Origin of the sequence: Pseudomonas sp. GGS8 (assembly GCF_024168645.1) — a bacterium.
In the GTDB taxonomy this organism is placed as follows: domain Bacteria; phylum Pseudomonadota; class Gammaproteobacteria; order Pseudomonadales; family Pseudomonadaceae; genus Aquipseudomonas.
Genome location: NZ_JALJWF010000001.1, coordinates 2225429 through 2281625 on the forward strand (window position 1 = coordinate 2225429; position 56197 = coordinate 2281625).

The 56197-nt window shown below is 60.1% G+C and carries 54 protein-coding genes and 1 pseudogene (2 of these 55 cut by a window edge); 29 read left to right on the forward strand and 26 right to left on the reverse strand.

What is annotated here, in order from left to right; translation table 11 throughout:
* The 3 genes in view from J3D54_RS09865 to J3D54_RS09875 are tightly spaced (each overlapping or abutting the next) and all read left to right on the forward strand, a layout consistent with a single transcriptional unit that may run on beyond the window.
* Positions 1-144, forward strand: the 3' end of a protein-coding gene (locus J3D54_RS09865) for an ABC transporter ATP-binding protein (RefSeq protein ID WP_253417723.1). 999 nt of this gene lie to the left of the window's left edge; the window shows 144 of its 1143 coding nt (coding positions 1000-1143); its start codon lies off the left edge, out of view; it ends in the stop codon at positions 142-144.
* Complete coding sequence (locus tag J3D54_RS09870) at positions 141-1061, forward strand: ABC transporter permease subunit (RefSeq protein WP_253417725.1); 921 nt, start codon at positions 141-143, stop codon at positions 1059-1061. The genes J3D54_RS09865 and J3D54_RS09870 overlap by 4 nt, the downstream gene beginning before the upstream one ends.
* Positions 1058-1948 (forward strand): ABC transporter permease subunit, encoded by an 891-nt coding sequence (locus J3D54_RS09875; protein WP_253417727.1) that lies wholly within the window; start codon positions 1058-1060, stop codon positions 1946-1948. The genes J3D54_RS09870 and J3D54_RS09875 overlap by 4 nt, the downstream gene beginning before the upstream one ends.
* Before the next feature lie 105 nt (positions 1949-2053).
* Here the strand turns inward: J3D54_RS09875 and J3D54_RS09880 are convergent, their stop codons facing one another.
* Complete coding sequence (locus J3D54_RS09880) at positions 2054-4465, reverse strand: penicillin acylase family protein (protein WP_253417728.1); 2412 nt, start codon at positions 4463-4465, stop codon at positions 2054-2056.
* A gap of 103 nt (positions 4466-4568) precedes the next feature.
* A complete protein-coding gene (locus tag J3D54_RS09885) occupies positions 4569-5147 on the reverse strand; it encodes a DUF6436 domain-containing protein (protein ID WP_253417730.1) in 579 nt (192 codons plus the stop codon).
* A 97-nt stretch (positions 5148-5244) separates the two neighbouring features.
* Between J3D54_RS09885 and J3D54_RS09890 the strand changes: the two genes are divergently transcribed.
* The gene (locus J3D54_RS09890; RefSeq protein WP_253417732.1) at positions 5245-6192 is read left to right on the forward strand and encodes an alpha/beta hydrolase; all 948 of its coding nucleotides are present in this window, start codon (positions 5245-5247) and stop codon (positions 6190-6192) included.
* Between the two features lie 129 nt (positions 6193-6321).
* Here J3D54_RS09890 and J3D54_RS09895 read toward each other — a convergent pair whose 3' ends face one another.
* Positions 6322-7074, reverse strand: a complete 753-nt coding sequence (locus tag J3D54_RS09895) for a DUF2059 domain-containing protein (RefSeq protein WP_253417734.1) — start codon at positions 7072-7074, stop codon at positions 6322-6324.
* 133 nt (positions 7075-7207) lie between these two features.
* Between J3D54_RS09895 and J3D54_RS09900 the strand changes: the two genes are divergently transcribed.
* Both J3D54_RS09900 and J3D54_RS09905 read left to right on the forward strand, forming a co-directional pair.
* On the forward strand, positions 7208-7840 hold the full coding sequence (locus tag J3D54_RS09900) for a 2OG-Fe(II) oxygenase (protein ID WP_253417736.1): 633 nt from the start codon (positions 7208-7210) through the stop codon (positions 7838-7840).
* Between the two features lie 2 nt (positions 7841-7842).
* Positions 7843-8328 carry a DUF523 domain-containing protein gene (locus tag J3D54_RS09905; RefSeq protein WP_253417737.1) on the forward strand — a complete coding sequence of 162 codons (486 nt, stop codon included), beginning with the start codon at positions 7843-7845 and terminating at the stop codon, positions 8326-8328.
* 130 nt (positions 8329-8458) lie between these two features.
* Here J3D54_RS09905 and J3D54_RS09910 read toward each other — a convergent pair whose 3' ends face one another.
* Positions 8459-9046 carry a transporter substrate-binding domain-containing protein gene (locus J3D54_RS09910; protein ID WP_253417739.1) on the reverse strand — a complete coding sequence of 196 codons (588 nt, stop codon included), beginning with the start codon at positions 9044-9046 and terminating at the stop codon, positions 8459-8461.
* A 136-nt stretch (positions 9047-9182) separates the two neighbouring features.
* On the opposite strand from J3D54_RS09910, the gene J3D54_RS09915 reads away from it, so the two are divergent.
* Positions 9183-9608, forward strand: coding sequence for a DUF4399 domain-containing protein (locus tag J3D54_RS09915; protein ID WP_253417741.1), 426 nt, complete (start codon positions 9183-9185; stop codon positions 9606-9608).
* Between the two features lie 77 nt (positions 9609-9685).
* Here the strand turns inward: J3D54_RS09915 and serA are convergent, their stop codons facing one another.
* Positions 9686-10915, reverse strand: coding sequence for a phosphoglycerate dehydrogenase (gene serA, locus J3D54_RS09920; protein WP_105340755.1), 1230 nt, complete (start codon positions 10913-10915; stop codon positions 9686-9688).
* A gap of 206 nt (positions 10916-11121) precedes the next feature.
* Between serA and J3D54_RS09925 the strand changes: the two genes are divergently transcribed.
* From J3D54_RS09925 to J3D54_RS09935, 3 genes are all read left to right on the forward strand, one after another.
* On the forward strand, positions 11122-12516 hold the full coding sequence (locus J3D54_RS09925) for an FAD-binding oxidoreductase (protein WP_253417743.1): 1395 nt from the start codon (positions 11122-11124) through the stop codon (positions 12514-12516).
* A 37-nt stretch (positions 12517-12553) separates the two neighbouring features.
* The gene (locus tag J3D54_RS09930) at positions 12554-13219 is read left to right on the forward strand and encodes a fumarylacetoacetate hydrolase family protein (RefSeq protein ID WP_007939278.1); all 666 of its coding nucleotides are present in this window, start codon (positions 12554-12556) and stop codon (positions 13217-13219) included.
* A gap of 181 nt (positions 13220-13400) precedes the next feature.
* Entirely contained in the window at positions 13401-14336 is a 936-nt protein-coding gene (locus J3D54_RS09935) for an SdiA-regulated domain-containing protein (RefSeq protein ID WP_253417745.1), read from the forward strand.
* A gap of 83 nt (positions 14337-14419) precedes the next feature.
* Here the strand turns inward: J3D54_RS09935 and rpiA are convergent, their stop codons facing one another.
* Positions 14420-15094, reverse strand: coding sequence for a ribose-5-phosphate isomerase RpiA (gene rpiA / locus J3D54_RS09940; RefSeq protein ID WP_253417747.1), 675 nt, complete (start codon positions 15092-15094; stop codon positions 14420-14422).
* Between the two features lie 311 nt (positions 15095-15405).
* On the opposite strand from rpiA, the gene ilvA reads away from it, so the two are divergent.
* On the forward strand, positions 15406-16920 hold the full coding sequence (ilvA, locus tag J3D54_RS09945) for a threonine ammonia-lyase, biosynthetic (RefSeq protein WP_253417749.1): 1515 nt from the start codon (positions 15406-15408) through the stop codon (positions 16918-16920).
* A 40-nt stretch (positions 16921-16960) separates the two neighbouring features.
* Complete coding sequence (locus J3D54_RS09950) at positions 16961-17389, forward strand: DUF2269 domain-containing protein (protein WP_253417751.1); 429 nt, start codon at positions 16961-16963, stop codon at positions 17387-17389.
* Positions 17390-17509: 120 nt separating this feature from the next.
* Here J3D54_RS09950 and J3D54_RS09955 read toward each other — a convergent pair whose 3' ends face one another.
* Positions 17510-18166, reverse strand: coding sequence for an HAD family phosphatase (locus J3D54_RS09955; RefSeq protein WP_253417753.1), 657 nt, complete (start codon positions 18164-18166; stop codon positions 17510-17512).
* A 143-nt stretch (positions 18167-18309) separates the two neighbouring features.
* Between J3D54_RS09955 and J3D54_RS09960 the strand changes: the two genes are divergently transcribed.
* Complete coding sequence (locus J3D54_RS09960; protein WP_007897732.1) at positions 18310-18789, forward strand: RNA pyrophosphohydrolase; 480 nt, start codon at positions 18310-18312, stop codon at positions 18787-18789.
* Positions 18790-18811: 22 nt separating this feature from the next.
* Positions 18812-21091, forward strand: a complete 2280-nt coding sequence (ptsP, locus tag J3D54_RS09965; RefSeq protein ID WP_018928656.1) for a phosphoenolpyruvate--protein phosphotransferase — start codon at positions 18812-18814, stop codon at positions 21089-21091.
* Positions 21092-21218: 127 nt separating this feature from the next.
* Here ptsP and J3D54_RS09970 read toward each other — a convergent pair whose 3' ends face one another.
* Complete coding sequence (locus J3D54_RS09970; RefSeq protein ID WP_253417755.1) at positions 21219-21965, reverse strand: NRDE family protein; 747 nt, start codon at positions 21963-21965, stop codon at positions 21219-21221.
* Positions 21966-22099: 134 nt separating this feature from the next.
* Between J3D54_RS09970 and J3D54_RS09975 the strand changes: the two genes are divergently transcribed.
* From J3D54_RS09975 to J3D54_RS09985, 3 genes are all read left to right on the forward strand, one after another.
* Positions 22100-22882 (forward strand): sulfite exporter TauE/SafE family protein, encoded by a 783-nt coding sequence (locus J3D54_RS09975; protein ID WP_253417757.1) that lies wholly within the window; start codon positions 22100-22102, stop codon positions 22880-22882.
* 83 nt (positions 22883-22965) lie between these two features.
* On the forward strand, positions 22966-23778 hold the full coding sequence (gene lgt, locus J3D54_RS09980; protein WP_223488226.1) for a prolipoprotein diacylglyceryl transferase: 813 nt from the start codon (positions 22966-22968) through the stop codon (positions 23776-23778).
* Positions 23779-23842: 64 nt separating this feature from the next.
* The gene (locus tag J3D54_RS09985) at positions 23843-24814 is read left to right on the forward strand and encodes a thymidylate synthase (RefSeq protein WP_218395333.1); all 972 of its coding nucleotides are present in this window, start codon (positions 23843-23845) and stop codon (positions 24812-24814) included.
* A 121-nt stretch (positions 24815-24935) separates the two neighbouring features.
* Here J3D54_RS09985 and cadR read toward each other — a convergent pair whose 3' ends face one another.
* Entirely contained in the window at positions 24936-25385 is a 450-nt protein-coding gene (gene cadR, locus J3D54_RS09990; RefSeq protein WP_007897786.1) for a Cd(II)/Pb(II)-responsive transcriptional regulator, read from the reverse strand.
* An 84-nt stretch (positions 25386-25469) separates the two neighbouring features.
* On the opposite strand from cadR, the gene J3D54_RS09995 reads away from it, so the two are divergent.
* The 4 genes and pseudogenes from J3D54_RS09995 to J3D54_RS10010 all read left to right on the forward strand — a co-directional run bounded on the left by J3D54_RS09995 (position 25470) and on the right by J3D54_RS10010 (position 29165).
* The gene (locus J3D54_RS09995) at positions 25470-27764 is read left to right on the forward strand and encodes a heavy metal translocating P-type ATPase (protein WP_253417759.1); all 2295 of its coding nucleotides are present in this window, start codon (positions 25470-25472) and stop codon (positions 27762-27764) included.
* Between the two features lie 77 nt (positions 27765-27841).
* Positions 27842-28090, forward strand: a pseudogene (locus J3D54_RS10000) (LysR substrate-binding domain-containing protein); the annotation flags it as partial.
* 118 nt (positions 28091-28208) lie between these two features.
* The gene (locus J3D54_RS10005) at positions 28209-28595 is read left to right on the forward strand and encodes an FAD-dependent oxidoreductase (RefSeq protein ID WP_253426568.1); all 387 of its coding nucleotides are present in this window, start codon (positions 28209-28211) and stop codon (positions 28593-28595) included.
* Between the two features lie 144 nt (positions 28596-28739).
* Positions 28740-29165 carry a hypothetical protein gene (locus J3D54_RS10010; RefSeq protein ID WP_253417760.1) on the forward strand — a complete coding sequence of 142 codons (426 nt, stop codon included), beginning with the start codon at positions 28740-28742 and terminating at the stop codon, positions 29163-29165.
* Between the two features lie 10 nt (positions 29166-29175).
* On the opposite strand, the gene J3D54_RS10015 is transcribed toward J3D54_RS10010, so the two are convergent.
* Both J3D54_RS10015 and J3D54_RS10020 read right to left on the reverse strand, forming a co-directional pair.
* Positions 29176-30573: a GTPase/DUF3482 domain-containing protein gene (locus tag J3D54_RS10015; RefSeq protein WP_253417762.1), complete on the reverse strand. Its 1398-nt coding sequence runs from the start codon at positions 30571-30573 to the stop codon at positions 29176-29178.
* Positions 30566-31945, reverse strand: a complete 1380-nt coding sequence (locus J3D54_RS10020; RefSeq protein WP_253417764.1) for a DUF2868 domain-containing protein — start codon at positions 31943-31945, stop codon at positions 30566-30568. The genes J3D54_RS10015 and J3D54_RS10020 overlap by 8 nt, the downstream gene beginning before the upstream one ends.
* 85 nt (positions 31946-32030) lie before the next feature.
* Between J3D54_RS10020 and J3D54_RS10025 the strand changes: the two genes are divergently transcribed.
* Positions 32031-32543 (forward strand): dihydrofolate reductase, encoded by a 513-nt coding sequence (locus J3D54_RS10025; protein ID WP_253417766.1) that lies wholly within the window; start codon positions 32031-32033, stop codon positions 32541-32543.
* Positions 32544-32663: 120 nt separating this feature from the next.
* Here J3D54_RS10025 and J3D54_RS10030 read toward each other — a convergent pair whose 3' ends face one another.
* Positions 32664-34055 carry an L-cystine transporter gene (locus J3D54_RS10030; RefSeq protein ID WP_253417768.1) on the reverse strand — a complete coding sequence of 464 codons (1392 nt, stop codon included), beginning with the start codon at positions 34053-34055 and terminating at the stop codon, positions 32664-32666.
* Positions 34056-34292: 237 nt separating this feature from the next.
* Here J3D54_RS10030 and J3D54_RS10035 point away from each other — a divergent pair, with 237 nt between their 5' ends.
* Together J3D54_RS10035 and J3D54_RS10040 are read left to right on the forward strand one after the other, a co-directional pair.
* Complete coding sequence (locus tag J3D54_RS10035) at positions 34293-35360, forward strand: hypothetical protein (RefSeq protein ID WP_018928673.1); 1068 nt, start codon at positions 34293-34295, stop codon at positions 35358-35360.
* Positions 35361-35618: 258 nt separating this feature from the next.
* Complete coding sequence (locus J3D54_RS10040; RefSeq protein WP_253417770.1) at positions 35619-36833, forward strand: SGNH/GDSL hydrolase family protein; 1215 nt, start codon at positions 35619-35621, stop codon at positions 36831-36833.
* A 74-nt stretch (positions 36834-36907) separates the two neighbouring features.
* On the opposite strand, the gene ilvD is transcribed toward J3D54_RS10040, so the two are convergent.
* The 5 genes from ilvD to J3D54_RS10065 form a co-directional block, all read right to left on the reverse strand.
* Positions 36908-38749 (reverse strand): dihydroxy-acid dehydratase, encoded by a 1842-nt coding sequence (gene ilvD, locus J3D54_RS10045; RefSeq protein ID WP_007939309.1) that lies wholly within the window; start codon positions 38747-38749, stop codon positions 36908-36910.
* Between the two features lie 257 nt (positions 38750-39006).
* Positions 39007-40227 carry an MFS transporter gene (locus J3D54_RS10050; protein ID WP_253417772.1) on the reverse strand — a complete coding sequence of 407 codons (1221 nt, stop codon included), beginning with the start codon at positions 40225-40227 and terminating at the stop codon, positions 39007-39009.
* Positions 40220-41197, reverse strand: a complete 978-nt coding sequence (locus tag J3D54_RS10055) for a diiron oxygenase (RefSeq protein ID WP_253417774.1) — start codon at positions 41195-41197, stop codon at positions 40220-40222. Before J3D54_RS10055 ends, J3D54_RS10050 begins: the two co-directional genes overlap by 8 nt.
* Entirely contained in the window at positions 41194-42273 is a 1080-nt protein-coding gene (locus tag J3D54_RS10060; RefSeq protein WP_253426571.1) for a SagB family peptide dehydrogenase, read from the reverse strand. The genes J3D54_RS10055 and J3D54_RS10060 overlap by 4 nt, the downstream gene beginning before the upstream one ends.
* 439 nt (positions 42274-42712) lie before the next feature.
* The gene (locus J3D54_RS10065; RefSeq protein WP_017341306.1) at positions 42713-43909 is read right to left on the reverse strand and encodes a class I SAM-dependent rRNA methyltransferase; all 1197 of its coding nucleotides are present in this window, start codon (positions 43907-43909) and stop codon (positions 42713-42715) included.
* 242 nt (positions 43910-44151) lie between these two features.
* On the opposite strand from J3D54_RS10065, the gene J3D54_RS10070 reads away from it, so the two are divergent.
* The 3 genes from J3D54_RS10070 to J3D54_RS10080 are packed head-to-tail and all read left to right on the forward strand — an operon-like array spanning position 44152 to position 46184.
* On the forward strand, positions 44152-44964 hold the full coding sequence (locus J3D54_RS10070) for an HDOD domain-containing protein (RefSeq protein ID WP_253426574.1): 813 nt from the start codon (positions 44152-44154) through the stop codon (positions 44962-44964).
* A 29-nt stretch (positions 44965-44993) separates the two neighbouring features.
* Positions 44994-45806, forward strand: coding sequence for a bifunctional DNA-formamidopyrimidine glycosylase/DNA-(apurinic or apyrimidinic site) lyase (mutM, locus tag J3D54_RS10075; RefSeq protein ID WP_105340784.1), 813 nt, complete (start codon positions 44994-44996; stop codon positions 45804-45806).
* A gap of 54 nt (positions 45807-45860) precedes the next feature.
* Positions 45861-46184 carry a multidrug transporter gene (locus tag J3D54_RS10080; protein WP_253417777.1) on the forward strand — a complete coding sequence of 108 codons (324 nt, stop codon included), beginning with the start codon at positions 45861-45863 and terminating at the stop codon, positions 46182-46184.
* A 138-nt stretch (positions 46185-46322) separates the two neighbouring features.
* Here J3D54_RS10080 and J3D54_RS10085 read toward each other — a convergent pair whose 3' ends face one another.
* The 5 genes from J3D54_RS10085 to J3D54_RS10105 form a co-directional block, all read right to left on the reverse strand.
* Positions 46323-46574, reverse strand: coding sequence for a YfhL family 4Fe-4S dicluster ferredoxin (locus J3D54_RS10085; protein ID WP_003195146.1), 252 nt, complete (start codon positions 46572-46574; stop codon positions 46323-46325).
* Positions 46575-46697: 123 nt separating this feature from the next.
* Entirely contained in the window at positions 46698-47177 is a 480-nt protein-coding gene (coaD, locus tag J3D54_RS10090) for a pantetheine-phosphate adenylyltransferase (protein WP_008019993.1), read from the reverse strand.
* A gap of 115 nt (positions 47178-47292) precedes the next feature.
* Positions 47293-48888, reverse strand: a complete 1596-nt coding sequence (locus J3D54_RS10095; protein WP_253417779.1) for a GMC family oxidoreductase — start codon at positions 48886-48888, stop codon at positions 47293-47295.
* Positions 48889-49043: 155 nt separating this feature from the next.
* The gene (locus tag J3D54_RS10100; protein WP_253417781.1) at positions 49044-49589 is read right to left on the reverse strand and encodes a twin-arginine translocation pathway signal protein; all 546 of its coding nucleotides are present in this window, start codon (positions 49587-49589) and stop codon (positions 49044-49046) included.
* Positions 49590-49617: 28 nt separating this feature from the next.
* Positions 49618-51048 (reverse strand): coniferyl aldehyde dehydrogenase, encoded by a 1431-nt coding sequence (locus J3D54_RS10105; protein WP_253417783.1) that lies wholly within the window; start codon positions 51046-51048, stop codon positions 49618-49620.
* Between the two features lie 146 nt (positions 51049-51194).
* Here J3D54_RS10105 and J3D54_RS10110 point away from each other — a divergent pair, with 146 nt between their 5' ends.
* Both J3D54_RS10110 and J3D54_RS10115 read left to right on the forward strand, forming a co-directional pair.
* On the forward strand, positions 51195-51866 hold the full coding sequence (locus tag J3D54_RS10110) for a TetR/AcrR family transcriptional regulator (protein WP_018928685.1): 672 nt from the start codon (positions 51195-51197) through the stop codon (positions 51864-51866).
* 33 nt (positions 51867-51899) lie between these two features.
* On the forward strand, positions 51900-52754 hold the full coding sequence (locus J3D54_RS10115; protein ID WP_253417784.1) for a sulfurtransferase: 855 nt from the start codon (positions 51900-51902) through the stop codon (positions 52752-52754).
* Between the two features lie 197 nt (positions 52755-52951).
* Here the strand turns inward: J3D54_RS10115 and J3D54_RS10120 are convergent, their stop codons facing one another.
* The 4 genes from J3D54_RS10120 to J3D54_RS10135 all read right to left on the reverse strand — a co-directional run.
* The gene (locus tag J3D54_RS10120) at positions 52952-53794 is read right to left on the reverse strand and encodes an AraC family transcriptional regulator (RefSeq protein WP_253417785.1); all 843 of its coding nucleotides are present in this window, start codon (positions 53792-53794) and stop codon (positions 52952-52954) included.
* 3 nt (positions 53795-53797) lie between these two features.
* Positions 53798-54808, reverse strand: coding sequence for a hydrolase (locus tag J3D54_RS10125; RefSeq protein WP_253417786.1), 1011 nt, complete (start codon positions 54806-54808; stop codon positions 53798-53800).
* 73 nt (positions 54809-54881) lie between these two features.
* A complete protein-coding gene (rsmD, locus tag J3D54_RS10130; protein WP_253417787.1) occupies positions 54882-55499 on the reverse strand; it encodes a 16S rRNA (guanine(966)-N(2))-methyltransferase RsmD in 618 nt (205 codons plus the stop codon).
* Positions 55499-56197, reverse strand: the end of a protein-coding gene (locus J3D54_RS10135; protein WP_253417788.1) for a pitrilysin family protein. Its footprint extends 792 nt past the window's final position; the window shows 699 of its 1491 coding nt (coding positions 793-1491); its start codon lies beyond the right edge, outside the window; its stop codon occupies positions 55499-55501. The genes rsmD and J3D54_RS10135 overlap by 1 nt, the downstream gene beginning before the upstream one ends.

The window sequence follows — 56197 nt, forward strand, 5'->3', positions numbered from 1 at the left end:
TCGGTGTTCTACGTCGAACTGCCGAGCGGCAAGCTGGTGCAGTCCTTTGTCGCCAACGCCGAGCGCCGTGGCCAGCGCCCGACCTGGGGTGATCAGGTTTACGTGTGGTGGGAAGACGACAGCGGCGTGGTACTTCGCTCATGAACATGCGCAAACTCAAACGCCGGCTCAATCGAATACTTCCCGGTGGCCGTCAGCTGGTCATCGGGGTTCCGTTCATCTGGCTGTTCCTGTTCTTCATGCTGCCGTTCTTCATCGTGTTGAAGATCAGCTTCGCCGAAGCCGACGTGGCCATTCCGCCATACACCGAGATCTACACTTTCGTTGACCAGAAACTGCAGGTGCTGCTCAACCTGGCCAACTACGCGATGCTCGGCGACGACGAGTTGTACATCGCCGCCTACCTTGGCTCGTTGAAGATGGCGCTGTTCAGCACCATCCTTTGTCTGCTGATCGGCTACCCGATGGCCTATGGCATCGCCACCGCCCGCAAAGAGTTGCAAACGGTGCTGGTGCTGCTGATTATGATGCCGACCTGGACGGCGATCCTGATCCGCGTGTATGCGTGGATGGGCATCCTCAGCAACAACGGCTTGCTCAACGGTTTCCTGATGAGCATGGGCTGGATCGACGAGCCGTTGCAGATCCTCAATACCAACCTGGCGGTCTATATCGGGGTGGTTTACTCCTATCTGCCATTCATGATCCTGCCGCTCTACGCCAACCTGGTGAAACACGATCACAGCCTGCTGGAAGCCGCGTCGGACCTCGGTTCGAGCAACTTCAACAGTTTCTGGAAGATCACCGTGCCGCTGTCGAAAAACGGCATTATCGCAGGCGCAATGCTGGTATTCATCCCGGTGGTGGGGGAGTTCGTGATCCCGGAACTGCTCGGCGGTCCGGAAACCCTGATGATCGGTAAAGTGCTCTGGCAAGAGTTCTTCAACAACCGTGACTGGCCGGTGGCGTCTGCCCTGGCGGTGGTGATGCTGGCAATCCTGATTGTGCCGATCATCCTGTTCAACCGCAGTCAGGCCAAGGAAATGGAGGGTAAAGAATGAAGCGCTTCCGTTTCTCGAACCTGATGCTGGTGCTGGGTCTGCTGTTCATCTACGCGCCAATGCTGATTCTGGTGATCTACTCGTTCAACGCCTCGAAACTGGTGACGGTGTGGGGCGGCTGGTCGGTGAAGTGGTATGTCGGCCTGCTCGACAACACCCAATTGATGGGCTCAGTGGTGCGCTCGCTGGAAATCGCCTGCTACACGGCGATAGCGGCGGTGGCATTGGGGACGCTGGCGGCGTTCGTGCTGACCCGCATCACCCGCTTCAAGGGCCGCACGCTGTTCGGTGGCTTGGTCACCGCACCGCTGGTGATGCCGGAAGTGATCACCGGGCTGTCGCTGTTGCTGCTGTTCGTGGCCATGGCGCAAATGATCGGCTGGCCGCAGGAGCGCGGCATCGTCACCATCTGGATCGCTCACACCACATTCTGTGCGGCCTATGTGGCGGTGGTGGTATCGGCGCGCTTGCGTGAGCTGGATTTGTCGATCGAAGAAGCGGCCATGGACCTCGGTGCGCGGCCGTGGAAGGTGTTCTTCCTGATCACCATCCCGATGATCGCGCCGTCACTGGCGGCCGGCGGCATGATGTCGTTTGCCTTGTCCCTGGATGACCTGGTGCTGGCGAGCTTTGTGTCGGGGCCGGGTTCCACGACCCTGCCAATGGAAGTGTTCTCGGCGGTGCGCCTGGGCGTGAAGCCCGAGATCAACGCCGTGGCTAGTCTGATTCTGCTGGCGGTATCGCTGGTGACGTTCCTGGTCTGGTTCTTCAGTCGCCGTGCCGAAGAAATTCGCAAGCGTGCGATCCAGCAAGCCATCGAGGAAGGCGCTGCCGACTCCTGGAAACAACCGGACATACGTCGGGCGCAGGCGCCGGAAGCGGCTTGAGCCCGATGGGTTGACCACCGTTGCGTGGCAAGCCCAAATCCCTGTGGGAGCGGCGGTGCGACGATTCGACTTGCCCGCGATGGCGTCAGTCCAACCAACAGAAATCTATTGCGCTGAACGCGCCGGCAACAGCTTCAAGGTGCTGCGGGTATTGGCCGTCACTTCTTCCTCATTGAAATTCGCCTGGTAATAAACCCCTTCGATATACGCCTCGGCCTGATCGGCATAGTGGCTGTCGAACGGTACGCCGCTCTGGCCCACCGGGTTGATGGTCAGGCTGTGGGCCGGGTCGGCGAAGTCGATCAGTCGCCGGGTCGACGGGCCGTAAGTCACGGGCCACGGCGCAGGGCCGATCTTGGCCGAGAGGTTGTTCGGTACTTCGTGGGTGCCGGGTGCCGCGAACGGGCCAACGTTGAAGATCCGGTCCAGCGGCTTTTGCATCCCCAGCGGATGGCCGTGGGTCAGAGTGTGCGCCTTGCCCCACTGCCATTGCGCGGTATTGGCGCCAAGGGTGGTTTTGAGATGAGCCATGCTCGCTTGCCAGGCCACCTTGACCGTATCGGCGCGGGTTTCCTTGCCGGGAGTGTTGCGGTTGTCCCACCACGGCGAATCGGCGGAGGCCGCCAGGCGCGGCAGCGTGGCGTCGATCACCCGGGTCGCAAGCAGCGTTTCGAAGAAGTCATTGCCCAGTTCATCGCGCATCGCCGCGTCGGCGAGGTTGAACAGGAACTGGTTGAACAGGGTGGCGTTGATGGAGTCCAGCGGGTAATCGCCGCTCCACTGCGCCAGTTGCTCCACCAGTTTGAGCTCGGCGGGATCACTCACCACTTCTCGCAGCACCGGCAACAACGGCGCCAGCAAACGTGGACCGTAGGCGGTGGTGGTGCCCAGTTGCAGCTTCTGGTTGGCCGCGTTGTCCCACTTCACGTTCTTGTCGCTGAGCTGGCGATTGAGCTGCTGCCCGCGATCGGCGAGGTTGTAGTAACCAGGAATCTCCATGCCGGTCGGCGACACCGGTTGGAAGTTGGCCGAGACGATATAGCCCCGCGCCGGGTTTTCTTCCTGCGGGTTGGCGCTGAACGGATAAAAACCTTCCTTGTCCGCCTGAGGGGTGCTGCCGTCGAGGATGAAACCGGGCTTCACCCCGGTCGGGCGTTTGGGCAGCAGCGCCGAGGCCCACCAGCCGATGTCGCCTTTGGCGTTGGCGTAGACGATGTTCAGCCCTGGAGCCTGAACCTTGGCGGCCGCGGCGCGGGCCTTGGCCAGGGTGTCAGCGCGGTTGAGCTGGTAGAAGCCGTCGAGGATCGGATTCGGGGTTTCGAGGAACGCCCACCACATGGCGACCGGCGTCTTGCTGGCGGCAGTGCCAAGCGCATCGTTGATGATCGGGCCGTGGGGCGACTGGCGCAAAGTCAACGTGACCGGTGACTGACCTTTCACCGCAATCTGTTGTTCGGTGTTGACCATGTCCACCCATTTGCCGCGATACCAGACCTGGTTCGGGTTGTCCGGGTTGACCTTCTCGGCGATCAGGTCCAGGTCGTCGTTCTGGAACATCGTCAGGCTCCAGCCGAAGTCCAGGTTGTGGCCGAGAAACGCAAACGGCACCAGCGCCTGATGGTAGCCATAAAGTTCGAAGCCCGGCGCCGACAGGTGCGCTTCGTACCATACCGACGGTACCGAGAAGCGAATGTGCGGGTCACCGGCCAGCAGCGGCTTGCCGCTTTTGCTGCGGTTGCCGGAAATCACCCAGGCGTTGCTGCCTTCGAATTGCGGCAGGCCGTGGTCGGCCAGCGCCTGTTCACTCAGGCGGGCGAGGGCGTTCAGATCTTTCCAGTCACTGGCGGCGAGCGTCGGCGCAGGGTTGGCGTGACCTTTGACCAGCACGCCCTTGGGCTGCCAGTCGAGATCGAAAATGTTCAGGTACTCGCTGCCCAGTTGGTCGCGCACGTAAGTCAGCAAGGGTTCGGTGCGAAACGCTGCGGCAAAACTGTAGGCCATGTAGCCGGCGATGCTGATGCTGTCTTCGGTGGTGAAAGGGCGCTTGGGGATCCCCAGTACGTCGAACTCTACCGGCGCAGCGTGGCTGTCCTGATATTGATTGATACCGTCCAGATAGGCTTGCAGGGCCTTCCATGCCGGCGACTGACGATCCAGCGCGGCCACGTAGCTTTCGGCCCGTTCGCGAATGCGCAGGCTGCGAAACAGTTTGTCGGTGTCGATCAGTTTCGGGCCGAGGACTTCGGCCAGCTCGCCACGGGCCAGGCGTCGCACGGCTTCCATCTGGAACAATCGGTCCTGGGCATGCACGTAGCCAAGGGCGCGATAGAGGTCGGTTTCGTTTTCGGCACGGATATGCGGCACGCCGCGCTCGTCGTAGTGCACGGTCACCGAACCCTGCAGATGCTGCAACGTCACCTGGCCCTGGCGCGTCGGTTGTTTGCTGTACACATACCAGCCGCCCCCGGCGACGAGCACGACGATCAGCAAGGCAAGTACGGTCAGGACGCGTTTCATGGTGACTCCTTGTTCTTTCGGGGTTGCCACCCATGCGGGCTGCAAACGTGTAGCACAGACCTCCGGCACCGGGCATCACGGTCCTGGAAAAGTCAGGAATGCCTTACTTCACCTTCGCAGGCCACGGGCAGTAGCAACCCACCGCCAGTGTGTGGGTGGCGTTCACCGTCCGGCCTTCGTTCAGCGCTTGCAGGATGGGCTCGATAAAACTGTTGCTTGAATTGCAGGTCAGGCCTTCGCTGTACGGGCCGAAATAGGCCAGCTTGCCGTCGCGGTCCCAGATCGCCACTGCCGGGCTGGCGGGGATTTGTTCGGAGCCTGGCAGGACCGTGATGTTTTTAAGGCGGCTCAAGGTGCCGGGCAACTGACCGTGGCTGCCGGGCTTTTGTACCGTATAGAATTCGACGCCTTGCGGTACATAGTGCTCAACCAGTTCGGTCAGGTGTTGTTGGTTGCCGACATTGCACGGGCAGGCCGGGTCCCAGAAGTGCACCAGGCGAATGGCGCCGGGGCCGGCGAGTTCGTCCGGCAGGCGCAACGGGTCGCCGGAGAATACGGCAGTGTGCGAACTGAATGCCCGCAGGTAGCGTCCCTGAAACCAGTCGTAAGCGGCCCACAGCACGCCGGCACACACGAGGGCGAGCAGACTGGCAAGCAGTGTGGTGCGATAGGCCGGACGCATGGGTTTCAATCCTCGAAGGTCGGCTAGCTTGCCATGCTTGCTGCGACAGATGAATATCGCAGGCCCATAAAGTCTGTTTCATGCTTTGGAATGCCCCATGTCTGCCACTTTCGACCCCGATCATTTGCGTGCCAGCCTGCGGCCATTGACCGAGTGGCAGCCGCTGTCGACGGAGGCCATGGCCTATCAGCGTTTTTACGGGCTGGATTTTGCGCAACGAACCCTGCGCCGTGGCCTGGGGCGTTTCGAGGTTGAGGGCTATGAAGTGGTCAGCCAGCTCTGGTGGCCCGAGCGGGCGAAGGCGACGCTGTTTTTGTTTCACGGCTTCTACGATCACACCGGGCTCTACCGGCATGTGATCGAGTGGGCGCTGGACCAGGGTTTTGCCGTGATCGCCTGTGACCTGCCAGGGCATGGCCTGTCCAGTGGCGAACGAGCGAGCATCAAGGACTTCGCCGAGTACCAGAGCACCCTGCAAGGGCTGCTGGCCGAGGCGCAGTCGTTGGGTCTTCCGCAGCCCTGGCACTTGTGCGGGCAAAGCACCGGCGGGGCGATCGTGATCGATCATGTGCTCAATCAAGGCGCGAGCAGCCCGGCCCAGGGGCAAGTGATTCTGCTGTCGCCCTTGGTGCGGCCGCGTGCCTGGGGCTGGTCGCGGCTCAGTTATTACCTGCTCAAGCCGTTTGTCAAAGGCATCGCCCGGCGTTTCAGCGAGAACTCCAACGACCCTGATTTCCTCGCGTTCCTGCAAGCCGATCCGCTGCAACCGCTGCGCCTGCCCACGGCGTGGGTCGGTGCGCTGGGACGTTGGATCAAGCGTATCGAAGCGGCACCGGGCAGCCCGCGGCGGCCGCTGATCGTGCAGGGGCAGGCAGACATGACGGTGGATTGGCAGCACAACCTTGAAGTGTTGCGGAGCAAGTTCGATCGGCCTCAGGTGCTGATGCTGCCGCAGGCGCGGCATCATCTGGCGAATGAGTCGCCGGGGTTACGGCAGGAGTATTTCGGGTTTTTGAGCAAGCGGATCAAGGGGCGGAATCTTTAGCGGTAGTCAGGGCCCCATCGCGAGCAAGCCCGCTCCCACAGGTTTTGTATTGGTCACAAATGGGTGACTTGCACAGGTCCACTGTGGGAGCGGGCTTGCCCGCGATGGCGATCTGGCGGACACCAAAAACTATTGGGCAAGGCTCGACGTGCTTTGCCCCACCGCCAACCCCGCCCGAATCGCCGCCAGTGCCGCTTGATAGTAAGCCTTGCCTTCAGTGGATTCGGCAAAAGTCGAAAACTCTTCCAGCTCATCATCCGACAGGTCGCGATAGACATACAGCAGCGTGTTGTTCAGGTCGGCGCCGATCTGCTCCATCAGGCGCTGGCGCTGACCGTTCAGCATGCCTTGAGCCTGACCGTCACCGAGCAGGCCAGGGATCATCGAGCTCAGGCTGTCGGCCGCCACACCTGCGATCGCCAGGCTGACCTCTGCGCCGGCTTCGCGGGCGGGCAGGGCCTGGGCCAGGTGGCCGATGATCAGCTGACGGGTATCGCTGGCCTGCATTTTCGGCAAGCCCTTGGCGTTTTTCGCCAATTGATCGCGACGGGTCGCCAGCAGCTCGGCGGCGACGATTTTCTTGCCCAATGGCGATTGAAAGAAGGTCAGTGCAGGGTTCGGGTCGGCGAGTTTCTTGCGCAGTTGCGCTTCGGCACGCTGGTCCATGGCCTTGGGGGCGAACCGCTGATTGCTGTTGTTGACCAGGGCCTGGAACACTGCCGGTGGCAAGCTGTTCTGATAGCGCTGCTGAGCGGCCGAGAGAGCGTCGTTGAAATGCGCGCGTTGTTCTGGCCAACCGGCGACCTTGTACAACTGGTCGTGGCCGTCCGCCCAGGCGGGCAAAACGCAGAACATCAACAGTGAGAAAAGCAAGCGACGCATAGGGGCTCCTGTCAGCAGGCGACTATTCTCCGTGCGACATTCGTACTTGTCGAGAATTCGTATCAGGTTGAGTACCTTATCCGACCAATCCTCCGCTGCGTGGCTCTGTCGGATTTGCGGGCACAGGAATACTATGCGCGCCATGCACATACCCTCTGATCATCCACTGCTGTTACGTATCGTCGACGACCTGGCTGAGCGCGGCTGGTCGCAGCAGAATATTTTCCTGCCCCTGGATCTGACCCGGGCGCTGGCGGCCGAGTGTCGCAAACGTGCCGCCGAGGGTGAACTCTCCCCGGCCGCCGTGGGGCGCGGGCCGTTTTCGGAGATTCGCGAGGGCATTCGCGGTGACCATATCCAGTGGCTCGAACCCGGCCAGGCCGAGGCCTGCGACAGCTACCTGGGGTTGATGGACAGTCTGCGCGAGGCGATGAACCGTGGTTTGTTCCTGGGCCTGGAAGATTTCGAAAGCCATTTTGCCCTGTACCCACCCGGCGCTTTCTACCTCAAGCATGTCGACCGTTTCCGTGACGACGACCGGCGCATGGTCTCGGCGGTGATCTACCTCAATGACGCCTGGCTGCCCGAGCATGGCGGTCAGTTGCGCATGTACCTGGACGAAGGTGTCGAACACGATGTGGTGCCCACCGGCGGATGCCTGGTGGTGTTCCTGTCGGGCGAGGTGCCCCACGAAGTCCTGCCCGCGACCCGAGAACGCCTGTCGTTGACGGGCTGGTTCCGCCGTCGCGGCAACGAGCCGTTCTGATCATGCAAAGGATTCTGGTAAGCCGCTGTTTGCTCGGTCACCGCGTCCGTTACGACGGTGGGGCCAGCGGGCCGTTCGATCTGTTGGAACAGTGGGTTGCCGAAGGCCGGGTGGTGCCGTTGTGTCCGGAAGTCGCCGGTGGGTTGCCGACCCCCAGAGCCGCAGCGGAAATTCCCGGCGGGCAGGGCGGTGAAGTGCTTGATGGCCTTGCATCGGTCATCACCACCGAGGGTGAGGACGTCAGTGCCGAGTTTCTTTCGGGGGCTTATCAGGCGCTGGAGCTGGTGCAACAGCACGGCATCCGGGTTGCCGTGCTCAAGGCCAACAGCCCGTCTTGCGGGAATCTGTTGACCTATGACGGGACGTTCAGTGGCATGAAGGTCAGCGGTGAGGGCGTGACCGCCGCGCTGCTCAAGCGCCATGGTGTGCAAGTCTTCAGTGAGCTGGAATTGGCTGAAGCGGCGCAGGCTCTGGCAGCCCTGAACTAGCGCTCCCTGCACAAATCCCTGTGGGAGCGGGCTTGCCCGCGATGGCGGTTTAACATTCAACATCGATGCTGGATGTTATGGCCTCATCGCGGGCAAGCCCGCTCCCACAGGGTTACTCGTCAGCTTCAAATCAGGGTTTCGGCGCCACGCTTGCATCCGCCCCAAACCATTTCTGCTCCAACCCCTCCAGCCGGCCATCGGCCTTGATCCGCTGCAATGCGTTCTCGAGGCTGGCATGAAACGCAGGGTTGCCCTTCTGAAACGGAATGGCCAGGTTCACAGCCGGGGCTGCCTTCGGCTTTTCCTCCGTCAGCGACTGCACCAACAGGATTGAGCGCTGTTGCTCTTCTTTCTGCGCGATCAATTGCGCATCGGTGTGAATGTAAGGTTCGCTGAAATCGAAACGATCCTTCAGCTCCGGGGTCAGTGCTATGTGATTGATGGCAACGTCGTATTTTCCGCTTTCGACGCCGGTCAACAGATCGCCGGAATCAGTGACGACGAAGTCGGCCCGTACATCCAGCTCATTGGCCAGCAATTGACCCAGCTCAACCTCGAACCCGGTCAATTTGCCGTCGTCCTTGAAATTGAAGGGCGGTGTATTAGCCTCAAGGGCAATGCGCAATTCGCCGCGGTCGTTTACATCGTCCATCAGTTCGGCATGAGCCAAAGGACTCAAAAGGGGTAGCAGGCAGATCAGGCCAGGCAAAAAGCGCATGGTCACTCCTTGGAATTCATTTTATCGCGACGCGCTGTTCGGGCTCGCTTTGCTATGGTTATGAGTGCCTTCGACAACGAATGGCCGTTAAGTTGTTCACGGCCGAGCGAATTTTACGGAAAAACTGGAGAAGAGAATGAAAAGCTTTATGTCACGTGCAGCATTGGCTGGTGTGCTGATGGGTGTTTCGGTGCTGGCCAGTGCCGCCACCCCGGCTCCGAAGGGGGCAGAAGTGTTCATCGTATCTCCTGCAGACGGAGCGACGGTTGCGCAAACCTTTACCGTGAATTTCGGCGTCAAGGAAGTCGCGCTGGCACCAGCGGGCGATGTCACCAAAAATACTGGCCATCACCATTTGCTGATTGATGTCGACAAACTACCAGCCGCCGGTGCTCCGATTCCAAACGATGCCAATCACATGCACTTCGGCAAAGCGCAGACTCATGCTGAAATCAAACTGGCACCGGGCAAGCACACCTTGCAGCTCGAACTGGGCGACAGCGGTCACATGCCGTTCGATCCACCGATCGTTTCGAAGAAAATCACCGTGAATGTGAAGTAACTTTTCCGCTGCCATGAAAAAGCAGCCGTAAAAAAGGGAGCTCCGAGGAGCTCCCTTTTTTGTCGCTCAAGTAGCGATCAGAACAGCACGCGGCAACGAATGGTGCCGTTGATGTGCTGCAGCTTCTCTTGCGCCAGGTCCGAGTATTCGGCATCGACGTCGATCACGACGTAGCCGACTTTCTCGTTGGTTTGCAGGAACTGACCGGAAATGTTGATGCCGTTTTCGGCGAAGACCTTGTTGATCTCGCTCATCACACCCGGAATGTTCTCGTGGATGTGCAGCAGGCGGTGCTTGCCAGGGTGAGCCGGCAAGGCCACTTCCGGGAAGTTCACGGACGATACCGACGTACCGTTGTCGCTGTACTTGACCAGTTTTTCCGCCACTTCCAGACCGATGTTGGCCTGTGCTTCAGCGGTGGAACCACCGATGTGCGGGGTCAGGATCACGTTATCCAGGCCACGCAGCGGGCTTTCGAACTCTTCTTCGTTGGAGCGCGGCTCCACCGGGAATACGTCGATGGCCGCGCCGATCAGGTGCTTGTCCTTGATCGCGTCCGCCAGGGCGTCCAGTTCGACCACGGTGCCGCGCGCGGCATTGATCAGGATCCCGCCTTTCTTGATGGCGCGGATTTCTTTCTCGCCGATCATCCACTGGGTGGCAGCGGTTTCCGGAACGTGCAGCGTGACGATGTCGGACATGCCCAGCAGTTCGTGCAGGTTGCCGACCTGGGTGGCGTTGCCCAGTGGCAGCTTGGTCACGGTGTCGTAGAAGTACACCTGCATCCCAAGGCCTTCAGCCAGGACCGACAGTTGAGTACCGATCGAGCCGTAACCAACGATACCCAGCTTCTTGCCGCGGATTTCGAAGGAGTTGGCTGCGCTTTTGATCCAGCCGCCACGGTGGCAGGAAGCGTTCTTCTCGGGGATGCCGCGCAGCAACAGGATCGCCTCGGCCAGAACCAGCTCGGCAACGGAGCGAGTGTTGGAGTACGGCGCGTTGAATACCGCGATACCGCGTTCGCGAGCCGCGTTGAGGTCGACCTGGTTGGTGCCGATGCAGAAACAGCCGACAGCCACCAGCTTTTTCGCATGATCGAAGATTTCTTCGGTCAGTTGAGTGCGGGAGCGAATGCCGATGAAGTGAGCATCAGCGATCTTTTCCTTCAGCTGGGCTTCCGGCAGAGAACCTGTGAGGTACTCGATGCTGGTGTAGCCCGCCGCCTTGAGGACGTCGACAGCCGATTGGTGGACGCCTTCGAGAAGAAGGAACTTGATCTTGCTCTTATCGAGAGAAGTCTTGCTCATCTGCGTAAACCTGTGTCCCGGAGAAAAAATGGCAGGGAAGGGAGCAGCCAGAGCTGACCCGGACGGCAAGAAAGCCGTCGCCGCAGAACAGCCTTTGGGCACTATCCTGCGGGGTCGGTATGCTAGCATATGCACCCCGCTAAACACTCATTCCTGCGACGTGAAGCGTTCTCAGGATGACCATGAAATGTTCGAGAGTTCTGTCGATGACCAATCCTGCCCTGATTGATGAGCTGAAGACCCTGGTTGAGCCTGGCAAGGTGCTGACCGACGCCGACTCCCTGAATGCTTACGGTAAGGATTGGACCAAGCATTTCGCCCCGGCCCCAACGGCCATTGTATTTCCCAAGACCATTGAGCAGGTTCAGGCCATTGTCCGTTGGGCCAATGAGCACAAAGTTGCGCTGGTGCCATCCGGCGGTCGTACCGGGCTTTCCGCGGCTGCGGTGGCGGCCAATGGTGAAGTGGTCGTGTCCTTCGACTACATGAACCAGATACTCGATGTGAACCTGACCGATCGCACGGCCGTTTGTCAGCCGGGCGTGGTCACTGAGCAGTTGCAGAACAAGGCCGAAGAGCACGGTCTGTACTACCCGGTGGATTTTGCTTCGGCAGGTTCCAGCCAGATTGGCGGCAATATCGGTACCAATGCCGGCGGGATCAAGGTGATTCGCTACGGCATGACCCGCAATTGGGTGGCCGGCATGAAAGTCGTCACCGGCAAGGGTGATCTACTGGAACTGAACAAAGACCTGATCAAGAACGCCACCGGCTACGACCTGCGTCAGCTGTTCATCGGCGCCGAAGGCACGCTGGGCTTTGTAGTCGAAGCCACCATGCGTCTGGACCGTGCGCCGAAAAACCTCACCGCGATGGTCCTCGGCACCGCCGATTTCGATTCGATCATGCCGGTATTACACGCGTTCCAGAGCAAACTTGACCTGACTGCGTTCGAATTCTTCTCCGATAAAGCCCTGGCCAAGGTCATGGCGCGCGGCGATGTGCCAGCGCCGTTCGAATCCGACTGCCCGTTCTATGCGCTGCTGGAATTCGAAGCGACCACCGAAGAGGTGGCCAATCACGCCCTGGAAACCTTCGAGCACTGCGTCGAGCAGGGCTGGGTGCTGGACGGCGTGATGAGCCAGAGCGAAACCCAGTTGCAGAACCTCTGGAAGCTGCGCGAGTACATCTCCGAAACCATTTCCCACTGGACGCCGTATAAAAACGATATTTCGGTCACTGTGTCGAAAGTCCCAGGGTTCCTGAAGGAAATCGACGCGATCGTCGGTGAACACTACCCGGACTTCGAAATCGTCTGGTTCGGCCATATCGGCGACGGCAACCTGCACTTGAACATCCTCAAGCCGGATAATCTGAGCAAGGACGAGTTCTTCGCCAAGTGCGCCACCGTCAACAAATGGGTCTTCGAAACCGTCGAGAAGTACAACGGTTCGATTTCCGCCGAACACGGAGTGGGCATGACCAAGCGTGATTACTTGACCTACAGTCGCTCGCCGGTTGAGATCGAGTACATGAAAGCCGTCAAGGCGGTGTTCGATCCGAACGGCATCATGAACCCGGGTAAGATTTTCGCTGTTTGACTTTTGAATTTAAGCGCTACGAAGCAGGAGTCGGTCAATGAGCTATCAGCACCAGTATGTCGACGGTACGCGTATTCACTTCCCGCTGGGGAAAGTGGTGTGCATCGGCCGCAACTACGCCGAACACGCCAAGGAGCTGGACAACCCGGTGCCCACCGAGCCACTGCTGTTCATCAAGCCCGGCAGCTGTGTCGTGCCGCTGGAAGGCAGCTTCAGTATTCCGACCGAGCGCGGTTCGGTGCATTACGAAGCGGAAATCGCGGTGCTGATCGGCAAGCCATTGTCGACCAAACCGAGTCGCGAAGAAGTGCTGGATGCTATCTCCGGCTTCGCCCCGGCCCTGGACCTGACCCTGCGCGACAAGCAGGCCGAGCTGAAAGCCAAGGGCCTGCCGTGGGAAATCGCCAAGTCCTTCGACGGTGCGGCGGTGATTGCGCCATTCGTGGCTGGTAGTACGTTTGCCGATCTGACCGACATCGGCATCCGCCTGACCATCAATGGCGAAGTCCGCCAGGATGGCAACAGCAAGGACATGCTCAATCCGATCGTGCCGATGATCCAATACATGGCCGGCTGCTTCTCGCTGCAGGCCGGTGATGTGATCCTCACTGGCACGCCGGTGGGCGTTGGCCCGCTGAATGTCGGTGACGAACTGGTGCTCGAATTGCCGGGTGTCAGCCGCTTTACCAGTAGCGTTCTCTAAAAAGCAAAAGATCGCAGCCTGCCGCAGGCTGCGATCTTTTGATCTTGGCTGCCCACACAGGGCAATCCGGCCATTTCCCGTTTTTTTCACATTTTGTCTGGATAATTCCGGGGCTTATGGCGTCTGAGCCTGTCCCAATGTGCTATTACCCATAGCCTGAATTTCTGGAACGCATCCCTGAATGGCCATCGAATCGCTGCCCAAGCTAAAAACTGCCCGCCGCTCGCGTTTTGTTATGCGTTGGTATTCCTGGCTTTTATTAGTGGCGGTCGCTGCTTATGGCCTTGCGTTTGCGATGCATTGGGATGATCGCGGTGTGCTCTGGGTGAAGGAGCGCTTCGAAAGCCCTGCCGAACGAAAAGCGAGTATCTGGCTGCCGGATTACCGGGCAGTGATCGATGCCAAACTGCTGCCGGGCATGGAGAAGGACGAAGCGTCGGATGTGTCTTACGACCCGCAGACCAAAACCCTGTTTGCAGTGATGGGCAAGAACCCGTTCTTGGTCGAGCTGACATTGCAGGGCGACGTGTTGCGCAAAATGCCGCTGGTGGGTTGGAGCAACCCGGAAGGGGTGACGGTGATGGGCAACGGCCTGCTGGCGATTACCGATGAGCGCGAACACCTGCTCTCTATCGTCAAGGTCGACGCCGATACTCGCGAGCTGAACATCGCCAACTTCCCGAAATACGACCTCGGTCCGTCGAAAAACCAGAATAAAGGTTTCGAAGCCGTCGTCTGGGATGCCGGCCACCAGCAGCTGCTTCTGGGTGAAGAGCGTCCACCGGCGCTGTTCAGCTGGAAAAGCGATGGCAGTCAGATCCTCAAGGGCGACAAGCAAAAACTGCCCAGCGATGCACTGGATATCCGCAACCTGTCAGCCCTGGCCATCGATCCGCGCACCGGCCACACCCTGGTGCTGTCTGCCGACTCTCACTTGTTGCTGGAACTGGACGAGAAGGGGGAGCAAGTCAGTTTCATGACCTTGCTCGGTGGTTTCAACGGCCTGAAGAAAACCATTCCCCGCGCCGAAGGCGTCACCATGGACGAAGCAGGCACGCTGTACATGGTGAGCGAGCCGAACCTGTTCTACGTCTTCAAAAGAACGGCACAAAACTAACCAGCACCCCAAAACACTGTGGGAGTGGGCTTGCCCGCTCCCACAGGTATTTCATTCGCCCACAGATGTGTGGGCGAAGTCGCTTACTGGGCGCGCAGGGTTTTCACGCCTTCGCTCGTGCCCAGCAGCAGCAAGTCCGCCGGGCGGGCCGCGAACAGACCATTGGTGACCACGCCGACGATGGCGTTGATCTGTGCTTCCAGCTCCACCGGGTTAGTGATCTGCATGTTGTGCACGTCGAGGATGATGTTGCCGTTATCGGTCAGCACGCCTTCACGGTAAACCGGGTCGCCGCCGAGCTTCACCAGTTCGCGGGCCACGTGGCTGCGAGCCATCGGGATCACTTCCACTGGCAAAGGGAATGCACCGAGCACCGGCACCAGTTTGCTGGTGTCGGCGATGCAGATGAAGGTCTTGGCCACAGCTGCGACGATTTTCTCGCGGGTCAGGGCTGCACCGCCGCCCTTGATCAGGTGCAGGTGCTCGTCGCTTTCATCGGCGCCGTCGACGTAGAACTCCAGATCGCTGACGGTATTGAGCTCATACACCGGAATACCGTGGCCCTTGAGGCGCGCAGCGGTGGCTTCGGAACTGGCCACTGCGCCGTCGAACGCGCCTTTGTGCTTGGCCAGGGCGTCGATGAAGCAGTTGGCGGTGGAGCCGGTGCCGACCCCGACGATGCTCTTGTCGTCGAGTTTCGGGAGGATGAAGTCGACGGCGGCTTGAGCCACTGCCTGTTTGAGTTGATCCTGGGTCATGCGGGCTCCGAGGTGCCGAAGAGGGGGACGAAAGGCCGGCATTATAAGCCTCGCGATAGTGCAGGGGGAAACACTCCTGTGGCGAGGGGGCTTGCCCCCGTTGGAGTGCGCAGCGCTCCCCTGGCATTCTTTCAGACATAGCGTATAAACAGATTTTACGACTGCTTCGCCGCCGAACGGGGGCAAGCCCCCTCGCCACAATGGATCCGCGGTGTCTGCGAAGGCTAAAACCTCTTGATTCGTATGGTCGTCCGCCCAAAAGCCGGGTTAGACTCCTTGACCCTGCCCAACCCGCTCAGTGATGCTTTCCGATGCTCGAACAGTACGTCAAAAAGATCCTCACCTCGCGCGTTTATGACGTTGCCGTAGAAACCCCATTGCAGATTGCCCGCCAGCTCTCCGAGCGGCTGGGCAACGAGATTTGGCTCAAGCGTGAAGACTTGCAGCCGGTGTTCTCGTTCAAGATTCGCGGCGCTTACAACAAGCTGACGCAACTGAGCGATGAAGAGCGCGCGCGTGGCGTGGTCACCGCTTCGGCGGGCAACCATGCGCAAGGCCTGGCTCTGGCGGCCAAGGTATTGGGCGTGAAAGCGACCATCGTGATGCCCAAGACCACCCCGGAGATCAAGGTCGAAGGCGTGCGTTCGCGCGGCGGCAAAGTGGTGCTGCACGGGGATTCGTTCCCGGAAGCCCTGGCCTACTCATTGAAACTGGTCGACGAAAAAGGTTACGTCTACATTCACCCCTACGACGATCCCCACACCATTGCCGGGCAGGGCACGGTGGCCATGGAGATTCTGCGCCAGCACCCGGGGCGTCTGGATGCGATTTTCGTTCCGGTGGGCGGCGGCGGGCTGATCGCCGGGATCACGGCGTACGTGAAATACCTGCGCCCGGACATCAAAATCATCGGCGTCGAACCGGATGACTCCAACTGCCTGCAAGCCGCCATGGCGGCCGGCGAGCGCGTGGTGTTGCCGACCGTGGGCCTCTTCGCCGATGGTGTCGCCGTGGCGCAGATCGGCCAGCACACCTTCGATATCTGCAAGGATTACGTTGATGAAGTGATCACCGTCAGCACCGACGAAATCTGTGCGGCGATCAAGGATATCTACGACGATACCCGCTCGATCACCGAGCCTGCGGGCGCCCTGGGCGTGGCCGGGATCAAGAAATACGTTGAGCACCACAGCATCACCGGACACACCTTCGTGGCCATTGATTCCGGCGCCAACGTCAACTTCGACCGTCTGCGCCATGTTGCCGAGCGCGCTGAGCTGGGCGAGGGCCGCGAAGCGATCATTGCCGTGACCATCCCTGAGAAGCCGGGCAGCTTCAAGGCATTCTGCGAGGCCATCGGCAAGCGCCAGATCACCGAGTTCAACTACCGCTATAACACTGGCAGCGAAGCGCACATCTTTGTCGGCGTGCAGACGCATCCGGAAAACGACCCGCGCAGCGCGCTGCTTGCCAGCCTCACCGAGCAGGGTTTCCCGGTGCTCGACCTGACCGACAACGAATTGGCCAAGTTGCACATCCGCCACATGGTCGGCGGGCGTGCTGTCCATGTCGTCGATGAAGTGGTGCTGCGCTTCGAGTTCCCGGAGCGCCCGGGTGCGTTGTTCAACTTCCTCAACAAGCTGGGTGGGCGCTGGAACATTTCGATGTTCCACTACCGTAACCACGGCGCGGCGGATGGCCGAGTGGTCGCGGGCCTGCAAGTGCCGCACGACGAGCGCCATCTGGTACCGGCGGCGCTGGAAGAAATCGGCTACCCGTACTGGGACGAAAGCGACAACCCCGCTTATCAGCTGTTTCTCGGCTGAGCGGCTACGCTGACGAGCAAGGCCAAAAGGAAATCGAACAATGGAAACGTTAACCGCCCTCAAAATCGCCCATAGCGTGGCGACGGTGCTGCTGTTGATCAGTGCGCTGGGGCTGGCAATCTGGGTCTGGCGTACTCGCCGTAACGGTGATGCAACAGCTCATGCGCGCACCTTGCAACGACCGCGGGTGTTCATCTGGCTATTGATGGGCCTGGCGCTGGTGAGCATGCCATTCACCGGTTGGTGGATGGTGCATCTGGTGGGCTGGCCGTTGGGGCAGACCTGGCTGCTGGCGTCCAGTGTGCTCTACACCGTGGCGTTGCTGGGCTGGTTCTGGCTGCTGGTGCGGCTCAATCGGCTGCGCAAGGCGCCGACGGGGGGTAACGGGAAGTTTACGTTTGCTTTGGCGTTGTTCAGTTTTGTCTGCTTTATCGCCATTGCGGGGTTGATGGGCGCCAAGCCGGTTTAAGGCTTGTCACCGCGTCGCCTGCATCGCGGGCAAGCTCGCTCCCACAAGGTTCTGCTGTGTGACATAGATAGCATTCACAGCAGAGATCCTGTGGGAGCGGGCTTGCCCGCGATGGCGATCTCAATCGCGCAACGAAATTACCGGCCAACCCCGCTTCTCGGCCTCGGCTCGCAGATTCGGATCCGGATCGACCGCGATCGGATTCGTCACTTGCTCCAGCAACGCCAAGTCGTTCATCGAATCGCTGTAGAAATAACTGTCTTCCAGGCTGTGGCCAGTTTCTTCCAGCCAACGATTCAACCGGGTCACCTTGCCTTCACGGAAGCACGGGATATCGGTGCTACGCCCGCTGTACCGACCGTCGATTATTTCGCATTCGGTGGCGATCAGGGTTTCAACGCCTAAACGCGTGGCAATCGGTCCGGTCACAAAGCGGTTGGTGGCCGTGATGATGACCAGCTTGTCGCCGGCTTCACGGTGTTGGGCCAACAATTCGAGGCCCTTGGGCAGCACGATCGGTTCGATACAGTCGCGCATGTAATCCAGGTGCCATTGATCCAGCGTCGCCATTTCGGTGCGACCGAGGACTTCCAGGCAGAAGTTCAGGTAGGCAGCCTGATCCAGCTTGCCGGCCAGGTAGTCCTGATAGAACTCGTCGTTGCGTGCCTTGTAGGCGACGGCATCGAGGAAACCGCGTTCGCACAGATAATCGCCCCAGGCGTGGTCACTGTCACCGCCCAGAAGCGTGTTGTCCAAGTCGAATAAAGCCAGCCGCATTGCAGTTACTCGCTGAAAAGTCTGTAGAAAGGTCTCCAGAATACGGACTTTTCACAAGAGTGCACATAAGGTAGGTCGGCTCGTTGCTGCTTTCACAACCTTTGTGGAACAATGCGGCGACATGCGTTTGCGAGGTTGTTGCCGTGATCGACCCCGATGGTTTCCGCCCCAATGTCGGGATCATTCTGACGAATGATGCTGGCCAGGTGCTATGGGCTCGCCGTATCAATCAAGATGCCTGGCAATTTCCACAGGGTGGGATCAACCCCCAGGAGACGCCGGAAGACGCCTTGTACCGCGAGTTGAACGAAGAAGTGGGGCTGGAGCGCGAAGATGTTGAAATTCTCGCCTGCACCCGGGGCTGGTTGCGTTATCGTTTGCCGCAACGTCTGGTCAGGACGCACAGCCAACCGCTGTGCATCGGCCAGAAACAGAAATGGTTTCTCCTGCGCCTGATCTCCAACGAGCAGCGGGTGCGGATGGATTTGACCGGTAAACCGGAATTCGATGGCTGGCGCTGGGTCAGCTATTGGTATCCGTTGGGCCAGGTGGTGACATTCAAGCGCGAGGTGTATCGACGCGCTCTCAAAGAGCTTGCCCCGCGCCTTTTAGCGCGCGACTGACGACGGAGTTCGACCCCGAGCCATGCTCAATACGCTGCGCAAGATCGTCCAGGAAGTTAACTCCGCCAAGGATCTCAAGGCGGCGTTGGGGATTATTGTGTTGCGCGTCAAAGAGGCCATGGGCAGCCAGGTCTGCTCGGTCTACCTGCTTGATCCAGAGACCAACCGCTTCGTGCTGATGGCCACCGAGGGCTTGAACAAGCGCTCGATCGGCAAAGTCAGCATGGCACCCAACGAAGGTCTGGTCGGCCTGGTCGGCACGCGTGAAGAACCCCTGAACCTTGAAAACGCCGCGGATCACCCGCGCTACCGTTACTTCGCCGAGACCGGTGAAGAACGCTACGCGTCGTTCCTCGGGGCGCCGATCATTCACCACCGCCGCGTCGTCGGCGTGTTGGTCATTCAGCAAAAGGAACGCCGGCAGTTCGATGAGGGTGAAGAAGCCTTCCTCGTGACCATGAGCGCGCAGCTCGCCGGCGTTATCGCCCACGCCGAGGCCACCGGTTCGATCCGTGGCCTGGGTCGTCAGGGCAAAGGCATTCAGGAAGCAAAGTTCGTCGGCGTACCGGGTTCGCCGGGCGCGGCGGTCGGCACCGCAGTCGTCATGCTGCCACCCGCTGATCTGGACGTGGTGCCGGACAAGACCATCACCGACATCGATGCAGAACTTGGGCTGTTCAAGACGGCCATCGAAGGCGTGCGCGCCGACATGCGTGCCTTGTCCGCCAAGCTGGCGACCCAGCTGCGGCCTGAAGAGCGGGCGCTGTTCGACGTCTACTTGATGATGCTCGACGATGCCTCGCTCGGCAGCGAAGTCACCACCGTGATCAAGACCGGTCAGTGGGCTCAGGGCGCGTTGCGTCAGGTGGTTACCGATCACGTCAACCGTTTCGAACTGATGGACGACGCCTACCTGCGCGAGCGCGCCTCGGACGTCAAAGACCTCGGTCGCCGCTTGCTCGCCTACTTGCAGGAAGAGCGGCAGCAGACGCTGGTCTACCCCGACAACACCATTCTGGTCAGTGAAGAACTGACGCCGGCGATGCTCGGCGAGGTGCCGGAAGGCAAACTGGTCGGTCTGGTGTCGGTACTCGGTTCCGGCAACTCCCACGTGGCGATCCTGGCGCGCGCCATGGGTATTCCGACGGTGATGGGCCTGGTCGACCTGCCGTATTCCAAGGTCGACGGCATCCAGATGATCGTCGATGGCTACCACGGCGAGGTCTACACCAACCCCAGTGACGTGCTGCGCAAGCAGTTCGCCGACGTGGTCGAGGAAGAGAAACAACTGGCCCTCGGGCTGGATGCATTGCGCGACTTGCCGTGTGTAACGGTGGACGGTCACCGCATGCCGCTGTGGGTCAACACCGGCCTGTTGGCGGACGTGGCACGGGCGCAGAAGCGCGGTGCCGAGGGTGTGGGTCTGTATCGCACCGAAGTGCCGTTCATGATCAACCAGCGTTTCCCTAGCGAAAAGGAACAGCTGGCGATCTATCGCGAGCAACTTGCCGCGTTCCATCCGCAACCAGTGACCATGCGTAGTCTGGACATTGGCGGTGACAAGGCGCTGTCGTACTTCCCGATCAAGGAAGACAACCCGTTCCTCGGCTGGCGCGGCATTCGCGTGACCCTCGACCACCCGGAAATCTTCCTGGTGCAGACCCGTGCGATGCTCAAGGCCAGCGAAGGCCTGAACAACCTGCGCATTCTGTTGCCGATGATTTCGGGCACCCATGAACTGGAAGAAGCCTTGCACCTGATTCACCGGGCCTGGGGCGAAGTCCGTGACGAAGGCACCGATGTGCCGATGCCGCCGGTTGGCGTGATGATCGAGATTCCGGCGGCGGTGTATCAGACCAAGGAACTGGCGCGGCAAGTGGACTTCCTGTCGGTCGGCTCCAACGACCTGACCCAGTACCTGCTGGCCGTGGACCGAAACAACCCTCGGGTGGCCGACCTCTACGACTACCTGCACCCGGCGGTGCTGCAAGCCTTGCAGAGCGTGGTGCGCGATGCCCATGCCGAAGGCAAGCCGGTGAGTATCTGCGGCGAAATGGCCGGTGATCCGGCGGCGGCGGTGCTGTTGATGGCAATGGGCTTCGACAGCCTGTCGATGAACGCCACCAACTTGCCGAAAGTGAAGTGGATGCTGCGTCAGATCAACCTGAGCAAGGCCAAGGAATTGCTCGCGGAGCTGATGACCATCGACAACCCGCAAGTTATCCACAGCTCGCTGCAACTGGCGCTGAAGAACCTTGGGTTGGCGCGGATGATCAATCCGGCTTCGGTCAAGACCCTCTAGGTCAGCGGCGGCCTCAATCGCGGGCAAGCCCGCTCCCACAGGAGACTCTGGTGTTCACAAATCGTGTGCTCACCGGAGATTTCTGTGGGAGCGGGCTTGCCCGCGATGACGTCAGTCCAGGCGCCGCCTAAACCAACATCTCAACTTCCCCCAAATGCCCCCCATACGGCCCGAAACTCCGTTCGACCATATGCCGCATCCCATCCGCCTGAACAATCAACGCCGTGCTCGCCCGCGTCCCATAAGCCTGGCTCTTGATAAACACGCTCGACAACAACGTCTCGGTGGCTTGCCCGACGCCAGTGTCCGGCAGCTCGGCAAGCGGCGCCGTCTGCCCATCACTGAGCAAGGCCAATAGCGCCTGCGGCTGTGGATCGTCCAGCACTTCGCTCAGCGCTGCCTTAGCCTTGAGCACCTTTGGCCACGGTGTATCCAGCCCCGCGTTCGATAACCCATAAACCCCGGGCTTGAGCCTGACCGCCTCGGTCTCACGGGCATTGAAGTGCCACAACTGGTTGGTATTGCCGATCAGCAGGTTAAACCCGGCATATTCAGGCGAACGTCGGACAACGTCGTTTAAATAGTCTTCAATCGGCATGTCGCCGATGAGAAATTGCGCCACCAGTTCACCTCGCGACCTGGCGGCCGGTGGCTGAAGAGGATCGCGGATGTTGGTCAGTGCAGCGAAACGCCCATGGGTGCCGACACCGAGCCACGTGCCGCCAGCCTCAAGGTCACGACCGGCGTACACGTGCGCAGCTTGCGGCCATTGCGCCAAAGGCAGGCTGGGCCGGGCATAGAATTCGTCGCGGTTGGCCGCCACGATCAGCGGCAGGGCATGACCCGGTCGCCAGGCAAAAACAATCAGGCACATAAGGCGGTCCTTGTGTGTTTTTTGCTCACTTTACGCAGACATCGCTCATCGATCCATCGCCATCCGCAGTGGAGCCCGAGGCCATGCATCCGTTACCATGCCGCTCCTGTTTTGGGATGCTTGGGGATGTGGCCATGGAATTTCTGCTCTATCTGGCGCTGGGCGCCTGTGCGGGCGTGCTGGCCGGGCTGTTTGGGGTAGGCGGCGGGATTATCATCGTCCCGGTGCTGGTATTCAGTTTCACCTTGCAGGGATTTGATGCCTCGATCCTGACGCATCTTGCCGTCGGCACCTCCCTGGCGACGATCATTTTCACGTCGGTCAATGCGGTTCGCGAGCATCATCGCCGTGGCGCTGTGCGTTGGCCGATTTTTGCCTGGATGACCCTTGGCATTCTGATCGGTGCCGGTTTCGGCGCGCTGACCGCCGAAGCGATCTCCGGGCCGCATTTGCAGAAGATCATTGGCGTATTCGCGTTGATCATCGCGGTTCAACTCGCTTTGGACTTCAAGCCCAAGGCCAGCCGAACGGTGCCTGGTAAAGTCGGTCTGACCGTGGCCGGCAGTGTGATTGGCTGGGCTTCGGCGATTTTCGGGATTGGCGGCGGCTCGTTGACCGTGCCATTCCTCACCTGGCGCAGTGTGCCGATGCAGCAAGCGGTGGCCACGTCGTCGGCCTGTGGCCTGCCCATCGCTTTGGCAAGTGCATTAAGTTTCATGATTCTGGGCTGGCACGATCCACTGCTGCCGGCCCATAGTCTCGGTTTTGTGTATTTGCCGGCGCTGTTGGGGATCGCGCTGACCAGCATGGTCTTCGCCCGCCTCGGTGCGCGATTGGCCCACAAACTGTCGGCGCGCTTGCTGAAAAGACTGTTTGCCGCTTTGCTGTTTTTCGTCGGCTTGAGCTTCTTGCTCTGACGTGTAACGCAATCCTGGCTTAATCCTGGAGTGACAGCGTTGCCCGGGAATTTTAAAGATTTCAACTCTAACGAGGAGTCGCAATGCTGCCTTACCCGCAGATCGACCCGGTGGCCCTGGCCATCGGTCCGCTGAAAATCCACTGGTACGGCCTGATGTACCTGGTCGGCATTGGCGGCGCGTGGCTGCTGGCGTCCCGTCGGCTGAACCGCTTCGACCCGACCTGGACCAAGGAGAAACTCTCCGACATGGTGTTCTGGATGTCGATGGGCGTCATCGTCGGCGGCCGCCTGGGTTATGTGCTGTTTTATGATCTGAGCGCTTACCTGGCCAACCCGATGCTGATTTTCGAAGTGTGGAAGGGCGGGATGTCGTTCCACGGCGGGTTTATCGGTGTGATGCTGGCGGCGTTGTGGTTTGGTAAAAAGAACAACAAGTCGTTCTTCCAGCTGATGGACTTCGTCGCGCCGATGGTGCCGATCGGCCTGGGTGCCGGGCGCATCGGTAACTTCATCAATGCCGAGTTGTGGGGCAAGCCGACCGACGTGCCATGGGCGATGATCTTCCCACCGTTCAGCGACCCGTCGCAGTTGCCGCGTCATCCGTCGCAGCTGTACCAGTTCGCGCTGGAAGGCGTGGCCCTGTTCGCGATCCTCTGGCTGTTCTCGCGCAAGCCACGGCCGACCATGGCGGTGTCCGGGATGTTCGCGCTGTTCTACGGCATCTTCCGTTTCATCGTCGAATTCGTTCGCGTACCGGATGCGCAACTGGGCTATCTGGCGTGGAACTGGCTGACCATGGGCCAGGTGCTGTGCGTACCGATGATCGTCGGCGGTCTGTTCCTGATCTGGCTGGCTTATCGACGTGCCCCGGCGGCCCCCGCAGCGGCTGTATAAGAAGCAGGCGCTAAAAATTCGAACCCCGGGGCGACAGCTCCGGGTTCAAGGAAACAGGTAATTCATGAAGCAATATCTCGAACTGGTCGCCCACGTCATCAAGAACGGCACCAAGCAGGCCAACCGCACTGGCGTGAACACCATCAGCTTTCCTGGCGCGATGCTGCGCTTCGATTTGCAGGAAGGTTTCCCGGCGATCACCACCCGCAAGATGGCCTTCAAGTCGGCCATCGGCGAGATGTGCGGTTTTCTGCGCGGGGTGAACAACGCCGCCGAATTCCGTGCGCTGGGTTGTAAGGTTTGGGACCAGAACGCCAACGAAAACGCCCAGTGGCTGGCCAACCCGTTCCGTCAGGGCGAAGATGACCTCGGCGAGATCTATGGCGTGCAATGGCGCAAATGGCCGGCGTACAAGCAGATCCCGGTCAGCAACCAGGCAGCCATCGAGCAGACCCTGAGCCAGGGTTATCGGCAGATCGCCGAAGGCGAGGAAGACGGCCAGGCTTATGTGGTGCTGTACAAGGCGATTGACCAGATCCGCCAGTGTGTCGACACCATCATCAAGGACCCGGGCAGCCGTCGCATCCTGTTCCATGGTTGGAACGTTGCGCAGCTCGATGAGATGGCTCTGCCGCCGTGCCACTTGCTGTACCAGTTCCACCCGAATGTCGAGACCAGGGAAATCTCCCTGACCCTCTACATCCGCTCCAACGATCTGGGCCTGGGCACGCCGTTCAACCTGACCGAGGGCGCGGCGCTGCTGAGCCTGATCGGTCGCCTGACCGGTTACACGCCACGCTGGTTCACCTATTTCATCGGTGATGCCCACGTCTACGAAAACCACTTGGACATGCTCAATGAACAGCTCAAGCGCGAGCCGTTCCCGATGCCCAAACTGGTGATTTCCGACCGCGTGCCAGAGTTTGCCAAGACCGGTGTTTATCAGCCTGAGTGGCTGGAGCAGATCGAGCCGAGTGACTTCTCGCTGGAAGGCTATGAGCACCACGCGCCGATGACCGCGCCGATGGCGGTCTGAAGGTCGCTGTCATACCTGTGGGAGCGGGCTTGCCCGCGATAGCGGTTTGTCAGCCACATCATTATTGAATGTGCTGCCGCAATCGCGGGCAAGCCCGCTCCCACAAGGTTTTTTGGTGTTGCTAATGCCCGTGGCTTCGGCCGACATGGGAATGCTCAACCTCCGTCGCCACCACCCCGCCACTCACTTCCAACCGCTGCAAAATTCCGCACTGATCGATATCCGGCCCTTCGCTGCAGCGTTGGCGCAGGTCGAGCAGTTGTGTCTGCAACGCCAGCAAGCCGTCAATACGTGCCTTTACATGGTGAATGTGTTCGTCGATCAGGGCGTTGACGTTTTCGCATTGATCCTGCGGGCTGTCGCGCAGCGCCAGCAGGCTGCGGATTTCCTCCAGGGTCATGTCGAGGGTGCGGCAGTTGCGGATGAAGGTCAGGCGCTCGGCGTGGGCCTGGGTGTAGACGCGGTAATTACCGTCGCTACGGGCCGGCTCCGGCAGCAGGTTTTCGCGCTCGTAGTAGCGGATGGTTTCCACGGCGCAGTCGGTGAGTTTCGCCAGTTCTCCTATTTTCATCGCGTCAATCTCCAAAAGGGTGCTTGACCCTATAGTGGCTACAGGGTCTTTACTTGGCAACAGGCACCTTCATGGACGCGACCAATGAGCGATTCTCTTCACCCCCACAAACCCGAGGCTGATCACGATCACGATCACGATCACAGCCACAAGCTGCAGCCTGTGCGCCAGCATGTCCATGGTAGCCATGATCATGGCGGCCACGGCGATTCCTGCTGTTCCTCCAAAGCCGCGGCGCCATCGCTGATCAAGTTGAGCGAGACGCCGACCGTCGGTGCACGGCTGAGCAGCTTCCGCATCGAGGCCATGGACTGCCCGACCGAGCAGACGCTGATCCAGAACAAACTCGGCAAACTTGCGGGCGTGCAGCAACTGGAGTTCAACCTGATCAACCGGGTGTTGGGCGTGACCCATGACCTGCCAACCAACTCGCCGATCATCGATGCGATCAAGTCGCTCGGCATGCACGCCGAGCCGATAGAGCAGGGCGCTGAAACGCCCGCGTCGAGCCCGGCACCGGTGAAAAAGCCCTGGTGGCCGCTGGCACTGTCCGGTGTCGGTGCGTTGGCTGCCGAGGTTATCCACTTCACCAGCGCGGCGCCGAACTGGGTGGTGGCGGTGATTGCGCTGGTCTCGATCCTCAGCGGTGGCCTAGGCACTTACAAAAAGGGCTGGATCGCCCTGAAAAACCTCAACCTGAACATTAACGCGCTGATGAGCATCGCGGTGACTGGTGCGGTCCTGATCGGCCAGTGGCCGGAAGCGGCGATGGTGATGTTCCTGTTCACTGTGGCCGAGCTGATCGAAGCCCGGTCCCTGGACCGGGCGCGCAATGCCATCGGCGGGCTGATGCAGATGACTCCGGAACAAGCCACGGTGCTGCAGGCCGACGGCCGTTGGGTCGCACAACCGGTGAAAAACATCGAACTGGGCGCACGGGTGCGAGTGCGTCCCGGCGAGCGGATCGGTCTGGACGGCGAAGTGGTGTCCGGCAGCTCGACCATCAATCAGGCGCCGATTACCGGTGAAAGCCTGCCGGTCGAGAAAACCGTCGGTGACAAGGTATTCGCCGGCACCATCAACCAGTCCGGTTCGCTGGAATACACCGTGACCGCAGCGGCCGACCACTCGACCCTGGCGCGGATCATCCACGCCGTCGAACAGGCCCAAGGGGCGCGGGCGCCGACCCAGCGTTTCGTCGACGCCTTCTCGAAAATCTACACCCCGGCGGTGTTTATCCTGGCCCTTGCAGTGGCGGTGATCCCTCCGCTGTTTATGGATGCGCTGTGGTTCGACTGGATCTACCGGGCGCTGGTGCTGCTGGTAGTCGCCTGCCCGTGCGCGTTGGTGATTTCCACTCCAGTGACTATCGTCAGCGGCCTCGCGGCAGCGGCGCGCAAAGGGATTCTGGTCAAGGGCGGCGTCTACCTGGAGCACGGCTACAAACTCGATTACCTGGCTCTCGACAAGACCGGCACCCTCACGCATGGCAAACCGGTGCAGACCGACTATTTGTCCCTCGACCCGACCGCCGATAAAACCGCCCCGGCCATTGCGGCGGCACTGGCCGGTCGTTCGGATCACCCGGTGTCGCTGGCCATCGCCAATACGGCTGTGGATAAACAATTTGCACCGCTGACTGTGGATAACTTCGAAGCCCTGGCGGGGCGTGGGGTACGCGGCGAGATCAACGGTGAGCTCTACCATTTGGGCAACCACCGTCTGGTGGAAGACTTGGGTCTGTGTTCTCCAGCGCTGGAAGAAAAGCTGTTTGCGCTGGAGAAACAAGGCAAATCGGTGGTGCTGTTGCTCAACAAGTCGGGTCCCTTGGCGTTGTTCGCCGTGGCAGACACCGTGAAAGCGTCCAGTCGCGAAGCGATCCAGCAATTGCATGAACTGGGCATCAAAACCCTGATGCTGACCGGCGACAACGTTCACACCGCTGAGGTCATCGCCGCCCATGTGGGCATCGATCAGGCACAGGGCGACCTGTTGCCGACCGAGAAGCTGCAAGCCATCGAAACGCTGTATGCCCAGGGCCATCGGGTGGGGATGGTCGGCGACGGCATCAACGATGCTCCGGCACTGGCGCGGGCCGAAATCGGTTTCGCCATGGCGGCGGCCGGTACCGACACGGCCATCGAAACCGCCGATGTCGCCCTGATGGACGACGATCTTCGCAAGATCCCGGCCTTCATCCGCCTGTCGCGACAGACCTCGAATATCCTCAAACAGAACATTGCTCTGGCATTGGTCATCAAAGCGATCTTTCTTGGGGTAACCTTCGCCGGGATCGCCACCATGTGGATGGCGGTGTTCGCCGACATGGGCGTGAGCCTGTTGGTGGTGTTCAACGGTTTGCGCCTGTTGCGCAAATAGACGATGTGGGGCGGGTGCGCTGAGTGCCGAGCTGAAGGCGTTTTACATGGTGGGCCCGGCTGGGCAGCATTACCCTGGCGGCGAAAATGAGTTTCGGGCCACTGCTGGAGATTGGTAGTCGAGAGTCGATTCGTGAAGCGGTGTTGCGCAACATCGGCATCAGCATCATTGCCCGGCAGGAAGTGCCGCATGATCCGCAATTGCGGGTGCTGACCCTCGAGAATGCGCCGCAGATTCCCGAGTACCTGTACTGCCTCAAGGAGCGAAAAGGCGCACGGCTGCCGGCGGCGTTTCTGGGGTTGGCGCAGGAAATGGCTCCGGCCTGAAATCTCCATTGCCCGTACTGGCCTCATCGCGGGCAAGCCACGCTCCCACAGGATTTATGCAGTCCTGTGGGAGCGGGCTTGCCCGCGACAGCGGTCTCGAACCCAGGGAAAAATCCCCCTGACACACCACAGCGACATGCTGATCGTCGGCGCCGGCATTCTCGGCCTGTCCCTCGCCTATGCCGCCGCCAGACGCGGCCTCAAGGTCAACGTCTTCGAACGCAGCGCCACACCATTGGGCGCTTCGGTGCGCAACTTCGGCCAGGCATTGGTCACCGGCCAACCACCGGGACCCATGCTCGAACTGGCCGAGCAGACGTTGGGCTGCAAAGTGCAGGTGGTCGAGCGCTGGCAGGGTGTTTACGGTTCACGCGGCCCCGGCCCATTCTCCTTTCTGCGGCCGATGCCGGGTGTGAGCGTGGCGCTGATGCACACGGGTGTGGGCATGAGTGTCGGGCCGGCACTGGCTGAACGTAACGTGGCGACTTTATTGGGAGACAGGTGATGGACCTCGACGTTTTGAAGGGCAAGGCTGCGGGCCTGTTGTCCCGTGGTCTGCGCTGAGTTGTCTGACACACGATAGGGAAACGGTTTATGGATCAACGCGCGTCAAAGCATCACTCTGGCCTTTTCGCAAAGGAGTGCACGGATGCATTTTTTGAAAGTGATCGCTCAGGACCGGAGCGGGAAGGGCTCGGCAGATACCGTCGGTTTCCAGTTCTTTGAAGATGAACAGTTGCAGCGCGAGGCGACGGATACGGATCGTCAACGGCTCAAGTCTTTCGGCAAAACGTACTTGAAATGCGCCTGGTACAACGCGGGTGAAGGCGAGGAGCGGCACTTGCGGATCTTCTCGGAAAATCCCAGCGCAGACGGCTCGCCAGAAACGGTACGGCTGCATTTTCATGAAGGACCGACAATTGCCTACAAGGCAGCGGCCCGCGATCTGGATAACGATGGGGTTTTCGAGTTGATATTGAGCTCGGATGTAGACAATGACGGGCGAGCGAACAGGACCGATCGTAGCCGCGTGAAGGCGTTGGCCAAAGCGTTTCTGAAACTGGATGGGCGCTGACGATCATTGGCTAAAGCTGCTGCGCCAACAGCTCAACCTGCTCCTGCCGCTCTGCCTGATTCACCTTCGAATGAGGATTGAGCGACGACCACTGCGGATGCGCCCGCGCCTTGTTCAGCGCTTCCGGCAGTTTGCCTTCGCGCCAGGTTTTGTCCTGCGGTGTGGCGACCTGAATGCTGTCCATCGCCGCGTGCCCACGCTGATTCAGGGCTTGCAGCAGTTGTCGCTGACGCAGGGCCAACAGCCGCAACACGCTGTCGTCGACGGTCAGTTCTCGCTGGCCTTTGATCTTGCCCAGCAGGCGACTGCCGTAACTGCGGGCGGTTTGCAGGGCGCCGCCGGCAATCGCTCCGGCCAGCGCCGCGGCGCCGAGGGTCAGGCCACCGACCAGCAGATCGACACCGGCCCCGGCCGCTGCGCCAGCGGCGATACCACCGCCGACCCGCACACCGAGCTGTTTCAGGGTTTCCGGGTTGAACAGGTCATCGCCCCAGCGACCATCGAGCAGCGGCAGGTCACTGGCCGCCGCATCCTGTGGGCGGAAGGCGTAGAGCTTGAGCAGGGCCTCGACGCAGCGTTGTTCGCGTTGACGCACCGCTTTGCGCAATTCGCTGATCGCTTGCTGTTCCTGCTTCGCCTCGCTGACCACACTGCGGCGGCAGGCGGCGCAATCGATCAATAAATCGGCAATCAACCGCGTTGCGCTCTGCTGCCGGGCCAGGCGTTGGGCCTGCTGATCGGCGATCAGGCGTTCCAGTTGTTCACGGGAGTTTTCCAGCAGCAGCGCGAGGCTTTCGTACAGTCGGCGTTCGCCATCTTCCGGTGGCGCGACGCTGTCGAACCGCACCAAGGCATGCAAGCCCAATCGCGCCAAGGCTTGACGCCAATCCGGTTCGCGATGATGGGCGCTGCTGACAAAATTCAGCACCGGCAGCAGCGGTTTGCCACAACTGGCCAGCACTTCCAGTTCGTCGCGGTACTTGGCCAGCACCGGCTCCCGGGCGTCGATCACATAGAGGCCGGCGTCCGAGGCAAGCAGTTGCCGTAACACCTTGGCTTCTTGTTCGAAGCGTTGTCGGGCTTCGCTGCCCTCAAGGAAGCGTGCCAGCCGCGCCGGGCCGTCGAGGCGTTCGCCGGGCCGCTCCAGGCGCTCGAGGTAGTCGAGCAGGGCGATGGCATCTTCCAGGCCCGGCGTATCGAACAGATCGAGCAACGGCTCGCCCTCTACCGACAAGCGCGCGCCCTCTACCGACAAGCGCGCGCCCTCGACGTGGCGCGTGGTGCTGGGGCGATGGGAGACTTCGCCGAAGCCGACATCCCGCGTCAGCGTTCGCAGCAACGAGGTTTTTCCGACGTTGGTGTGGCCGACCACGGCGAGCTTCAACGGCTGTTTCCAGGCATCAGTCATGACCCGTCTCCAGCCAGTTCAACGGCGCGCAATCGGCGAATGGCAGGTCCAGTTGTTGGAGCGCAACATGCCAGTCGCCCAGGCGTTCGGCGTCCAGCGCTTCGCCGGGCGGCGCTTGCAGCAACCACACGCGGGTGGCGGTGGCGCTGCGAGCCAGTTCGGCAATCAGCGCCAGGCTGCCACGGTCCGGCGAACGCCGTGGATCGCAGGCGATGGCCAGACGGGCCGGGGGAAAACGACTCAGTTGTTCGAGCAGTTTGTGCCGGGACTCGCGGCTGTCGAGGATGCCGGCGTTGTTGACGTTTTTCGGCAGATGCGGTGGCCAGGGGCGTTGATCGTCCAGCTCGATGGCCACCAACAGTGCGCCATCGCTTTGCAGATCGCTGGCGGCGTTTTCAACCCGATGAAGTTGCTCTGGCGCGGCATCGCTGATGCCCAAGCGTTCGCTGGTGGGCATCAGGCGTTCGCGTAGTTGGGCGTAGCCAGGCAGGTTCAAGTCCAGATGCAAGGCTGCTTGCCCGGTTTTCCAGCGCCACCGGCAGAACAATGCGAGCAGCAGGCGCGGTAGCACGCCGTACACCAGCAACACGCCCACCAGCCACGCCGCCCAGGCCTGGCGGGCGCTTTCGATGTTCAGCGCAGCATTGCCGCTGGCGCGGATCATCTCTACGCTGGGCACACTGAAACCAAGCAGGGACGGCAGGGCGCCGAGGGCTTGGGTCATGGCGACGAAGGTGTCGCCGCCGAGAATCGTGGTTTCCCAGACGAAACCGTAGCGCCGGGTCGCCATCAACGTCAGCACCATCACTAAGGCACTGAGCATCGCCAGCGACCACAAGCCGTTGACCAGCATACCCAGCGCCCAGCGATTGAGTTTCTGCCGTTGCAGCAACAGCAGCAGGGCCGGCGCCAGTTGCGCGGCGTTGGCATCGCGGGCGAGTTTTTCACTGAGCCACAACCACAAGCGTCCGAGGGCGGCGCCCTGTTCGCCGGCGAACACCAGGCCCAGGGCCCAGCTCAATAGCAGAATCAGGTTTAGCCCCAGCAGGCTGCCCAACGCCCAGAACACATTGACCGGGGTCTGGCCGTCGCCCAGCGCGGCAAACGCCAGGCCGGCGCCACTGATCACCGCCAGCACGGCGAGCACGATCAGCGCCAGTCGCGCGCCTTGCAGCCAGTGTTTAAGGGCGCGGGTCTGCCCGTCGCGCTCGGCCAGCCACCGGGCGCGGCATTGAATGCGCGTCGGCAGGTCGCCGCCGGCGCTACGGGCGATTCGGTTGGCTTGCAGATCATCCAGTGGCCCGGCGTGTTCTTCACGCAGGCGTATGGTTTCGCTCAGCCAGAGGTTTTGCAGGGGCGTCAGCTCAGTCACGCGGCATCCTGTCGTTTCATTGAGCGATGAGCATAACCGCTGTGACGCTTATCGGGGTAAGGGAGGCTCTGGTATCCTCGCCGGCATGACTAAATCACTCCCCCTCAGCCTGATCGCAGCCCTCGGTGAAAACCGTGTGATCGGCGTCGACAACAGCATGCCCTGGCACTTGCCGGGGGACTTCAAATACTTCAAGGCCACCACCCTCGGCAAGCCGATCATCATGGGTCGCAAGACCTGGGATTCCCTCGGTCGTCCGCTGCCGGGCCGGTTGAACATCGTGGTCAGTCGCCAGGCGGGTCTGCAGCTGGAAGGCGCGGAGGTATATCCGTCGCTGGAGGCGGCCGTGGTTCGCGCCGAGAAGTGGGCGCTGGAGCAGGGTGTCGATGAGTTGATGTTGATTGGTGGTGCGCAGTTGTATGCGCAAGGTCTGGCACAAGCGGATCGGTTGTACCTGACCCGCGTGGCGCTGAGCCCGGAAGGGGATGCGTGGTTTCCGGAGTTTGATTTGAACCAGTGGAAGCTGGTGTCGAATGTTCCGAATCCGGCAGAAGGCGACAAGCCGGCCTATAGCTTTGAGGTGTGGGAAAAAGCATAAAAGCATTGCGGGCAAGCCCGCTCCCACAGTGATCAGGGTGGAACACAAATTGTGTAAACACCAAAAAACCTGTGGGAGCGAGGCTTGCCCGCGAAGAGACCCGCTCAGACGATGAAAGTCTTAAGCCTGAGCCAACGCCCCATGCTCGTCCGCCTCCAGCAACGCTTTATCCGTCTGCTGCATGAGCTGGCTGGTGATCGCCCCAGCAGTGATCGAACCGCTGACGTTCAACGCCGTGCGGCCCATGTCGATCAGCGGTTCAACCGAGATCAGCAACGCCACCAGTGACACCGGCAAGCCCATGGCCGGTAACACGATCAACGCGGCGAAGGTTGCACCGCCACCAACCCCGGCCACACCCGCCGAACTCAACGTCACAATCGCCACCAACGTCGTGATCCACAGAGGGTCCAGCGGGTTGATGCCCACGGTCGGCGCGACCATCACCGCCAACATTGCCGGGTACAGACCGGCACAGCCGTTCTGGCCAATGGTCGCACCGAACGAGGCGGCGAAACTGGCGATGGATTGTGGAATACCCAAACGACTGGTCTGGGCTTCGATGCTCAGCGGAATGGTGGCGGCGCTGGAGCGGCTGGTGAAGGCAAACGTCAGCACCGGCCAGATCTTGCGGAAAAACCGTAGCGGGTTGATCCCGGTGGCCGATACCAGCAAGCCATGGATGACAAACATCAGGCCCAGGCCGATGTAGGACACCACCACGAAACTGCCGAGCTTGATGATGTCTTGCAGGTTGGAGCCGGCGACCACTTTGGTCATCAGCGCCAATACGCCGTATGGCGTCAGCTTCATCACCAGGCGAACCAAACGCGTCACCCAGGCTTGCAGGGTGTCGATGGCGTTGATCATTTTCTGACCTTTCTCGACGTCATCCTTGAGCAGTTGCAGCGCCGCAACCCCAAGAAATGCAGCAAAAATCACCACGCTAATAATCGAAGTCGGCTTGGCGCGAGCGAGGTCGGCGAACGGATTCTGCGGGATGAACGACAGCAACAGCTGCGGCACATTCAGGTCAGCGACCTTGCCCGCGTAATCGGTCTGAATGGTTTGCAGGCGAGCCATTTCCTGGGTGCCGGCGACCAGGCCTTCGGCGGTGAGGCCGAACAGGTTGGTCAAGCCGATGCCGATCAGCGCCGCGATGGCGGTGGTGAACAGCAGCGTGCCGATGGTCAGGAAGCTGATCTTACCCAGCGACGAAGCGTTGTGCAGGCGCGCCACGGCACTGAGGATCGAGGCGAACACCAATGGGATCACGATCATTTGCAGCAACTGCACATAACCGTTGCCCACTAGGTCGAACCAGCCGATCGAGGCTTTCAGGACCGGGTTACCCGCACCGTAAATCGTGTGCAGAGCAACACCGAATACCACGCCCAGTAGCAGCGCCAGCAGAACCTTTTTGGCCAGGCTCCAGGTGGTATGACGGGTTTGCGCCAAGCCAAAGAGCAAGGCGAGGAACACCAGCAGATTGAGGATCAGCGGCAGATTCATAGAGGCTCCAATAAACGTGTCAGCCGCATTCCGGCGCAGCTGCGAACCGGCAAGCCTAACAGCTTGATATGTAATGAATTAATATCAAAAACATCGGTTGCCTGTCGTTTTTGGAATAAGCGGTTGACGCTGTGGGGAATGCCTCTGGCGGAATCAGGATGTAAGCGGTCGCGGGCAGACGAGGACTGTCACACTTATTTGTTAGCGTCGATCTCTTTGAACCGGGGAGAAACGCCGATGAAGCTTGCACCGAAATTTCTTGCTGCTGCACTTGGATTGGGTTTGAGTCTTGGCCTTGCCGGCCAGGCGTTCGCTACTGACCTGAAGCACTGGCCAGCGGATCAGGCCAAGGCGCTGGACGCGATGATCGCGGCCAATGCCAACAAGGGTAACTTCGCGGTGTTCGACATGGACAACACCAGTTACCGCTACGACCTCGAAGAGTCATTGCTGCCGTTCATGGAAAACAAGGGCCTGATCACCCGCGAGAGCCTCGACCCCTCGCTGAAACTGATCCCGTTCAAAGACACTGCCGACCACAAGGAAAGCCTGTTCAGCTACTACTATCGTCTCTGTGAAATCGACGACATGGTCTGCTATCCATGGGTCGCCCAAGTGTTTTCCGGCTTCACGCTTCAAGAGCTCAAGGGCTACGTCGATGAGCTGATGGCGTCTGGCAAACCGGTGCCGAGCACCTATTACGACGGCGATGTGGTCAAGACCATCGACGTCCAGCCGCCGAAAGTCTTCACCGGCCAGGCCGAGCTCTACAACAAGCTGATGGAAAATGGCATTGAGGTCTACGTGATGACCGCGGCCTCCGAAGAATTGGTGCGCATGGTCGCTGCCGATCCGAAGTACGGCTACAACGTCAAACCGCAGAACGTGATCGGCGTGACCACGATGCTCAAGGACCGCAAGACTGGTGAACTGACCACGGCGCGTAAGCAGATCACTGCCGGCAAGTATGACGAGAAGGCCAACCTTGGCCTCGAGTTGACCCCGTACCTGTGGACTCCGGCAACCTGGATGGCCGGCAAGCAGGCGGCGATCCTGACCTACATCGATGAGTGGAAAAAACCGGTCCTGGTGGGTGGTGATACGCCGAGCAGCGACGGTTACATGCTGTTCCACAGCGTCGACGTGTCCAAGGGCGGGATCCATTTGTGGGTCAACCGCAAAGACAAGTACATGACCCAGATTAACGGCATGATGGCCAAGCACGCAGCGGCCCAGGCCAAAGAAGGGTTGGCGGTGACGGCGGACAAGAACTGGGTGATCGTCAAGCCTGAAGAAATCCAGTAAGCGCTACGATGATCGTTCCCACGCTCTGCGTGGGAATGCAGCCCGTGACGCTCCGCGTCACTGGACGCGGAGCGTCCCTTGAGGCATCCCCACGCGGGAGCGTGGGAACGATCAAAAAAATGCCCCGCACTTGGCGGGGCATTTTTTGTTCAAGAATAACGACGTGCTGTGTCTGCCCGAGGCCTATATTCAGAGGTTAATCACAGGGTGAGAAGGCACTTCGCAGTTTGCTGAGTCAACCACCCGAGGAGCGGGTGTATGCGGCGATCACAAGGTCTCTTCACTGCGTGGATGTTTGCCGTACTGATCGGATACGGTTGCCTGCCTGCAAATGGGTCAACCGAATTAACACAGCAAAGTGATGAGCTCACTTCACCGGAAGAGCCTCAAGTGGCCCCGGCCCTGAATTTGATTAAGCTGGTGCGTAAGCTCAAGGCATCGCACAGCACGTCGGTCAATATCGTGCAATTGGGCGACTCCCATACGGCGGCTGACCTGTTTACCGGTGAGATGCGTCGATTGTTTCAGGAGCAATACGGCGAAGGCGGTATTGGCTTCATCGCGGCGGTGCCTGTGTCGGGCACCCGTTACAATCAAGTTGTACTCTCGACAATCAGTGGCCAATGGAGCCTGATCTCCAGTCGCAACCAGTACAGTGGCGAGTTTCCATTGGGTGGCTATCTGTCACTGCCGATGACTCCGGGCGCCCAGGTGCATATTGATTTACGAGAATCAAATGAGCGGAAATATCGAATTTCTGCGCTGTATCGGGCGCTTTCCAATAGTCGCCTGTTGGTCAGAGATGCGGAAAGCTCTTTCAGCGTCGAGCTGTTGGCAACATCTGGACAGTGGCGTTTCGGCCCAGAGAGCAATCCTATGAGTCTGCCGGTGGACCTGACGATCACCCGCAATCAGGCAGTGGAGCTTGGGGGGTGGGACATCGAGTCGCTGGTAGATAGTGGGGTGACTTACTCCGCGCTGGGTGTTAATGGGGCGACACTGGCGATTCTCGATAAGTGGCAAGACGGGTGGCAAAGAAACTTGCAAGCGTTGCACCCTGATTTGCTGGTGCTCGCGTATGGGGGTAACGAAGCATTTGATGACGGTCTGGACTTGGCGCTCTATAAGGCTGGCCTGAATGAAAAGCTCGCTCTGTTACGGCGTATCCTGCCTGATGTTGTGCTCTTGTTAATCGGACCAGCAGACTCGATAAAGCAACGGTCCGCCAATTCGTGTGCTGGGCGCCAGCCTGAAAACCTGGCTCAGATCATTCAAATTCAGAGGCAAGCGGCATTAAAGGCCGCAGCCTTGTTCTGGGACTGGCAAGCGTACATGGGCGGAGCCTGTTCAATTGAGCGTTGGCAGTCAGAGCATTTGGCTCAAGACGATCTTATTCACCTGAATGGTGAAGGCTATAGAAGAAGCGCGGGCGAACTTTACCGTTATCTGCAAGTTCAGCTGATGGGGAAGTGAAGGGGTGGGCTGATCATTAGCCGATAAAAAATACCCCGCACTTGGCGGGGTATTTTTTGTTCGACGGTTAAGTATTACAGCCCGTCGAGCATCGCTTTGTTACGCACGGCACCTTTGTCGGCGCTGGTGGCCAACAGGGCATAGGCTTTCAGGGCGGTGGTCACTTTACGTGGACGCTTTTCCACCGGCTTCCAGCCTTTCTTGTCCTGCTCGACCCGGCGCGCGGCCAGTTCTTCGTCGCTGATCAACAGGTTGATCGAGCGGTTCGGAATGTCGATCAGGACCTTGTCGCCATCCTGCACCAGACCGATCGCGCCGCCGGCAGCGGCTTCTGGCGAAGCGTGGCCGATGGACAAGCCCGAAGTACCGCCGGAGAAACGGCCGTCGGTGAGCAGGGCGCAGGCTTTGCCCAGGCCTTTGGATTTCAGGTAAGAGGTCGGGTAGAGCATTTCCTGCATGCCCGGGCCGCCTTTCGGGCCTTCGTAACGAATGATCACGATATCGCCGGCCTTCACTTCGTCGGCAAGGATGCCGCGTACGGCGCTGTCCTGGCTTTCGAAGATCTTCGCGTTGCCTTCGAAGACATGGATCGACTCGTCGACACCCGCGGTTTTCACCACGCAACCGTCCAGCGCGATGTTGCCGTACAGAACGGCCAGGCCACCTTCTTTCGAGTAAGCGTGTTCGACACTGCGGATGCAGCCGTTTTCACGGTCGTCATCCAGGGTTTCCCAACGGGTCGACTGGCTGAACGCGGTTTGCGTCGGGATGCCCGCGGGGCCAGCCTTGAAGAAGTGATGCACCGCTTCGTCATTGGTCTGGGTGATGTCCCACTTGGCGATACCTTCGGCCATGGTCTTGCTGTGTACGGTCGGCAGGTCGGTGTGCAACAGGCCGCCACGGGCCAGGGAGCCGAGGATGCTGAAGATCCCGCCGGCACGGTGCACGTCTTCCATGTGGTACTTCTGGATGTTCGGCGCGACCTTGCACAGTTGTGGTACATGGCGGGAGAGGCGGTCGATGTCGCGCAGGTCGAAATCGATCTCGGCTTCCTGAGCCGCGGCCAGCAAGTGGAGGATGGTGTTGGTGGAACCGCCCATGGCGATGTCCAGGGTCATGGCGTTTTCGAACGCTTTGAAGTTGGCGATGTTGCGCGGCAACACCGACTCGTCGTTCTCGCCGTAATAACGCTTGCACAGCTCGACGATGGTGCGGCCGGCTTGCAGGAACAGCTGTTCGCGGTCGCTGTGGGTAGCCAGGGTCGAACCGTTGCCCGGCAACGCGAGGCCGAGGGCTTCGGTCAGGCAGTTCATCGAGTTGGCGGTGAACATGCCGGAGCAGGAGCCGCAAGTAGGGCAGGCGCTACGCTCGTACTCGGCGACCTTCTCGTCAGAGGCGCTGGAGTCGGCGGCAATCACCATGGCGTCGACCAGGTCGAGGCCGTGGCTGGCCAGTTTGGTCTTGCCGGCTTCCATCGGGCCGCCAGACACGAAGATCACCGGGATGTTCAGGCGCAAGGCGGCCATCAGCATGCCAGGGGTGATCTTGTCGCAGTTGGAGATGCAGACGATGGCGTCGGCGCAGTGAGCGTTGACCATGTATTCGACGGAGTCGGCGATGATCTCGCGGCTCGGCAGCGAATAGAGCATGCCGTCGTGGCCCATGGCGATACCGTCATCCACGGCGATGGTGTTGAATTCTTTGGCTACGCCGCCGGCCCGTTCGATTTCGCGAGCGACCAGTTGACCCAGGTCCTTGAGGTGCACATGGCCCGGTACGAACTGGGTAAAGGAGTTGGCAATGGCGATGATCGGCTTCTTGAAGTCGTCATCTTTCATCCCCGTGGCGCGCCACAGTGCGCGAGCACCGGCCATGTTGCGGCCGTGGGTGGATGTTTTCGAGCGGTAATCAGGCATGGAGCACTCCGGGCGGCTAATCAGGTATCAAAAGGGAAGTGAGCTTCTATTGACGTCTGGAACACTCAGAAATGGCCGTGTGTCCGGAAGTTGCCGATAACTTTGCGGGATCGCCGCGCGCTTCAGCTTGAGCTCATAAACCCGCCGGGGGATGACTGGCGATGAATCTCGCGATTCTACACCGCTGGCGTCAGGAGGGAATGCCGGAAAGTGCTGATCCAGTGCTGACGGTGCGCGTGGGATGACGACTGGCAGGATTATTCGACGCTTGGGCTGGCTCTCGGGCTTTTGGCTCGGCTATGGATACGACTGTTGAGCGCCAGCGCCACGCTGCTCAAAATGATGAAGCTGTATCCCAGCGTGGATTGCAGGTTGGCCGGGCTCAGGCTGATGAGCGCACTGATCAACCCGCCGCAGATGAAAATCACCGTGCTGCCGGCCGACGCCGAGGTTCCCGCATTTTCGGGGAACAGGCTCATGGCTTTGGACGTGGCGGCCGGTCGGGCGATGGTGGTTCCGGCGGTACAGATGAGCATCGGTATCAGGACGGTGATCGGGGACAGCGTAAAGTGACTTGAGAGGTAAAGCATGATCAGGCCGGACAGCAGGATCAGGCTCAGCCCGCTAATGACTTGATGACCGGGACTGATACGTTTACCCAGCAGCGTCGCAACCGTGCCGCCGACAATGTAGGCGCCGCCATACACCAGCAGGATCAGCGAGAAGTCATAGGCCGATAGCTGGAGTTGATCCATGAAAATCAGCGGCGAAATCACGATGAAGGAAAAATGGCAGGCGAATGCAAAGGCTGAAATCAGCCAGTAGGACAGAAAGTCGAAATCGCACAAGACCCGGCGGTAGGGCTGGAAGATATTTGGTCGCGCTCCGGTTGCCGTGGGCCGAGTGTTTTCGAGAAAAAAACAGGCTTTGAGCAACACTATTCCAGCCAGTGCGGTAAACGCCCAGAAACTGCTTTGCCAGCCCAGCGTGGCTTGCAGGAACGTGCCAGCCAACGGTGAGATTGAGATGAAAACACCGGTGGCAGTCACCATCAGGATCCGCAACCGGTCACGCTCCTCGCCCTCGAACAGGTCCTGGATCAATGCTTGTGACAGCACGAAACACCCGCAGCCGAGTGCCTGAATCACACGGAACAGCAGGAAGTGAACATAGTCCGAGGTCAGTGTGCAGCCCACCGCACCCAGCATCGAGATGGTTATTCCAGCGAGCAACAGTCCTTTGCGCCCGATCACATCCGACAGCGGCCCGATCAGCAGTTGAGAGACTGCTATGCCGACGGCAAACAGGCTGATCGACAGCGCAATATCGGCGGGGGTGCTGCGAAAGTGTTCGGCGAGCGCCGGGAACGAGGGCAGCAGGACATCCAGCGGGAACACGCCAAGCAGCACCATGGCCAACAACAGGCTGACCGCCCCCCGACGTTGTTTGACGGTTGCCGCGGATTGTCCTTCAGCCATCGATAAGCCCTGCCTTTATGAACAGTTGCTGGTTGGAGGACAGGTCGAAGAAGCCCGCTTTTTTCAACGCCTGAAGCGTTGCGCCAGCACCGGATCGCGCCCGTTGATGGGTGGCTTGGGGGCTGGTCAGTCCGCTGAGAATTTCCGTGACGGTAGTGTCGCCAAGCGCCGCGCTGTGCAGGCTTTCCCGCATCCATCGCTCATCGGCCTCGAAGAACATCCGGATGATGTCCGGCAGCGCTTTGGCGACAAACGTGCGTTGAGGGCTGTTCAGCGTCAGCCACAGGTAATGGAACACTTCAGAGAAATAGCGACTATGGCGCGCCTCGTCCGCCAGATGATCCCTGAGCATTGCCTGGACGCTGGAAACCAGGTCGTTACGGCAGGCATCGAGCAGTTCCTTGGCAATGATCGTCTCCGACACGAACCCGACGAGAAACCAGGCCAGCGCCCTGTATCTTTCAGGGGCGCCATCAAGCAGGGCATTCAATCGCATGATGCGGTGGGGCATGACCGGACGCCGGCTGATCCCGTAGAACATGGCAACCTGTTCGGCAAGGCTATTGGAGAACAGGGCGTGATATCCCTCGTCGGTATAAAGCTGAAGTGCGGCGGTCTTCATCCGTGCGGGAATGTGGACATTCAGTTCATCATGGATGATGGTTTCCACGGAACGGTTGACGATGCGGTGCTCAAGCAAGGTGGTGTAGTCGAGGAAGTACACCAGATGATTGGCCGACAGCCGATGGATGACGGTTTGACCTGCCGCTTTGATAGCGGGGTGAGTCAGGTAAGCCAGGAAGCCCGGAGGAAACCAGTGGCGCGTTTCCAGTTGCTGTTCCAGGTCTGGCGGTAATAGATAGTCGTGTTCGCTGGTGCGCACCGACGCGCGGGTATTCCAGTCGCCCAGGGTGTAACGATGAGCCCAGGACACGGGGTGGTCCAACGGGGCAATGATGGGCGTGGTCATTGTTGCGGCTCCCGACGGCTCAGAAGATCTTTCAACTCCTTACACATCATTTGCCCGTCGCTGTAGCCACAGCCGACAAAAAACAACGGTTGTTCTGCACTGTCCTCGATCCCCAGCAAGACCTCGACCTGATCATCGGCCAGCGCCCCCGTCAGCCAGGTGTTCAGCCCCAGCGCAGTGGCTACCAGTTGGAATGTTTGAGAAATATGCCCTGCTTCCACGAAGGCCATTCGGTAGGCTCGCGAGTGTTCATATTTCCACCACAGCTTGTCGAACCGACTGGTGATGAACAGGCCCACGGGCAGGTTGTTGATGAAGTGCTGCCCGCACAGCAACTGCCCCAGTGGTGAGTCAGGTGTCGGGTTGACGAAACTCAAGGCGTGGTCGGTGGGATGGTAGGCGTAGAGCCCGGGTTTCAGGCCGCTGACGTTGTGTACATGAAGAAAGCCTTCGCAGGCATTCAGCCCGCCGCCGGATGGGCTGCTGCGCCGGGCATCGAGACCCTCGACAAGGGTTTCGTCAACATCGTTTTCGCGCTCATGCAAGTAGCCAAGGGACAGGTAAAGCAGCGTGCCGATAGCTTCCAGTGAAACCGCTGCATCCGTAAAGGTGCGGCAGGTTTTTCGGCCGATCAGGACGTTGGCAAGAGACCCTTCCGGCAGGCAGGAGGGTTTTGGCAGGTCAATCAGCTCCCGCGCCTGGCGTTCTGTGGGCCGGTTGCTCGGAGCAGGCGCGGCCAGCACTTCGGTGCAATGGTCCAGGTAGTGTCTCGACCATTCATGAATATCCTGAGGGACATGTTCGCAGGGGATGTTTTTGGTACCGATATGGAATATTTTCGACAGTTCATCCCAACCCCATTCAACAGTACCTTTTATTGATGTTGTCAGTATTCCTGCGTTCAGGAGTTGAGTGTCAACTATGTTGCTGTCGTTATACAGTTCAGGGTTGTTGATAAGTTGCGTAAGTCTGCTTGAGTATTCAAGGCTTAGTTCAAATTGTTTGTGGTTTTTGTAATCCCAGACTATTTGGCCGGGCGTGCGAGGAAGTATGAATAGATATGGGTTTATCTGCATGGTGGGCGGTTCGCTCTGGACGGGTGCCATAGAAAACGCTGGGTAGCCGGCACTCCCCAGCGTCTCATTTACTTAGCGGGCTTTTGGTGCAACCAGAAAAGCCAGGTTGGCGATTTTGTTAGCTTCCAGAGTAATTGCTTTCATGTTGTTGACTCCTTGTCATTTGATAGTGAGTGTCACGTCGAGGTGACAACTCAATCATAGGCTTTAATGGGTTCTTATCAAGGGGAGATTAAGTAGGAATATTCCAGTAATTTTGTCGGAGCGATCTTGGGCTTGGAACAGTTTTGTAAGTTGTATTCTTTTAAATAAAAGATGCAGGGAAACGTCCTGCAAGTCTGTAGGACTGCAAGAGTAAGACGATGGGGCGGGAGAGGAGATGTCGCGGCGTGAGAGTGGCTGACGGAGAGCCTGTAGGCTCCCCGTCAAACCGGCGTACTCAGCTGTTGGGCAGCAGACGGCAGGTGATGCTTTTGATGTAGCGGGTTTCGGCAATGGCTGGGTGAACCGGATGATCCGGGCCTTGTCCGCCGCGCTCCAGCATCTGGATGTTGCGGTCCAGGTGACGGGCGCTGGTCAGCAGGATGTTCTGCAGATCGTCTTCCGGCAGGTGCATCGAGCACGACGCGCTGACCAGGATGCCGTCCTTGCTGAGCAGGCGCATGGCTTGTTCGTTCAGGCGACGGTAGGCGCCTTCACCGTTTTTCATGTCTTTCTTGCGTTTGATGAAGGCAGGAGGGTCGGCCACGATGACGTCGAAACGCTCTTCGCTGGCTTTCAGCTCTTTGAGGGCTTCGAACACGTCACCTTCAATGCAGGTCATTTTTTCGGCGAAGCCGTTCAGTGCGGCGTTGCGCTCGACGCCGTCGAGGGCGAAGGCTGAAGCATCGACGCAGAACACTTCACTGGCGCCGAAGGCGGCCGCTTGCACGCCCCAGCCGCCAATGTAGCTGTACAAGTCCAGTACGCGTTTGCCTTTGGCATAAGGTGCCAGACGCGCGCGGTTCATGCGGTGGTCATAGAACCAGCCGGTTTTCTGGCCCTGGATGACCGGCGCTTCGAACTTCACGCCGTTCTCTTCCAGCGCCACCCACTCCGGCACCAGGCCGAACACGGTTTCGACGTAACGATTGAGGCCTTCGGCGTCACGGGCAGCGGAGTCGTTCTTGAACAGGATGCCGCTTGGCTTGAGCACTTGGGTCAGCGCCGCGATCACGTCATCTTTATGGGCTTCCATGGTCGCCGAAGCGATCTGGACCACCAGGATGTCGCCGAAACGGTCGACCACCAGGCCTGGCAGCAGGTCGGAGTCGCCATAGACCAGGCGATAGAACGGCTTGTCGAACAGGCGATCGCGCAGCGACAGGGCGACGTTCAGGCGATGCACCAGCAGCGACTTGTCCAGCGGCAACTTGATGTCGCGCGACAGCAGGCGGGCGCAGATCAGATTGTTCGGGCTCATGGCAACGATGCCCAGTGGCTTGCCGCCGGCGGCTTCGAGGATCGCCTGATCGCCCGCCTTGAAACCGTGCAAAGGCGTAGCGGCTACATCGATTTCGTTGCTGTAGACCCACAGGTGACCGTTGCGCAGGCGTCGGTCGGCATTGGCTTTGAGGCGCAGGCTAGGCAGGGACATGACGTCGCTCCGGAAAAAAGAGCGGGAGTATAGCGTGTTGAGGGAGTGGCGGGTTTGGTGGTCGATGAAACGCGGATGAGGGCAGTCAGTAAGGTGCGGAACCCGCTCCCACATGGATTGCGCTTGACTGGCTGTCGGATCGATCTTTTTAAGGGTTAGAATCCCCGCCTGACCCGGAGTGCGTACTTATGTCCCAAGAGCTGTCTTCTGAACAGATTCAACAGTCCCTGCAAGGCATCAGTGTGCCGCCCCAGCCGCAGATCATGGTGGATCTGCAGATGGAGCAATATATGCCCGACCCGGACCTGGAGGTGATCGCCAAGCTGATCTCCCAGGACCCTGGCCTTTCCGGCGCCTTGTTGAAAATCGTCAATTCGCCGTACTACGGCTTGAGTAACAAGATCACCGCGATCCAGCGAGCAGTAAACCTGTTGGGCAGTCGTTCGATCATCAACCTGATCAACGCGCAGTCGATCAAGAGCGAGCTGAACGACGACGCAATCGTCACCCTCAACCGTTTCTGGGACACGGCGCAGGACGTGGCGATGACCTGCCTGAGCCTGGCCAAGCGCGTCGGTGTCCAGGCCGGTGATGAAGCTTATGCGTTGGGCCTGTTCCACGATTGCGGCATCCCGCTGATGCTCAAGAAATTCCCCGATTACATGAAAGTGCTGGAACAGGCCTATGCCAGCGCCAGCGCCGAATGCCGCGTGGTGGATACCGAAAACAGGCATTACAACACCAACCATGCGGTGGTCGGGTATTACACCGCCAAGTCCTGGCGCCTGCCGGAGCACGTCACCCAGGCTATTGCCAATCATCACAACGCCCTGGCCATTTTCAGCGATGAATCCTCGCGTAATACACCGCTGAAAAATCTGCTGGCCATTCTGAAGATGGCCGAGCACATCTGTGCCTCCTTCCGAGTGTTGGGCAACCAGTCTGAAGACCATGAATGGAACAACGTCGGGCACCTTGTGCTCGATTACATCGGTTTGTCGGAATACGATTTCGAAACCCAGAAACAAGAGATTCGCGACCTCGCCACCCGTTGAGTGTCGAACTCGCCTGATTCGAGAGCCCCATGCCTGAACTGCCGGAAGTCGAAACCACCCGCCGCGGAATTGCACCGCACCTGGAAGGCCAGCGCGTCAGCCGGGTGATCGTGCGTGAGCGCCGTCTGCGCTGGCCGATCCCCGAAGACCTGGATGTGCGGCTGTCCGGCCAGCGCATCGTGCTGGTGGAGCGGCGGGCCAAGTACCTGCTGATCAATGCCGAGGTCGGTACGCTGATCAGTCATTTGGGCATGTCGGGGAATCTGCGGCTGGTGGAAGCCGGATTGCCGGCGGCCAAGCATGAGCATGTGGACATCGAGCTGGAGTCGGGCCTGGCCCTGCGTTACACCGACCCGCGCCGGTTCGGGGCGATGCTCTGGAGTCTCGACCCACTGAACCACGAACTGCTGGTTCGCCTGGGGCCGGAGCCGTTGACCGATCTGTTCGATGGCGAGCGACTGTTCCAGCAATCCCGTGGGCGCTCCATGGCGGTCAAGCCGTTCATCATGGATAACGCGGTGGTGGTCGGCGTCGGCAATATCTACGCGACCGAAGCGTTGTTTGCTGCCGGCATCGACCCGCGCCGCGAAGCCAAGAGTATTTCCCGTGCGCGCTATTTGAAGCTGGCGATCGAGATCAAGCGCATCCTGGCCCTCGCCATCGAGCGGGGCGGCACCACGTTGCGGGACTTTATCGGCGGCGACGGCCAGCCGGGTTACTTTCAGCAGGAACTGTTCGTGTACGGCCGTGGCGGTGAACACTGCAAGGTCTGTGGCACGGGGCTGCGAGAAGTCAAACTTGGGCAGCGCGCCAGCGTCTTTTGTCCGCGCTGTCAGAGCTGATATCGGCTACGGTCTATAGTCAGTGTTCTCACTGCCTAGCCGAAGGACCGTGCCATGAATCTGTTTCGAACCCTTGTCTTCACGCTGCTGCTGAGCGTCGGTGCGCCCGCGTTGGCTACTGAGAACGGCAGTGGAGACCCGCGTTACACCATCCAGAATCCACCGGCCTACGCCATGCTTGGCGATCTACTGATTGCCCGACCGTTGCTGGTGGTGGCGACGGTGATCGGTGCCGGGGCGTTTGTGGTGTCGCTGCCATTTACCGCACTGGGCGGCGGCATTGGCGATGCAGGGCAGGCCTTGGTGGTCGATCCGGCAAAAGCCGCATTTGTGCGGTGCCTTGGGTGTATCGGGGAGGGGTTTGAGCAGCGGGAGTGAAGTCAGTTACATCTACGGTGTGGCTGACGACCTCATCGCGGGCAAGTCGGATCGCCGCACCGCCGCTCCCACAGGGTTTACGCGGTCCTTGTGGGAGCGGGCTTGCCCGCGATGGCGTTTTCTAAGTCGCCAAATGACTCAAGCCTTACCGGTAATCTTGCGGTACTTCTCCATCAACTGTTCTTCAGTTTCCGGATGGGCCTCGTCCAGCGGAATGCAATCCACAGGACAGACCTGCTGGCATTGCGGTTCGTCATAGTGGCCGACACATTGCGTGCACAGGTTCGGGTCGATCACATAGATCTCTTCGCCCTGGGAAATGGCGGCGTTCGGGCACTCGGGTTCGCAGACGTCGCAGTTGATGCAATCGTCGGTGATGATCAGGGACATGCTAACTCCAGCCGGGGCGGCAGGCCCTGGCGCAATAAACCAATGCGCACAATTGTGCCGCATTGGCGCCCGCAGTGCACGCGGGCGCGATCAAGTGCAAAAGATCGCAGCCTGGGGGCGCCCCTACTTCTTGAAACGCAGGGTGAGGGCGTCGGCCACCACCGGGTGGACGAACTTGGTGATATCGCCGCCCAGGGCCGCGATTTCACGGACCAGTGTCGAGGAAATGAACGAATAACGCTCGGACGGGGTAAGAAACAGGCTTTCCACATCCGGTGCCAGTTGGCGGTTCATGTTGGCCAGCTGGAATTCGTATTCGAAGTCCGACACCGCGCGCAAACCACGCAGGAACACATTGGCGTTCTGCTCTTTGGCGAAATGCGCGAGCAGTGTCGAGAAACCGACGACTTCAACGTTCGGCAAATGTTTGGTGACCTCGCGGGCCAGCTCCACACGTTGTTCCAAGGGAAACAGCGGGTTTTTCTTCGGGCTGGCGGCTACGGCGATGATCACGTGATCGAACAGGCGCGAGGCGCGTTCGACCAGATCGCCATGGCCCTTGGTAATAGGGTCGAAGGTACCTGGGTACAACACTCGGTTCATCGCGTCGTCCTGGCGGGAGTCCGTTGGGGAGTCGGATGGTATCGCAGCCTTCCCGGTCGGCCAAGTCGCCTGTTGGGTAAGAAAGCACTATAGACGATGGGAATATTCCGCGTTTTCATGGGTTTTTCAAACGATCGGCCAGTGAATTCGCCAGTTGCGCCGTCAGTCCGTAGACCGATAATTGGGGGTTTGCGCCAATGCTGGTGGGGAATAGCGAGCCATCGTGAATCGACAGATTGCGCAGTTGGTGATGTCGGCCGAGGCTGTCGGTCACGGCGTTTTTCGGGTCCTCACCCATGGCACAACCGCCCATCACATGAGCACTGCCCAGGCGCGTGCGATACAACTCAAGGCTCAATCCGTCGATCAATGTGCGCGCTTCGGCGAGGGTTTTCACGTAACGGGCGTCGGCATGCATCGGTATCACGGCGTTGGCGCCACCGGCGAACTGGATCTCGGCCATGCTATGGAACGCCCGGCGCAACCCGTCCCAGGCATACGGTGAAACCTGATAGTCGAGCACCGGCGTGCCGTCACTGCGCAATTCGACACTGCCGCCGGGGCTGTCTGGGTGAAAACCGTCTCGCAGCAATGCCAGCATCGCGTGGGTATGCGGCAGGTTTTCCATGTGCCGGGCGTTTTCCGTGCCGAAACCTCCGAGCAGGGTAGTGGCCAGTGCCGGGTGCAGCGGTGGGACCTCCAATTTGTAGGACATCTTGCCGGTGATGCCGTCCTGCCATTGGAAATGGTCGGAATAAATCGACTGCGGCGCGCCGTAGAACGGGTTGATCACCTCGTCGAACAATCCTGCGGACATGTTGACCAAATGCAGGAAGGTCCGTTTTCCCAATCGCTCATGCGGATCCGGCGCCTCTGAGCGCAACAGCAGCGCCGGGCTGTTGATCCCGCCGCCGGCCAGCACGTAATGCCGGGCCTTGACCGTGATCGTGCGACCGGTAGGGGCGACGCAACGCTCATCCATCGCCACGCAGTGCAGGCCCGTGACCTTGCCCTCCTTGATCGACAGCTTTTCGGCGCGGGCCAGATAGAGCAGTTCGCCACCTTTTTCCAGGGTCGCCGGAATGGTCGTGACCAGCATCGATTGCTTGGCATTGGTCGGGCAACCCATGCCGCAATAGCCGATGTTCCAGCAGCCACGCACGTTGCGCGGGATGACATGCCAGGCGTAGCCGAGTTTTTCGCAGCCTTTGCGAATGACGTCGTTGTTGGCGTTGGGCTGCACCCGCCACGGGGCGACGCCCAGACGTTGTTCCATTTTCTCGAACCAGGGCGCCATTTCGGCCGGTGTGTGGCCTATGACGTCATGTTCTTTGGCCCAGTGTTCGAGCGTCGGATCCGGGGTTCGGAAGCTTGAGGTCCAGTTGACCAGCGTGGTCCCGCCTACTGCCCGGCCCTGGAGGATGGTGATCGCACCGTCCTTGCTCATACGCCCGATGCCTTCCTGATAAAGGCTGGTGTAGGCCTGATCCTCGAGCATCTTGAAGTCGCTGCTGGTCTTGAGCGGGCCTTCTTCGATGAGCAATACCTTGTAGCCGGCGGCGCTGAGGATTTCGGCGGTGGTCCCGCCGCCGGCACCGCTGCCGATGATTGCCACATCCGCTTCGAGGGTCAGGTCCTGGAACAGTTGCGAACCGTTGTAGGTTTTCCAGCCACGGGCCAGGCCTTCGCGGAACGGATCGGGTACGGGCATGTTCGGGTTCTCTTATTATTTTGGATTTGGTGGTGATGCGGCTGACGCCATCGCGGGCAAGCCACGCTCCCACAGGGTTTGAGTCGTTCACAAAAGGATGGTCCATCTCAAAACCTGTGGGAGCGTGGCTTGCCCGCGATAGGGGCGACTCGGTTTCAGACCGTAGGCGGCCCCGGATACCCGCAATGCACCCACGATTCCGCCCGGCTGTACCACGCCATCATCACCAGTTGCAGCAACGAGCTATGACCCATGCGCAGCAGGCTCAACGAGCTGTTTTCCCAGCGCTTGAGAAAGTGTCGGATGGCTTCGCTGCTGGCGTTTTCCCAACTGCTCCAGATCCCGGTCAGTGGGCCGCGGGTGATGCTCATTTCCAGCACATCGAACAATTGCCGGGTCAGCTTGAGCATTTCCCCAGACAGGTGATTGAGGCTGTTATCCAGGCATTGCAGGGTCCCGGCGACGGCGGCCGGCATTTTCTCGACGACCACGGCACCGTCGAGCATCACCGGGATTAGTGCCCGCAGAAACAGCAGATCACCGCTGCGCAGTGTCGCGAAACCGTTGGCCGCGGTGCCCGACGAGCAGCCGCTGAGGCTCGCGCCTAATCCGGCCGTGGCCAGAAAGGTGCTGGCGCCCAGGCTGAATTTAAGCAGGCCGCGCCGTGACAGCGCGGGTGTATCGGACAGGCTTGGGCTCATTATTGTTATTACCCGGCGATGATGATCGTTAGCGGACAAACAGCTTCTGGATCAGTTTCTGAATGGCTTTGCCGTACGGCGGATAGATCAGCTTCGCCGCGTTTAAACGCTGTTTGATCAGCACGCCCTTGGCCTTGCTGAAAGTCAGGAAACCCTCATGGCCGTGGTAGTGGCCCATGCCCGAGGCGCCGATGCCGCCGAATGGCATGTCGTCCTGGGCAACGTGCAGCAAGGTGTCATTGAGGCATACGCCGCCGGAATGGGTTTCATGGAGAACGCGGTTTTGCTCGCGCTTGTCGTAGCCGAAGTAATACAGCGCCAGCGGACGAGGCCGTTGGTTGATGTAGGCAAACGCTTCATCGAGATCCTGGTAGGGGACGATCGGTAGCAGTGGGCCGAAAATTTCGTCCTGCATCACCGTCATGTCGTCGCTGACGTTGAGCAGCAGGCTATGACCCATGCGTCGGCCCTGACCCTGATCGAACAGCGGAATCAGCAGCGCGCCCTTGCTGGTGGCGTCGCTGAGGTAGCCGTTGAGCCGCGCCAGTTGTCGGTCATTGATGATGGCGGTGTAGTCCGGATTATCGATCAGGGTCGGATAAAACCCGCGAACGGCCTGGCGATAGGCTTCGACGAAAGAGCCGACGCGGTCTTCCGGCACTAGCACGTAGTCCGGGGCGACACAGGTTTGCCCGGCGTTGAGGGTCTTGCCGAAAGCGATGCGTTCGGCGGCGTCCTTGAGCGGCACATCGCGGGAAACGATAGCCGGGGACTTGCCGCCCAATTCGAGGGTCACCGGAGTCAGGTTCTCGGCGGCGGCGCGCATCACGTGTTTGCCGATGCTGGTGGCGCCGGTGAACAGCAGGTGATCGAAGCGCAACCGGGAGAACGCCACGCCGATATCCGCCTCGCCGAGCACCACGCAGACCAGGTCTTGAGGGAATACCCGCCCCAGCAATTCCTTGAGCAGCAAACCGGTGGCGGGGGTCGATTCGCTGAGTTTGAGCATTACCCGGTTGCCCGCCGACAACGCACCCACCAACGGCCCGATGGCCAGGTAAAGCGGATAGTTCCACGGCACGATCACCCCGACCACGCCCAGAGGCTGATAGACGACTTTGGCCGATGCCGGTTGAAAGGCGATGCCGACTCTGCGCCGTGAGGCTTTCATCCAGCCTTTGAGGTGTTGGCTGGCGTAATGAATACCGTGCAGGCTGGGCATCAATTCGGCGAGCAAGGTTTCGTCGGCGCTGCGGTGGCTGAAATCCTGGCTGATGGCGTCGATCAAGGCCTGGCGCTCATTGCTCAACACGTCCCGCAACGCCTTCAGCCATTGTTGGCGCTGAGCCGCGGGTGGCATCGGATTGCCTGCATACGCCGCGCGTTGAGCATCGAACAGGGATTGGAGCTCGTCCAGAGGCTGCTGCAGGGTCTTCAGGTAGGCGATGTCAGCAGGCATGGTCGGCTCCGGATTTATTGTAATGAGGGGGTTGTTAGAGTCTATGCTCTAGAAAGTCAAATGACATCCCGACGCAGCATTGTTTTATCCACTCCCGGATAGGTCGTAAGATGCCCGTCACCGCACTCTGAATTAAAGCTCAAGCCATGGCCCCTCGGATCAAAACCAGCGAGCGCATCGTGCAGAACAGCCTGGAGCTGTTCAATCAGCAGGGCGAGCGCAGCATCAGCACCAACCACATTGCTGCCCACATGGAGATTTCTCCGGGCAACCTGTACTACCACTTCCCCAACAAGCAGGCGATCATCGCTGTGCTGTTCAGTGAGTACGAAAGCCTGGTGGACAGCTTCCTGCGCCCGCCCCAGGGCCGTGCCGCGACGGTCGAAGACAAGCGCTTCTACCTCAAGGAATTGCTCGCCGCCATGTGGCGCTACCGGTTTTTGCATCGCGACCTCGAGCACTTGCTCGACAGCGATCCCGAGCTCGCCGCCCGTTACCGGCGTTTTTCCCAGCGCTGCCTGATCCAGGGCACCGCCATTTACGAAGGGTTCGTCGCGGCAGGCATCCTGAACATGGATAAGGTTCAGATTGAGTCCCTGACGCTGAACGCCTGGATCATCCTCACGTCCTGGGTGCGGTTTCTGTGCACCACGCGGGAAAACTCCAACCATTTGAGCGAACAGGCCATTAAGCGCGGCGTGTATCAGGTGTTGGTGCTTGAGGCCGGCTTCGTCACTGACCAGTCGCGCGACGCGGTGAATGCGCTATTCGACGAATTTTACGTGCCGCTGGCCCAGGCGCTGGAAGAAGTGCATTAGGATTCAAGACCGACAACATCACAGGAGCCCGTTATGCCCATTGCGCAACTGATCAGCCCGCAAGCGTTGGACCTGAAAAAGGAGACCCCGGGGCTGGTGATTCTGGATTGTCGTTTTGCCCTCGAAGACCCGGACTACGGTCAGCGCAGTTATGCCGAGGGGCATATTGCCGGGTCGAGCTTTGCCGATCTTGAGCGTGATCTGAGCGGGGCGGTGGTCAAGGGGGTTACCGGGCGTCATCCGTTGCCTGAGCCCGAAAAGCTGATCGAGCGCCTGCAAGCCTGGGGCATCAATGCCGACAGCGAAGTGGTTTTGTACGATGACGGTCCCGGTGCCTACGCGGCGCGGGCCTGGTGGTTGCTGGCCTGGCTGGGCAAGCGCGACGGCGTGTTCATTCTTGATGGCGGGCTGAAAGCCTGGCACGCCGCCGGCTTGCCCCTGAGTCTTGATTCGCCTTCGGTCCCCCGTGGCACTTTCACCGGGACGCCGGATGCTTCGCTGGTGCTTAGCGCCAAACAGCTTCAGCAGCGTCTCGGCCAACCCGCGTTGACCTTGCTCGACGCCCGCGCCTTGCCGCGCTTCAAGGGGGAGGTGGAGCCGATTGATCCGGTTGCCGGGCACATTCCCGGCGCACAATGTGCCGCGTTCACCGACAACCTGGGCAGCGACGGGCGTTTCCTGCCCGCCGATCAGCTCAAGCAACGGTTTGCCACGAAGCTCGGTGATCGTTCGCCGACGGAGCTGGTCGCGTATTGCGGTTCCGGCGTGACGGCTTGCCACAACCTGTTCGCCCTGTGCCTGGCGGGTTATCCGTTGGGGGCGTTGTATGCCGGGTCATGGAGCGAGTGGATCAACGATCCCGCGCGAGGCGTCGCCACCGGCGAGTAAACGCAGATCCAATGTGGGAGCGGGCCTTTGTGGCGAGGAGGCTTGCCCCCGTTGGAGTGCGAAGCGCTCCCGAAGCCAGCGGATGCGGTGCTTCAGTTAATCCGCGTCATCCGATTTGCGACTGTTTCGCAGCCGAACGGGGCGATGCGGCGTTCCGACAAGCCCCCTCGCCACAAAGCCCACATTTGGATTTGTTGTCATCCATGGTCGGACAACTGCCGCGCGCTGCGATACGCCCCCGGTCCTACGCCGTAAACCTGTTTGAATTGCCGACTCAGATGGCTCTGGTCGGCAAAACCCAGTTGTGTCGCGACTTCCAGCGGCAGGCAACCGCCCTGTAACAACGCTCGTGCCCGAGCGATGCGCTGCTGCATCAACCAGGCGTGCGGTGGCATGCCGGTGGCGCGGCGGAACACCCGGGCGAAGTGGAAGGGGGACAGGTTCACCGTCGCCGCCAGTTCTTCCAGCGAGGGCGGTGCCGCCAATTGCGATTGCAGTCGTTCCTTGGCCAAGGTCACTGCCCGGTGTTCCTTGCCGGGTTTGCCGGCGATCGGGACGGCTGCGTGGCGTTGTAACAACGACAGCATCATTTCTCGCCAAACCGTTTGCTGCTGCAGGGCCGTGGACGGACTTTCCAGAAGCCGATGCAGCTGGCAGAACCCCCTCACCAGGTCCGGGTCGCGATACAGCGTGGCGCCAAACGCCGGCAAGGTGTCACTCGGCAGTTCAAGCTCCTCCAGCAGCGAGAGAATCTGCCCGCTGTCGGGATAAAACGCCCGGTACAACCACCCGTCTTCCGTGCCTTTGTGGCCGGTGTGCAGTTCGTCCGGGTTGATCAGCACCAGCGTGCCGCTGCCCGCCAAATGCTCGGCACCGCGATAGCGATAACGCTGGGCGCCGGCCATGATCATGCCGATCACATAGCCGTCATGCACATGAGGGGCGAAACGCTGTTCGATGTAGCGCGCAGACAGCAACTCGACCCCGGCCAGCGGTGCCGTTTGCCAGAAATGGATCGACTCGCCCTGATCGACCTCCACGGTTTACTTGCGCCCCGTGGTAGCCAGCCATTGGGGGATGCGTCGTTCCAGGTAGTAACCCGGTTGTCTGAACGAGCCCTCGACGAAACCGACATGCCCGCCCTTGGCCTGCAACTCGAATTGAGTGCTGGCGGACAATTCGTCGGCTTGCGGCAGGCTATGTGGAAACACAAACGGGTCGTCAGCCGCCTGGATAATCAGGGTTGGCGTGCGAATTTCTCCAAGAAAATAGCGACTCGAGGCGCGACGATAGTAGTCCGCGGCATCGGCGAAACCATTCAGCGGTGCGGTGACCCGGCCGTCGAAATCCCAGAAGGTGCGCAAGTTCTCCAGCGAGCCCAGCGCTGCCAATGCAGCGAGGCCATCCTCATGCCCTTCATGTTGGAACTTGCGCTGTTTGTTCTTGATGTAGGCGACCATCTCTCGCATGAAATGCGCTTGGTAGAACTGGGAAAAACCCTGGCTGATACGATCGGCACAGTGATCGAGGCGAAACGGCACCGACACTGCCACCGCACCGAGTACACCGCTGTTGCTGCCGGTTTCACCCAGATGCTTGAGCAACACGTTACCGCCCATGGAATAACCGACCGCATACAACGGCGCGAGGGGGCGTTGGGTGCGCAGGTGTTTGATGGTCTCGGCCAAGTCTTCACTGGCCCCGGAATGGTAACTGCGTGGCAACAGATTGGGCTCGCCGGAGCAACCTCGCCAGTTCAGCGCGACGCTGGCCCAGCCCTGGGTGCTCAGCGCCTTCTGCATGCCGGCCACGTAAGGCGAATTCGAGGAGCCGGTCAGCCCGTGCAATACCAGCACCAACGGCGCATTCGCGCTGTGGGGGCCATGCCAGTCCAGGTCAAGGAAATCGCCATCTTCAAGCCACAATCGCTCGCGCTCACGCTCGATATGTGTGGTTTTGCGCCATAGCGGTCCCCACAAGGTTTGTAAGTGCGGATTGCCCAGGCCGTAGGCGGGCGTGAAGGCGGGAGTGAAATGTTCTGGCAGATGGGACACGATTGCTCTCGATGCTGCGGCGCGTACCCGCAGCGTTAGCTGACTGAGCTTCGCACCGTTTTCTCAGGCCGGACTAGCCGGCGATCCCTGCCATACGTTGCCATAACGCGTAGTACACCCGTCCCGATTTTTGCTCCCGATGCAGGCGCCAATTTTCTGGCAAACCCAATATCGACGGTGCGCTTTCGCTTTCAGTGTAGACCCACGCATCGTCGGCCAGCCAATGACGTTCTTCGAGCAGAGTGCAAACCACAGGCAACAGATTCTGATTGAACGGTGGGTCGAGAAACACCAGATCGAATGCCGTGGCCGGTTGGGTTTCCAGATAGCGCAAGGCGTCGGCAGTCTGCACCTGACCGTTGGTGCAGCGCAGAGTGCCCAGGTGTTCTTTCAGGCTGGACACCGCGATGTTGCTGGCATCCAGCGCCTGGCCCATGGCCGCGCCACGGGACAAGGCTTCCAGAAACAGTGCGCCGCTGCCGGCAAATGGATCGAGCACCTTGGCCCCGGCGACGTAAGGCGCGAGCCAGTTGAACAAGGTTTCACGCACCCGGTCCGGGGTAGGGCGCAGGCCCGGAGCATCCGGGAAGCTCAGCTTACGGCTGCGCCATTCGCCGCCGATGATGCGCAGTTGATTCACACCGTTATGCACGTTGTGGACAGGTTTTTTAGGACGCGATGGACTGGCCATTAATGCTCCGGAACCCCGAGCGGTTGCTCGGCAGGTTTGTCAGTTGGGGCCGGTAACGGCTTTTGTGGCACGGTCGGGCCAGCGCTGACGATGACCAGCTTGTCCGTGCTCAGGTGTTTGTTCAGTGCGGCTTTGACTTGCTCGACGGTCAGGCTCTGGGACTGCTGCATGAAGTCTTCCAGGTAGCTTAACGGCAAGTCGTAGAAACCCATGGCGCCGAGCTGACCGACGATATCGGCGTTGCTGGCGGTGGACAGCGGGAAGCTGCCGGCCAGTTCACGCTTGGCATCGTCGAGTTCTTTCTCGGTGGGCCCCGTTTTAAGGTAGTCGGCGAGCACATCCTGCACCAGTTTCAGGGTGCCCTCGCTCATTTCGGCGCGGGTTTGCAGGTTGATCATGAACGGGCCGCGCGCCTGCATCGGGCTGAAACCAGAATACACGCCATATGCCAGGCCACGCTTCTCGCGCACTTCGCTCATCAGCCGGGTGCCGAAACCGCCGCCGCCAAGGATCTGATTGCCCATGGACAGCGCTGCGTAATCCGGGTCGTCACGGTCGATGCCCAGTTGCGCGATCATCAGGTTGGTCTGTTTGGACGGAAACTCGATGTGGCCGATGCTGGGCTTGGGGTCGGTCGGTTGTTCGACTTTCGCCAGGGCCGGGCCCTTGGGCAGGTCGGCGGACACCTGTGCGGCAAC

Coding starts and splice junctions, on each gene's coding strand:
- J3D54_RS09895 (WP_253417734.1), bottom strand. CDS start 7,074: ATGCGTCGCTTGCTTTTCTCACTGTTGATGTTCTGCGTTTTGCCCGCC.
- J3D54_RS10115 (WP_253417784.1), top strand. CDS start 51,900: ATGCCCATTGCGCAACTGATCAGCCCGCAAGCGTTGGACCTGAAAAAG.
- rsmD (WP_253417787.1), bottom strand. CDS start 55,499: ATGGCCAGTCCATCGCGTCCTAAAAAACCTGTCCACAACGTGCATAAC.
- serA (WP_105340755.1), bottom strand. CDS start 10,915: ATGAGCAAGACTTCTCTCGATAAGAGCAAGATCAAGTTCCTTCTTCTC.
- J3D54_RS10050 (WP_253417772.1), bottom strand. CDS start 40,227: ATGGCTGAAGGACAATCCGCGGCAACCGTCAAACAACGTCGGGGGGCG.
- J3D54_RS09935 (WP_253417745.1), top strand. CDS start 13,401: ATGGCCATCGAATCGCTGCCCAAGCTAAAAACTGCCCGCCGCTCGCGT.
- J3D54_RS09970 (WP_253417755.1), bottom strand. CDS start 21,965: ATGTGCCTGATTGTTTTTGCCTGGCGACCGGGTCATGCCCTGCCGCTG.
- ilvA (WP_253417749.1), top strand. CDS start 15,406: ATGCTCGAACAGTACGTCAAAAAGATCCTCACCTCGCGCGTTTATGAC.
- J3D54_RS10015 (WP_253417762.1), bottom strand. CDS start 30,573: ATGACTGATGCCTGGAAACAGCCGTTGAAGCTCGCCGTGGTCGGCCAC.
- J3D54_RS10060 (WP_253426571.1), bottom strand. CDS start 42,273: ATGCAGATAAACCCATATCTATTCATACTTCCTCGCACGCCCGGCCAA.
- J3D54_RS10035 (WP_018928673.1), top strand. CDS start 34,293: ATGAAGCTTGCACCGAAATTTCTTGCTGCTGCACTTGGATTGGGTTTG.
- J3D54_RS09930 (WP_007939278.1), top strand. CDS start 12,554: ATGAGCTATCAGCACCAGTATGTCGACGGTACGCGTATTCACTTCCCG.
- J3D54_RS09975 (WP_253417757.1), top strand. CDS start 22,100: ATGGAATTTCTGCTCTATCTGGCGCTGGGCGCCTGTGCGGGCGTGCTG.
- ilvD (WP_007939309.1), bottom strand. CDS start 38,749: ATGCCTGATTACCGCTCGAAAACATCCACCCACGGCCGCAACATGGCC.
- J3D54_RS09885 (WP_253417730.1), bottom strand. CDS start 5,147: ATGCGTCCGGCCTATCGCACCACACTGCTTGCCAGTCTGCTCGCCCTC.
- J3D54_RS09905 (WP_253417737.1), top strand. CDS start 7,843: ATGCAAAGGATTCTGGTAAGCCGCTGTTTGCTCGGTCACCGCGTCCGT.
- coaD (WP_008019993.1), bottom strand. CDS start 47,177: ATGAACCGAGTGTTGTACCCAGGTACCTTCGACCCTATTACCAAGGGC.
- J3D54_RS10065 (WP_017341306.1), bottom strand. CDS start 43,909: ATGTCCCTGCCTAGCCTGCGCCTCAAAGCCAATGCCGACCGACGCCTG.
- J3D54_RS10010 (WP_253417760.1), top strand. CDS start 28,740: ATGCATTTTTTGAAAGTGATCGCTCAGGACCGGAGCGGGAAGGGCTCG.
- J3D54_RS10080 (WP_253417777.1), top strand. CDS start 45,861: ATGAATCTGTTTCGAACCCTTGTCTTCACGCTGCTGCTGAGCGTCGGT.
- J3D54_RS09955 (WP_253417753.1), bottom strand. CDS start 18,166: ATGCGGCTGGCTTTATTCGACTTGGACAACACGCTTCTGGGCGGTGAC.
- cadR (WP_007897786.1), bottom strand. CDS start 25,385: ATGAAAATAGGAGAACTGGCGAAACTCACCGACTGCGCCGTGGAAACC.
- J3D54_RS10100 (WP_253417781.1), bottom strand. CDS start 49,589: ATGAGCCCAAGCCTGTCCGATACACCCGCGCTGTCACGGCGCGGCCTG.
- J3D54_RS10025 (WP_253417766.1), top strand. CDS start 32,031: ATGACTAAATCACTCCCCCTCAGCCTGATCGCAGCCCTCGGTGAAAAC.
- J3D54_RS09985 (WP_218395333.1), top strand. CDS start 23,843: ATGAAGCAATATCTCGAACTGGTCGCCCACGTCATCAAGAACGGCACC.
- J3D54_RS09995 (WP_253417759.1), top strand. CDS start 25,470: ATGAGCGATTCTCTTCACCCCCACAAACCCGAGGCTGATCACGATCAC.
- J3D54_RS09870 (WP_253417725.1), top strand. CDS start 141: ATGAACATGCGCAAACTCAAACGCCGGCTCAATCGAATACTTCCCGGT.
- J3D54_RS10105 (WP_253417783.1), bottom strand. CDS start 51,048: ATGCCTGCTGACATCGCCTACCTGAAGACCCTGCAGCAGCCTCTGGAC.
- mutM (WP_105340784.1), top strand. CDS start 44,994: ATGCCTGAACTGCCGGAAGTCGAAACCACCCGCCGCGGAATTGCACCG.
- J3D54_RS10085 (WP_003195146.1), bottom strand. CDS start 46,574: ATGTCCCTGATCATCACCGACGATTGCATCAACTGCGACGTCTGCGAA.
- J3D54_RS09925 (WP_253417743.1), top strand. CDS start 11,122: ATGACCAATCCTGCCCTGATTGATGAGCTGAAGACCCTGGTTGAGCCT.
- J3D54_RS09900 (WP_253417736.1), top strand. CDS start 7,208: ATGCGCGCCATGCACATACCCTCTGATCATCCACTGCTGTTACGTATC.
- J3D54_RS09880 (WP_253417728.1), bottom strand. CDS start 4,465: ATGAAACGCGTCCTGACCGTACTTGCCTTGCTGATCGTCGTGCTCGTC.
- J3D54_RS10095 (WP_253417779.1), bottom strand. CDS start 48,888: ATGCCCGTACCCGATCCGTTCCGCGAAGGCCTGGCCCGTGGCTGGAAA.
- J3D54_RS10040 (WP_253417770.1), top strand. CDS start 35,619: ATGCGGCGATCACAAGGTCTCTTCACTGCGTGGATGTTTGCCGTACTG.
- J3D54_RS09890 (WP_253417732.1), top strand. CDS start 5,245: ATGTCTGCCACTTTCGACCCCGATCATTTGCGTGCCAGCCTGCGGCCA.
- lgt (WP_223488226.1), top strand. CDS start 22,966: ATGCTGCCTTACCCGCAGATCGACCCGGTGGCCCTGGCCATCGGTCCG.
- J3D54_RS09915 (WP_253417741.1), top strand. CDS start 9,183: ATGAAAAGCTTTATGTCACGTGCAGCATTGGCTGGTGTGCTGATGGGT.
- J3D54_RS10110 (WP_018928685.1), top strand. CDS start 51,195: ATGGCCCCTCGGATCAAAACCAGCGAGCGCATCGTGCAGAACAGCCTG.
- J3D54_RS10030 (WP_253417768.1), bottom strand. CDS start 34,055: ATGAATCTGCCGCTGATCCTCAATCTGCTGGTGTTCCTCGCCTTGCTC.
- rpiA (WP_253417747.1), bottom strand. CDS start 15,094: ATGACCCAGGATCAACTCAAACAGGCAGTGGCTCAAGCCGCCGTCGAC.
- ptsP (WP_018928656.1), top strand. CDS start 18,812: ATGCTCAATACGCTGCGCAAGATCGTCCAGGAAGTTAACTCCGCCAAG.
- J3D54_RS10055 (WP_253417774.1), bottom strand. CDS start 41,197: ATGACCACGCCCATCATTGCCCCGTTGGACCACCCCGTGTCCTGGGCT.
- J3D54_RS09950 (WP_253417751.1), top strand. CDS start 16,961: ATGGAAACGTTAACCGCCCTCAAAATCGCCCATAGCGTGGCGACGGTG.
- J3D54_RS09910 (WP_253417739.1), bottom strand. CDS start 9,046: ATGCGCTTTTTGCCTGGCCTGATCTGCCTGCTACCCCTTTTGAGTCCT.
- J3D54_RS09875 (WP_253417727.1), top strand. CDS start 1,058: ATGAAGCGCTTCCGTTTCTCGAACCTGATGCTGGTGCTGGGTCTGCTG.